General features: G+C 58.3%; 37 protein-coding genes and 3 tRNA genes (2 of these 40 cut by a window edge). 25 read left to right on the top strand and 15 right to left on the bottom strand.

What is annotated here, in order from left to right; all coding sequences use genetic code 11:
* Nucleotides 1-1,228, bottom strand: partial view of an NCS2 family permease gene (locus HMPREF2712_RS00450; protein ID WP_070615500.1) — the 5' portion only. Its footprint begins 221 nt before the window's first position; the window shows 1,228 of its 1,449 coding nt (coding positions 1-1,228); the start codon lies at nt 1,226-1,228; the stop codon falls past the left edge of the window.
* A 345-nt stretch (nt 1,229-1,573) separates the two neighbouring features.
* Nucleotides 1,574-3,040: an NCS2 family permease gene (locus tag HMPREF2712_RS00445; protein ID WP_070615504.1), complete on the bottom strand. Its 1,467-nt coding sequence runs from the start codon at nt 3,038-3,040 to the stop codon at nt 1,574-1,576.
* A gap of 364 nt (nt 3,041-3,404) precedes the next feature.
* On the opposite strand from HMPREF2712_RS00445, the gene HMPREF2712_RS00440 reads away from it, so the two are divergent.
* Nucleotides 3,405-3,770, top strand: coding sequence for a DUF2218 domain-containing protein (locus HMPREF2712_RS00440; protein ID WP_070615506.1), 366 nt, complete (start codon nt 3,405-3,407; stop codon nt 3,768-3,770).
* A gap of 312 nt (nt 3,771-4,082) precedes the next feature.
* Nucleotides 4,083-5,486 (top strand): FAD-dependent oxidoreductase, encoded by a 1,404-nt coding sequence (locus HMPREF2712_RS00435; protein ID WP_044150832.1) that lies wholly within the window; start codon nt 4,083-4,085, stop codon nt 5,484-5,486.
* A gap of 351 nt (nt 5,487-5,837) precedes the next feature.
* Here HMPREF2712_RS00435 and HMPREF2712_RS00430 read toward each other — a convergent pair whose 3' ends face one another.
* Nucleotides 5,838-6,419, bottom strand: coding sequence for a hypothetical protein (locus tag HMPREF2712_RS00430; protein ID WP_005507238.1), 582 nt, complete (start codon nt 6,417-6,419; stop codon nt 5,838-5,840).
* A gap of 948 nt (nt 6,420-7,367) precedes the next feature.
* Here HMPREF2712_RS00430 and HMPREF2712_RS00425 point away from each other — a divergent pair.
* The 7 genes from HMPREF2712_RS00425 to HMPREF2712_RS00395 all read left to right on the top strand — a co-directional run bounded on the left by HMPREF2712_RS00425 (nt 7,368) and on the right by HMPREF2712_RS00395 (nt 11,314).
* Nucleotides 7,368-7,440 (top strand) — tRNA-Glu (locus tag HMPREF2712_RS00425).
* Between the two features lie 68 nt (nt 7,441-7,508).
* Nucleotides 7,509-7,582 (top strand) — tRNA-Asp (locus HMPREF2712_RS00420).
* A gap of 73 nt (nt 7,583-7,655) precedes the next feature.
* A tRNA-Phe gene (locus HMPREF2712_RS00415) sits at nt 7,656-7,728 on the top strand.
* A gap of 357 nt (nt 7,729-8,085) precedes the next feature.
* Nucleotides 8,086-8,865 (top strand): ABC transporter ATP-binding protein, encoded by a 780-nt coding sequence (locus HMPREF2712_RS00410; protein WP_305793676.1) that lies wholly within the window; start codon nt 8,086-8,088, stop codon nt 8,863-8,865.
* Entirely contained in the window at nt 8,862-9,641 is a 780-nt protein-coding gene (locus HMPREF2712_RS00405) for an ABC transporter permease (RefSeq protein ID WP_070818974.1), read from the top strand. Before HMPREF2712_RS00410 ends, HMPREF2712_RS00405 begins: the two co-directional genes overlap by 4 nt.
* 3 nt (nt 9,642-9,644) lie before the next feature.
* Nucleotides 9,645-10,343: an ABC transporter permease gene (locus tag HMPREF2712_RS00400; protein WP_005507234.1), complete on the top strand. Its 699-nt coding sequence runs from the start codon at nt 9,645-9,647 to the stop codon at nt 10,341-10,343.
* A 5-nt stretch (nt 10,344-10,348) separates the two neighbouring features.
* Entirely contained in the window at nt 10,349-11,314 is a 966-nt protein-coding gene (locus HMPREF2712_RS00395) for an ABC transporter substrate-binding protein (protein WP_070818981.1), read from the top strand.
* A 156-nt stretch (nt 11,315-11,470) separates the two neighbouring features.
* On the opposite strand, the gene HMPREF2712_RS00390 is transcribed toward HMPREF2712_RS00395, so the two are convergent.
* Nucleotides 11,471-13,303 carry an alpha,alpha-phosphotrehalase gene (locus HMPREF2712_RS00390; RefSeq protein ID WP_070818973.1) on the bottom strand — a complete coding sequence of 611 codons (1,833 nt, stop codon included), beginning with the start codon at nt 13,301-13,303 and terminating at the stop codon, nt 11,471-11,473.
* 414 nt (nt 13,304-13,717) lie between these two features.
* On the opposite strand from HMPREF2712_RS00390, the gene ilvD reads away from it, so the two are divergent.
* Both ilvD and HMPREF2712_RS00380 read left to right on the top strand, forming a co-directional pair.
* A complete protein-coding gene (gene ilvD / locus HMPREF2712_RS00385; RefSeq protein ID WP_070818972.1) occupies nt 13,718-15,562 on the top strand; it encodes a dihydroxy-acid dehydratase in 1,845 nt (614 codons plus the stop codon).
* Nucleotides 15,563-15,813: 251 nt separating this feature from the next.
* Nucleotides 15,814-16,848 (top strand): 2-oxoglutarate dehydrogenase, encoded by a 1,035-nt coding sequence (locus tag HMPREF2712_RS00380; RefSeq protein ID WP_070818971.1) that lies wholly within the window; start codon nt 15,814-15,816, stop codon nt 16,846-16,848.
* Nucleotides 16,849-16,983: 135 nt separating this feature from the next.
* Here HMPREF2712_RS00380 and HMPREF2712_RS00375 read toward each other — a convergent pair whose 3' ends face one another.
* A complete protein-coding gene (locus tag HMPREF2712_RS00375; protein ID WP_044150828.1) occupies nt 16,984-17,262 on the bottom strand; it encodes a putative quinol monooxygenase in 279 nt (92 codons plus the stop codon).
* Nucleotides 17,263-17,556: 294 nt separating this feature from the next.
* On the opposite strand from HMPREF2712_RS00375, the gene HMPREF2712_RS00370 reads away from it, so the two are divergent.
* Both HMPREF2712_RS00370 and HMPREF2712_RS00365 read left to right on the top strand, forming a co-directional pair.
* Nucleotides 17,557-18,753 carry an RNase H family protein gene (locus tag HMPREF2712_RS00370; protein WP_005509232.1) on the top strand — a complete coding sequence of 399 codons (1,197 nt, stop codon included), beginning with the start codon at nt 17,557-17,559 and terminating at the stop codon, nt 18,751-18,753.
* Between the two features lie 237 nt (nt 18,754-18,990).
* Nucleotides 18,991-20,091, top strand: coding sequence for a YdcF family protein (locus HMPREF2712_RS00365; RefSeq protein ID WP_246828640.1), 1,101 nt, complete (start codon nt 18,991-18,993; stop codon nt 20,089-20,091).
* A gap of 115 nt (nt 20,092-20,206) precedes the next feature.
* On the opposite strand, the gene cls is transcribed toward HMPREF2712_RS00365, so the two are convergent.
* Complete coding sequence (cls, locus tag HMPREF2712_RS00360; RefSeq protein ID WP_070818970.1) at nt 20,207-21,685, bottom strand: cardiolipin synthase; 1,479 nt, start codon at nt 21,683-21,685, stop codon at nt 20,207-20,209.
* A gap of 175 nt (nt 21,686-21,860) precedes the next feature.
* Here cls and HMPREF2712_RS00355 point away from each other — a divergent pair, with 175 nt between their 5' ends.
* The 11 genes from HMPREF2712_RS00355 (at nt 21,861) to HMPREF2712_RS00305 (ending at nt 41,448) form a co-directional block, all read left to right on the top strand.
* The gene (locus HMPREF2712_RS00355; protein WP_005509236.1) at nt 21,861-22,532 is read left to right on the top strand and encodes a TetR/AcrR family transcriptional regulator; all 672 of its coding nucleotides are present in this window, start codon (nt 21,861-21,863) and stop codon (nt 22,530-22,532) included.
* Between the two features lie 104 nt (nt 22,533-22,636).
* Complete coding sequence (locus tag HMPREF2712_RS00350; RefSeq protein WP_070818969.1) at nt 22,637-24,364, top strand: MDR family MFS transporter; 1,728 nt, start codon at nt 22,637-22,639, stop codon at nt 24,362-24,364.
* Between the two features lie 516 nt (nt 24,365-24,880).
* The gene (locus tag HMPREF2712_RS00345) at nt 24,881-25,876 is read left to right on the top strand and encodes an ABC transporter permease (protein ID WP_005509238.1); all 996 of its coding nucleotides are present in this window, start codon (nt 24,881-24,883) and stop codon (nt 25,874-25,876) included.
* Nucleotides 25,873-26,874 carry an ABC transporter permease gene (locus HMPREF2712_RS00340; protein WP_070818968.1) on the top strand — a complete coding sequence of 334 codons (1,002 nt, stop codon included), beginning with the start codon at nt 25,873-25,875 and terminating at the stop codon, nt 26,872-26,874. The genes HMPREF2712_RS00345 and HMPREF2712_RS00340 overlap by 4 nt, the downstream gene beginning before the upstream one ends.
* Entirely contained in the window at nt 26,874-28,967 is a 2,094-nt protein-coding gene (locus HMPREF2712_RS00335) for an ABC transporter ATP-binding protein (protein ID WP_070818967.1), read from the top strand. The genes HMPREF2712_RS00340 and HMPREF2712_RS00335 overlap by 1 nt, the downstream gene beginning before the upstream one ends.
* Nucleotides 28,968-29,396: 429 nt before the next feature.
* Nucleotides 29,397-31,094, top strand: coding sequence for an ABC transporter family substrate-binding protein (locus HMPREF2712_RS00330; protein WP_070483309.1), 1,698 nt, complete (start codon nt 29,397-29,399; stop codon nt 31,092-31,094).
* A gap of 368 nt (nt 31,095-31,462) precedes the next feature.
* A complete protein-coding gene (locus HMPREF2712_RS00325) occupies nt 31,463-33,193 on the top strand; it encodes an ABC transporter family substrate-binding protein (RefSeq protein ID WP_070685243.1) in 1,731 nt (576 codons plus the stop codon).
* A gap of 408 nt (nt 33,194-33,601) precedes the next feature.
* Nucleotides 33,602-35,302 carry an ABC transporter family substrate-binding protein gene (locus HMPREF2712_RS00320; protein ID WP_049354461.1) on the top strand — a complete coding sequence of 567 codons (1,701 nt, stop codon included), beginning with the start codon at nt 33,602-33,604 and terminating at the stop codon, nt 35,300-35,302.
* A 443-nt stretch (nt 35,303-35,745) separates the two neighbouring features.
* The gene (locus tag HMPREF2712_RS00315) at nt 35,746-37,455 is read left to right on the top strand and encodes an ABC transporter family substrate-binding protein (RefSeq protein ID WP_070818966.1); all 1,710 of its coding nucleotides are present in this window, start codon (nt 35,746-35,748) and stop codon (nt 37,453-37,455) included.
* Between the two features lie 331 nt (nt 37,456-37,786).
* On the top strand, nt 37,787-39,487 hold the full coding sequence (locus HMPREF2712_RS00310) for an ABC transporter family substrate-binding protein (RefSeq protein WP_070818965.1): 1,701 nt from the start codon (nt 37,787-37,789) through the stop codon (nt 39,485-39,487).
* A 257-nt stretch (nt 39,488-39,744) separates the two neighbouring features.
* Nucleotides 39,745-41,448 carry an ABC transporter family substrate-binding protein gene (locus HMPREF2712_RS00305; RefSeq protein ID WP_070615568.1) on the top strand — a complete coding sequence of 568 codons (1,704 nt, stop codon included), beginning with the start codon at nt 39,745-39,747 and terminating at the stop codon, nt 41,446-41,448.
* 169 nt (nt 41,449-41,617) lie between these two features.
* Here the strand turns inward: HMPREF2712_RS00305 and HMPREF2712_RS00300 are convergent, their stop codons facing one another.
* From HMPREF2712_RS00300 to HMPREF2712_RS00270, 7 genes are all read right to left on the bottom strand, one after another.
* Nucleotides 41,618-42,646 carry a dihydrodipicolinate synthase gene (locus HMPREF2712_RS00300; RefSeq protein WP_246827913.1) on the bottom strand — a complete coding sequence of 343 codons (1,029 nt, stop codon included), beginning with the start codon at nt 42,644-42,646 and terminating at the stop codon, nt 41,618-41,620.
* Nucleotides 42,647-42,839: 193 nt separating this feature from the next.
* The gene (locus HMPREF2712_RS00295; RefSeq protein ID WP_070688268.1) at nt 42,840-44,912 is read right to left on the bottom strand and encodes a glucose PTS transporter subunit IIA; all 2,073 of its coding nucleotides are present in this window, start codon (nt 44,910-44,912) and stop codon (nt 42,840-42,842) included.
* Between the two features lie 527 nt (nt 44,913-45,439).
* On the bottom strand, nt 45,440-47,998 hold the full coding sequence (locus tag HMPREF2712_RS00290; protein WP_070688267.1) for an HAD-IC family P-type ATPase: 2,559 nt from the start codon (nt 47,996-47,998) through the stop codon (nt 45,440-45,442).
* A gap of 258 nt (nt 47,999-48,256) precedes the next feature.
* On the bottom strand, nt 48,257-49,027 hold the full coding sequence (locus tag HMPREF2712_RS00285; protein WP_012904204.1) for a heme ABC transporter ATP-binding protein: 771 nt from the start codon (nt 49,025-49,027) through the stop codon (nt 48,257-48,259).
* On the bottom strand, nt 49,024-50,103 hold the full coding sequence (locus HMPREF2712_RS00280; protein WP_070818964.1) for a FecCD family ABC transporter permease: 1,080 nt from the start codon (nt 50,101-50,103) through the stop codon (nt 49,024-49,026). The genes HMPREF2712_RS00285 and HMPREF2712_RS00280 overlap by 4 nt, the downstream gene beginning before the upstream one ends.
* Entirely contained in the window at nt 50,103-51,266 is a 1,164-nt protein-coding gene (locus HMPREF2712_RS00275; RefSeq protein WP_070818963.1) for a heme/hemin ABC transporter substrate-binding protein, read from the bottom strand. Before HMPREF2712_RS00275 ends, HMPREF2712_RS00280 begins: the two co-directional genes overlap by 1 nt.
* Nucleotides 51,267-51,465: 199 nt before the next feature.
* On the bottom strand, nt 51,466-53,760 hold the full coding sequence (locus HMPREF2712_RS00270; RefSeq protein WP_070818962.1) for an HtaA domain-containing protein: 2,295 nt from the start codon (nt 53,758-53,760) through the stop codon (nt 51,466-51,468).
* 237 nt (nt 53,761-53,997) lie between these two features.
* On the opposite strand from HMPREF2712_RS00270, the gene HMPREF2712_RS00265 reads away from it, so the two are divergent.
* Nucleotides 53,998-54,660, top strand: a complete 663-nt coding sequence (locus tag HMPREF2712_RS00265; RefSeq protein WP_012904199.1) for a biliverdin-producing heme oxygenase — start codon at nt 53,998-54,000, stop codon at nt 54,658-54,660.
* 139 nt (nt 54,661-54,799) lie between these two features.
* Here the strand turns inward: HMPREF2712_RS00265 and purL are convergent, their stop codons facing one another.
* On the bottom strand, nt 54,800-57,118 hold the full coding sequence (gene purL / locus HMPREF2712_RS00260; RefSeq protein WP_012904198.1) for a phosphoribosylformylglycinamidine synthase subunit PurL: 2,319 nt from the start codon (nt 57,116-57,118) through the stop codon (nt 54,800-54,802).
* A gap of 25 nt (nt 57,119-57,143) precedes the next feature.
* Nucleotides 57,144-57,671 carry the 3' portion of a phosphoribosylformylglycinamidine synthase subunit PurQ gene (gene purQ, locus HMPREF2712_RS00255; protein WP_012904196.1) on the bottom strand. Its footprint extends 285 nt past the window's final position, so the window shows 528 of its 813 coding nt (coding positions 286-813); its start codon lies off the right edge, out of view; its stop codon occupies nt 57,144-57,146.

The following is a 57,671-nucleotide window of genomic DNA, read 5'->3' as shown; positions in this document are numbered from 1 at the left end:
CAATATTCACGGCCTGGCGAATCATCAGGAAGCCGACCACGACCAGCGCCGGAGCAACCGCCTCGAAAGGAACGATGGTGACCAGCGGCGAAATGAAAATCGCCAGCAGGAACAGCACACCGGTCACAATGTTCGCAAAGCCGGTGCGTGCACCCGCACCAATACCGGTAGCGGATTCCACGAAAATCTGGTTCGCCGAACCGGACGCGCCACCACCGATAACGGAACCGAAAGCGTCCACGAGCAGGACCTTGTCGATGTCCTCAACCTTGCCGTCCTTCATGGTGCCAGCCTCAGCGGCAAGACCAACCGAAACGCCCATCGCGTCGAAGAACACGGACAGCAGAATGGTGAACACCAGCAGCGAAGCAGCCAGCGGACCGATGTGGGTGAATGCGCCGAACAGGTCAGCGGAACCGATGAGGGAGAAGTTCGGGGTGGTGAACTTCATGTCCGCCAGGGAAGGCACGTTCAGCGACCAGCCGGTTGCCGACTCCTTCACGGAACCGGAGGGGACAACCGCCTCCAGAATCAGGGACAGTGCGGTGGAGGCGAGCACGCCCCACAGGATCGCACCCTTCACGTTACGGATGAACAGGGCGATGGTGAAGAACAGGCCGAAGAGGAAGACGAGGGTGGGCCAGCCGAGCAGGTGACCGCCCGCGCCGAGGCTCACCGGAACGGTGGTGCCAGCTGCGTCAGGCATGCGGCGGATAATGCCGGAGTCGACCAGACCGATAAAGGAAATAAAGAAGCCGATACCGACCACAATCGCGGTCTTGAGCGACTCGGGGACCGCCTCAAACACCGCGGTACGGAAGCCGGTGAGCACCAGAACGGTCATGATCAGACCGGCAAGAACGACCAGGCCCATGATGTCTGCCCAGGTCAGGTTCGGGGTGGTGGCAATGGTGGAGGCGAGCAGCGCATTCACGCCCAGGCCAGCCGCCATGGCGAAGGGCTGCTTGGCGATAACACCCATGAGGATGGTCATCACGCCGGCAACCAGCGCGGTCACAGCCGCGACGGGTGCGATACCGAGGGTGCGTTCGGATGCGTCCTTGCCGAGGCCGATGACGAGGGGGTTCAGCACCACGATGTAGCTCATGGCGAAGAATGCGGCGAGGCCGCCGCGGAATTCTGCGGCGATGGAGGAGCCGCGTTCGGAAATCTTGAAGTAGCGGTCGAGTGCGCTGGTGGGCGCTGCCGCCTTCTGGGGTTCAGACATGTGAGGATCCGTTGATGTTGTTCGGTGTGTACTGTTGCGCCGCCGGTTTCGCGGGTGAAGCTCGCGGGTAAATTTCACGGGCTAGGCTCGCGGGTAAATCCCGGGTTGGGCGCCACGATGGTTCAACCATTGTAGGCGCCGCCTCCTAGCTTGTGCCGTTGAAACGCGTTGTGTGCGGCGGTTCAGTCGGTGCTGTGGTGTTTCCCCGACCCCTGCACCCAGAATCGGTGGTTGGGGCAGAGGGAAGAATAGCGCAGGGCGGGGTACCGGCAACCCGAAGGTGCCGATACCCCGCCCTGATGGCGCCCGCGCCTCCACATGTGGAGGGTGAGGCACCTGATGTATTTAGTGCATCCAGCCGGTAATCAGGCCGTTAGCGAAGAAGATGAGGAACACTGCGGAAACCACGTACATGAGCCAGTGAACTTCCTTGCCGCGACCCTGCACCAGGCGGATGAAGACGTAGGACAGGAAGCCTGCGCCGATACCGTCCGCGATGGAGTATGCCAGCGGCATGAAGATGATGGTCATGAACGCGGGGATACCCAGACCCCAGTCGTTCCAGTCGATGTTCACTGCCTGGCGAATCATCAGGAAGCCAACGAACACCATTGCGGGTGCAACAGCTTCGAAGGGCACAATGGTGACCAGCGGGGACAGGAAGATCGCGACGAGGAACAGTGCGCCGGTGACGACGTTCGCGAAGCCGGTGCGTGCGCCCGCGCCGATACCGGTTGCGGACTCCACGAAGATCTGGCTTGCGGAGGAGGAGGTGCCACCGCCGGCTACGGAGCCGAGGGCGTCCACGAGCAGGACCTTGTCGACGTTCTCGATCTGGCCGTCCTTGATGGTGCCTGCTTCGGTTGCGAGACCGACGGAGGTGCCCATTGCGTCGAAGAACGCGGAGATGAGGATGGTGAAGATCAGCAGAACAGCTGCCATGCCGCCGAGGGTGCCGAAGGCACCGAACAGGTCAGCGGAGCCGAACAGGGAGAAGTTGGGCAGCTTGCTGGTGTTGGAGTCCCAGACGGGGACGTTCAGGGACCAGCCGGTGGGGGATGCCTGCGAGCTGCCGGAGGGCACGACCTTCTCCAGGATGATGGAGAGGGCAGTGGAGGCGAGCACGCCGTAGAGGATTGCACCCTTCACGTTGCGGATGAACAGCGCAATGGTGAGGAACAGGCCGAAGAGGAAGACGAGGGTGGGCCAGCCGAGCAGGTGACCGCTGACACCGAAGGAGACGGGCACGGTGGTGCCTGCTGCGTCGGGCATGCGGCGGATGATACCCGCGTTGACGAGGCCGATGAAGGCAATGAAGAAGCCGATACCGACGACGATTGCGACCTTGAGCGATTCGGGGACCGCGTTGAACACTGCGGTGCGGAAACCGGTCAGCACGAGGATGGTCATCAGCACACCAGCCCATACGACGAGGCCCATGATGGCGGGCCAGGTCAGTCCGGGGGTGGAGGCGATGGTGGTTGCCAGCAGCGCGTTCACGCCGAGGCCTGCCGCCATGGCGAAAGGCTGCTTGGCGATGACACCCATGAGGATGGTCATGACGCCTGCGACCAGTGCGGTCATTGCTGCGACCTGCGGTACGCCGAGCGCGTTGCCGGATGCGTCCTTGCCGAGGCCGATGATGAGGGGGTTCAGCACGACGATGTAGCTCATCGCGAAGAAGGTGGCGAGGCCGCCGCGGAATTCTGCGGCGATGGTGGAGCCTCGCTCAGTGATCTTGAAGTAACGGTCCAGTGCGCCCTTGGCCTCTGCCTTGGGGCTCTGGGGAGCCGCGGTGTTCTCAGAAGACATTCGTGAAAATCCGTAGATACTCATAGTCGGGGCGTGACTCGGGGTTCCGAGCCCGCATAAAAATAGTGTCACTTCCCGGTGTGTTGGGGAGGTGACACTGTTGTTACCGAAATATTCTACGGTTAAAGTTTCTCTAAGCGTTAATCCAGGAAATTCCCAGCTTTCGTTCAGAGATCTTTTGTGGGAGGCGTAATAGCGGTAACTATCTCTCGCCCCTGCGCGAACAATGATAGTTTGTTAGGTTAGTAGACCCTAAGTTTCTGCTATATTCGAGGTGAAACATGCGTCGCCGGATGCCAGGTTCCGTGTGGTGAGCCTTTTTCGGCATAGATGAGAATTCGGCATAGATGAGAAGGAGCCCACCGTGACTGAAACTCCCCAAGAAAACACCGCTGAGAATTACCCCGCCGCGGAATCCCTGCCGGTACGCCAGCGCGCCGTCGTAGCAACCGACCGCCCCGCCCGATACATCAAGCAGCTCGGCTCGCACATGGGCCGCAAGCTCGGCACTGCAGAACTGCCTGACGGGCTGCGCCTCACCTTCAACCGGGACGGCATTTTCCGCGGCTACGGTGACCTGCGCGAAGCCGACGGTGCACTCATCATGGAGGTACGCGCCGAAAGCGACGAGTTGGCTGCTGGTCTGGCGGATGTGCTGGACCGCCACCTGGTCCGCTTCGGTGAACGCGAGGAACTGGTCGTCACCTTTGAGGCGGTACCCGCCGCCTAAAACCGACCCCTAGTCTTCGTTACCCTGCCCCGCCCTCCTGCACCTCGGAGGGCGGGGCAGTTCTATGCCCGCTGCGTGCGGAGGTGCCCGGGGTCGGATGCGCCGCCCTGCCCGGATTAGGCGACCCCTCCTGAATTAGGTGACCCCGCCCGGATTAGGTGACAGAAAATTATCCTATTTAGTGGGCGAAGACATATAAGCCACCGAACACCCGTCAATCCCCGGTAAAATAGGCAAGAAGTGAACACTAAGCTCACCGCCTGTTCGCGCCGCACCGGGCGCCGGACGGTGAACTTCGAAAGGAAGATTTTCGTGTCTGAAGCAGCACGCCCCCTGCGCGTCGCCGTTATTGGTGCAGGTCCCGCCGGTATTTACACCGCCGACATCCTCACCAAGTCTGAAGAGGTCCGCACCGGCGCCGTCGAGGTCGCCATCGACATCTTCGACCGCTACCCCGCCCCCTTCGGCCTGATCCGCTACGGTGTGGCACCGGATCACCCCCGCATCAAGGGCATCATCACCGCACTGCACAAGGTCCTGGACCGCGGCGACATCCGTTTCTTCGGCAACGTTGAATACGGCAAGGACCTGACCCTCGCCGACCTGCGCGAACACTACGACGCCATCATCTTCGCAACCGGCGCGATTTTTGATGCACCCCTGAACATTAAGGGCATCGACCTGGACGGCTCCTACGGCGCAGCAGACTTCGTCTCCTGGTACGACGGCCACCCCGACTACCCCCGCACCTGGCCGCTCGAAGCTGAGCAGGTTGCAGTGCTCGGTAACGGCAACGTCGCTCTGGACGTCTCCCGCATCCTCTCCAAGCACGCTGACGACCTGCTCGTCACCGAAATCCCCGACAACGTCTACGAGGGTCTGAAGGCTTCCCCCGTGACCGACGTGCACGTCTTCGGTCGCCGCGGCCCCGCACAGATGAAGTTCACCCCGCTCGAGCTGCGCGAACTCGCACACTCCCGCGACGTGGACATCGTCCTGTACGAAGAGGACTTCCAGTTCGACGCTGCTTCCGAAGAAGCAATGGAGAAGAACGCACAGACCAAGGTCATGATGAAGACCCTGCGCGGCTGGCTGGAAGACCAGAAGACCAACGAGCAGACCGCATCCCGCCGCCTGCACCTACACTTCCTGCAGTCCCCGCACGAGATTCTCGGCGAAGACGGCAAGGTCGTGGGCCTGCGCATGGAACGCAACAAGCTCGACGGCAACGGCGGCATCATCGGCACCGGCGAGTACGTGGACTACCCCGTACAGGCTGTCTACCGCGCAATCGGCTACTTCGGTTCCGAACTGCCCGAAATCGGTTACGACGACAAGCGCGGCGTCATCACCAACGTTGAGGGTCGCGTCGTGGACGAGAACGGCGAGGTCGTTCCCGGCCTGTACGCATCCGGTTGGATTAAGCGCGGCCCTGTCGGCCTGATCGGCTCCACCAAGTCTGACGCGCTCGAAACCATCACCCACCTGCTCGAGGACCGCGAGAACCTCTACACCGCACCCGAGCCGGAGGCAGAGGCATTCAGCGCCTACCTGGACTCCAAGGGCATCAAGTACACCACCTGGGAAGGCTGGCACCGCCTGGACGACCACGAGAAGGCACTGGGTGCCGCATCCAAGGATGCAGCCGGTGAGCCTCGCGCCCGCGTGAAGGTTGTGGACCGCGACGAGATGGTCAACATCTCCCGCGGCGAGTAATCCTTACGTTGAGTACGTAGAGCATAGAAATCGACCCCGTACCGTGAACCGGTGCGGGGTCGATTTTTGTCTATATATAAGGAAGCGGGGGAGTAGGGGGCTCTCGGAAAGTGCTCGCCTGGAAGAGTTATCGAAAGAGCGGTTAAAGAAACCCACCCCGCACCATGAGGTCATGCGGGGTGGGTTGGGTAGGTGCCGAAGACACTCGAGGACATACCCTCCGGCTACCCGGACGCGCAACGAGCCCATGCAGTGACTCCACGTGCGGCGCATCCCTTAACGGGGTCTAGAAAGCTAAAGAAACACCAAGATTAGCTCTCTAAACAAGCGCATAGCCGTACGGTGTGTAGACTATGCACACTTTTTGAGGACGTCTTCAATGCCCAAAATGGCCTTGAGTACGGTTTCAGTTTCAGTACCCAGCTTCTTGCGAGCTTCACCAGAAATGACGGCCTTCACGATGTTCTTGAAGGTCTTCCACTGCTTGAAGGCGTTAACGAGTGCCTTAATAAGCTTGTAAATGGCGATGCCCAGCTGAATGACAAACTTTGCAATACTGACAACGCAGGCAATAACACCAACGGGGGAGAGAGCTGCGTGGGCGCGTCCATCAGACTTACGAACAGCGGCCTTAGCGCTTGCAATCTGACGGCCTGCGTCAGTGCCCTGGACGGTGGTCAGGTTGCCCAGTGCGCTCTCAATGCCGCTATTAACGCGGTTGGAGGATCCAGGCTTCGCATACTTCAAACGGGCAGGTACCTGCTCTAGGCGGCGCAGAATCAGCTTGAGCTGCTGGTCGGCAGTCATTGCCTTCTGCGGGTGCGCCATCTGCTGTGCCTGCGCTGCGGGTGCAGCTGCACAGCCGAGAGCGATGGTTGCGGTGCCTACGCCGAGTGCACGGAATGCCGTGCGGCGATTCATCGTTGCGGACACTGGATCCCCCTTTGGATCTCTATGCGGTTTATCGGTGCTGTAATGTGCGGTGACTTTACGTCTGGGGCTCCGGAAGTGGCCCCGTGCAAGGTCCGGAAGTGACCTCACGCCCTCTATAGTACGGTGCTCAAAGAGGGGGCTTCAAGCTATTTCAGGGGGTATTTTCAGCTGGCTTTCATCTCTCCTTGTCAATCGCTAGAGGTTTATCAAATCTTTATATTTCTGAGTCGTCATAATTGCGTAGATATCTGCACTGAGAGAAAAATAAGCGTCTGACAAGCCGGTTTATTGTATTCCCAAGAGTGAATATTTGCATCTACGTGCATTCTGGCCTGTAGTTGCTTTGCGCGGCACATTTTTGAGGGCTCCGGGGAGGCTGGGGTGAACCCTCTAGAGAGGTGTTGCTGTGCACTCTCTTGCAGATATTTGCACCCAGGGTAGCGTCTTGCCTGCATGTCCTATATAAGCGCGTAGAAAGTTGTCGAAAAATTTTTGGAGATATTGTGGAGTTTTTTGGCCGCTGCGATGCGCATAAGAGGGGTGTATAAGAGATGTGAAGGTGGGTTTTCGGAATTCTTGCGGGACTGATGCCGGCATCTTCGAAACAAAATTTCGGAGGAGTTTCGGAGGAGTTTGTAGAAAATCTGTAGAAATCAGAGCGGGAAATAGGGCTTCTTCGAGGCCTCTGCAGGCACCCAAAAGTCGCTAAAACCCCTCCAAAAGCTCCTGATATGGGTGTTGTGAAGAAATTTTAAAATTTTTTGAAGTTTTTCTGAATCGTCATTGACTAGCTTAAATACATATGTGCCAGGCTATAAATGGTCGAAAATGGGGGTCAAAATCGGGCAAAATCGAACAAAACGGTTTGCACGCCTCCGCAAACCTGTCATAGACTAGTGGAGGTTCGAACGACGGGATGAAGAAAACGGAACCTGTTCGATCGACTAGGCCCCCATCGTCTAGCGGCCTAGGACGCCGCCCTTTCACGGCGGTAGCACGGGTTCAAATCCCGTTGGGGGTACTTGCAAATCTCACAATTTGCAAAGCCAAGTTAGATGATATAGAATTTACTTCTGTTGATTCCAACAAGGCCCCGTAGCGCAGTTGGTTAGCGCGCCGCCCTGTCACGGCGGAGGTCGCGGGTTCAAGTCCCGTCGGGGTCGCTCTGGCCGCGTAATTTCAGATGATTATTCATCCGAAGACGCGGTCATTGCGTATCTAAAAGTAAATACGCAAGGCTCTGTAGCTCAGTTGGTAGAGCGTACGACTGAAAATCGTAAGGTCACCGGATCGACGCCGGTCGGAGCCACGAAATCCGCCTCCAGGCTTCTACAGTGGGGCGGGTTTTGTTTTTAAAAAACTTTGCGGTTGCAGATACTGAAAAACCGTCGAAAAGGCGGCATCTTGGGAATAAAACCCTCAGATGCCGCCTTTTTGTATATAGATTGTATACAGAGGCACCTGCCCTATAGCCACTGCAGAAAGCACCAACGCACCCATGACTGCCCAAAATTCAGCCGCCCAAAATTCAACCCACCAACGCCTAGAGGACTCACCTCAAATTCCGTGGGCAAAAAATGCTGCCACTGGTAGCACGCAGGCGGGCGGAATCCGCTTCGAGAACATCACCAAAAGCTACCCGAGCCGAACCGGTGAACCCACCACAGTGCTGCAGAACCTGAACCTGCATATTCCCGCCGGGCAGATTACCGTGTTCGTCGGACCCTCCGGCTGCGGTAAAACCACTAGTCTACGCATGATTAACCGCATGGTGGAGCCCAATAGCGGCACCATCACCATTGACGGCGTGAACGTGCACGAGAAGAACCCCTACGAGCTGCGCCGCAGCATCGGCTACGTGATGCAGCAGGGTGGGCTCATGCCGCACCGCACCGTCGCGCAGAATATTGCCACCGTGCCGCGCCTGCTCGGCGCCTCCCGCAAGGAGGCGCAGGTGCGCGCCCTCGAACTGCTCGAAGTAGTCGGTCTGGATCCTTCGTACGCCAAGCGCTACCCCTCCCAGCTTTCGGGCGGTCAGGTGCAGCGCGTTGGTGTGGCGCGTGCTCTCGCCGCCGATGCGCCCGTCCTGCTGATGGACGAGCCGTTCTCCGCAGTGGATCCGGTAGTGCGCACCGACCTGCAGAAAGAGCTGCTGCGCCTACAGGGGCAACTCGCCAAGACGATTGTGTTCGTCACCCACGACATTGACGAGGCGCTTCTGCTCGGCGATACAATTGCCGTCTTCGCGGAGGGTGGTCGCCTCGCACAGTTCGGTACTCCCGAAGAGATTCTCTACAGCCCCGCCGATGATTTTGTGCGCTCCTTCGTGAGCCGCTCCGTTGCCGGTCTGCTGGATGAGCAGACGGTGCGCCAGGCGCGCGCACGCCGACTTGCCGCCTCCCAAGAAGAGCAGAATAGCGCGGCAGAAGGCGAGAAAAGCGAATGAGTCTTCTAGAAAATATTGTGCTCGCGGTACCACCTCTCGCCGCGCAGCCCCTAGTGGCATCACCCCTGGCGGCAAGCGATATGCACTGGGAATGGGTCGCCACCAACAGCCAGCGCATCCTCGAACTGACCCTCAGCCACCTCTACCAGGGCGTCGTGCCCGTCGCGATTGGTGCTCTCGTTGCGCTGCCGGTCGCCTACTACGCGAGCCGTCGCCGTGACCGCGGTTCCGAACGCCGCATCGGTGCGCGAACCCTCATGCACCTCTCCTCGCTGCTGTACACCATCCCCTCGATCGCGCTGTTCGTGCTGATGCCGCTCATTCTGGGAACCTCCATTATTTCCCCGCTGAACGTGCTCGTCGCCCTGAGCGTCTACTCCTTCTCGCTCATGGTGCGCTCCGGTGTGGATGCCTTCGACTCCGTACCCGATAGCGTGCACGAATCTGCACGCGCCCTCGGATACACGCCCCGACAGGCGCTGATGGAGCTCTACCTGCCCCTTGCTACACCCGTCATTATGTCGGGAATCCGTGTGGCAACCGTGGCAAATATTGCGATGGTGTCCGTGGGTGCCCTCATCGGTGTGCCCTCGCTCGGTACGCTTTTCACCGATGGACTCGCGCGCAATATCCCTTCGGAGATCCTGGCTGGCGTAATCCTTAGCCTGCTGCTGGCACTGGTCCTCGACCTGCTCCTTATCCTTCTGACGAGGGCACTTACGCCCTGGCAGGCGGCTACGGTTACGAACCGCCACAGCCCCGAAAGGAAGGCATAACCCGTGAACGTCATAGAACGAACCTTCGCCTACCTCATGGACGGCTCCAATTGGCAGGGAAGCGGCGGAATCCTCGTGCGTCTGCTCGAACACCTGAGCGTCACCGCCCTCGCCACCGCCTGCGCGGCACTCATCGTCGTGCCCCTCGGCCTCTGGGCTGGGCACCACCGCCCGGGTTACGGCACCAACCGCGGCCGTAGCAACCTGCTCATGAGCGCCGTAGCCGCCACCCGCGCGCTACCCGCGCTCGGTCTGCTCACCATCCTGGCGCTCTGGCTGGGCGTCTCAACCCTGCCCGCCCTCATCGTGCTCATTATTATTGCGGCGGCACCCCTGCTCGCCGGAGTTCTTGAAGGCCTCGCCGCTGTACCCGAAGACCTCGTGGACGCAGCCCGCGCCCAAGGCATGACCGAATGGCAGATCCTGACCCGCCTCGAAATCCCGCTCGCCGCCAACATGATGCTCGGCGGGCTCCGCTCCGCACTCGTGCAGGTCATCGCAACCGCGACCATCGTCGCCTACCTCAGCGGCGGAACCCTCGGCAGGTACCTCTTTGACGGGCTCGCCGTGCGCGACTACCCGCGCATGCTCGTCGCAACCCTGCTCGTGGCGCTTCTCGCCTTCGCCGTGGACGCGCTCATGGGCCTTGTGCAGCGTGCGCTCACCCCCGCGGGGCTCACCATCAACCGGAAGAAGGCATGAACCCGATGAATCAGACGCCTCGAACCTTCTCGCGCCGTACCGTATCTCGTCGCACTGCCCTAGCCGCCGCCGGAGCGCTCGGCATGGCGGGTATTCTTAGCGCCTGCGGGCTCAGCGGCGACAAAGTCTTCAGTGGCGAACACGAAGGAATCATCGTTGGCTCAGCGGCCTTCGCCGAATCCCAAATTCTCGCCGAAATCTACGCCGGAGCCCTCGCCCGGGCGGGATTCAATGCCCGCACCCAGCTAAGCATCGGCGCCCGCGAAGCGTACCTGGGGGCACTCGCCTCCGGTGCGGTGGACGTTATCCCGGACTACTCCGGCAACCTGCTTCTTTACCTGGACCCGAAGGCTACAGCTAACACTGCGCAGGAGATTCTGCAGGCGCTACCCGCCGCCCTCGGCATTCTCACCACGGGTGGCTCCGGGGCTGAAATCCGCGCCCTGAACGCCTCCGAGGCGGAGGACAAGGACTCGCTCGTCGTTACTGCTCAGACCGCCCAGAAATACGGTCTGCGAAGCATCGAAGACCTCGCCTCCCGCTGTACGAATCTGAAGCTTGGCGCCGCCCCGGAGTTTGCCGAGCGCGCCTACGGCATCCCGGGTCTGAAAGAGAAGTACGGATGCGTCCCCGCCGAGTTTGTGCCCCTCTCGGATGGCGGCGGCGCGCTGACCGTCAAGGCCCTGCTGGATGACACCGTGCAGGTGGTTGACCTCTACTCGACCACCCCCGCAATTGAGCAGAATCAGCTGGTGGTGCTGGAGGATCCGAAGAACATGATTCTGGCTCAGCAAGTGCTGCCCATTATCAATACGTCGCGAGTTCCCGACTCCGCGGCGGAGGTTCTGAACCGCGTCTCGGCGAAGCTCACTACCGCCGATTTGCGCACTTTGAATGACCGTGTTTCGGGTACCTCTAAGCAGGAGCCCGCGCAGGCGGCGGCTGCCTGGCTGAACGAGCACGGCTTCTAAAAATCTGCCTGATATTCCACATAAATTCCTCTATAGGAATGTCTATAAACAAAACCGACCTGGGAATATTCTAAAAATAGAATATTGCCAGGTCGGTTTATATTGCCCATCTCCCACACGTCTCCCACAGGTTAGGGGAGGGGCATGTAGTAGCTTTTAGCCCTCAATCAGCAGCGCCAGAGCCTCGTAGGGGCGCAGGCTCAGCGTCACCGTCTCAGCCGAATCAGATACAGCAGAATCCGCCGCAGCAGAATCGACCGCAGAATTCTTGTAATTACACACCAGCACGCGACCGGAACGAACGAACTCGGCCGGAACCTCAATCTCGGTCGGCTCACCGTAGAAGTTCGTCAGCACCAGCATGCGCTGTGCCGGGCTACCGTTCTCAGCACTAGTCTCAGCGGGCAGCTCACGCAGGTACGCAAACACCCGCTCGTGATCCAACGCGTAGGGTGCGTACGAACCCGCAGAGATGACCGGGTACTGCTTACGCAGGGCAATCAGGTTGCGGTAGTACGGCAGAATCACGCCGTCGCGTTCCTCATCCTCCACCGAAATACCGGCACCGGTCGCCGCATCACGCACCGGGGCGGGAGCCAGCCACGGCGACGTGGAACCAAAACCAGCAGTCGCCGAATCTGCGGTCCACTGCATCGGCACACGCGAATTATCGCGAGCCTTCGACGCCACAATCTCCAGGGCCTGTTGCTCGCTCAGGCTGCGCTCACGCAGCATCGCGTAGGCGTTGTGCGCCTCCACATCCACGTACTGCTCAATCGAGGAGTAGACCGGGTCAATCATGCCGATTTCCTCGCCCTGGTACACGTACGGGGTGCCGCGCAGCAGGTGAATCACAGTCGCCAGCATGGTCGCCGACTCGGCACGGTAACGCTCAACGTCACCAAAACGGTTCAGCGCGCGCGGCTGATCGTGGTTATTCCAGAACAGCGCGTTCCAGCCGCCGCCGGCCTGCATACCCAGTGCCCAATCGTTCAGAATCTGCTTCAACTCGGCAAAACGGAACGGCACCTTCGACCACTTCTCGCCGTTCTCATAGTCCACCTTCAGGTGGTGGAAGCTGAACACCATGTCCAGCTCGTGGTTTGCCGGGTTGGAGTAGCCCACGCAGTTTTCGATGCTGGTCGAGGACATTTCGCCCACGGTTACGGTGTCATCATACTGACCGAAGGAGGCGCGGTTAAGCTGCTGAATGCGAGTGTGCACAATCGGGGTGTCGGTGTATTGTGCCTTGTCCACGGTGCCTTCGGGGGCGTCGAGCAGCTCTTCACCCTTACCAATGACGTTAATGACGTCGAAGCGGAAACCGCGCACACCTTTCTCGTACCAGAAGTTCACGACCTTAAACAGTTCGTCGCGCACAACAGGGTTGTACCAATTCACGTCAGCCTGGGTGCGGTCGTACAGGTGCATGTAGAACAGGGGAGTGCCGTGTTCATCCGTGTACTCGCCAAAGCGGGACCAGCAGGAGCCGCCGAACTTCGACTCCCAGTTGGTCGGTTCGCGCAGCTGACCGTCCTCGGTGTATTTGCCGGGGCGAATGTAGAAGTAATCCCAGTACTCGTGCTCACCGGCGAGCGCACGCTGGAACCACTCGTGCTCGGTCGAAACATGATTGAGCACCATGTCGAACATGACGCCCACACCGTGCTTGGCAAGGGCGGCAATCATCTCTTCGACGTCCTTCATGGTGCCCAGGTCGGGGTTGATGGCGTAGTAGTCGGAGATGTCGTAGCCATTGTCGTTTTGCGGGGAGGCGAAGAACGGGTTGAACCACACCATGTCCACGCCCAAGGAAGCAATGTAGGGCACCTTCTCGATGACGCCGCGCAGGTCGCCGTAGGCGCCACCCGCCGCGGAGTAGAAGGACTTGGGATACACCTGGTAGATCACGGAGGACGCGAAATCCTTACCGCCTGCCGGGCTGGTTGCTGGCGTGAGGGTGAGCGATGCGGTGGGTGCCTGTGTCATAGAAACCTTCTGAAATGTAAGCAGGGTTCAGCGTGTATAAAAGCGTGTATAAATCAGTGTGTTGGAAATGAACCGCACCGGTGCTACGTGTGGTGCTACGTATGCGCAGCGAGGCCCGTACGCGGCAGGCACGGCAGCCCGCCGCCTCCCGGTGCGTTCGCCGACTGAATATCGACGCCCGCAACCTGGGCTCATTCCAGATTAGGGGGCATAATGGGGTGATGTCCCCCATCTACCCCAAAGGGGGCAATTCTGCCGCAGATCCGGCACAACCCCGTGGCCTCAACACTCCCACCGATAGGCGGTTGCAGGCTCGTGCGCGTTTCGATGCATGAAACCAAAGTGACCCTGAGCTGAAGAGCGTTGGACGCCGCGCGTAAAATCAGTACTTGCATCACTACGGAAGGTAAAACAATGCCAGAACTGCGTTCACGTACTTCAACTCACGGCCGTAACATGGCTGGTGCCCGCGCCCTGTGGCGTGCCACCGGCATGGGCGATGATGACTTCGGCAAGCCTATTATCGCTATCGCGAACTCTTTCACCCAGTTCGTGCCCGGCCACGTGCACCTGAAGGACATGGGTGAGCTGGTCGCCGGCGCGATTCGTGAGGCTGGCGGCGTCGCCAAGGAATTTAACACCATCGCTGTTGATGACGGTATTGCGATGGGCCACGACGGTATGCTCTACTCGCTGCCTTCCCGCGATCTGATCGCTGACTCGGTCGAGTACATGGTCAACGCGCACCGTGCCGACGCGCTGGTCTGCATCTCTAACTGTGACAAGATCACCCCCGGTATGCTTCTGGCGGCTATGCGCCTGAACATCCCCACCATCTTTGTCTCTGGCGGCCCCATGGAGTCCGGCGAGGGCATTGAGGGCATTGTTGAGCACCGCCTCGACCTGATTGATGCCATGGTGATGGCTGTTGACGATAGCGTCAGTGACGCTGCGCTCGCTCAGGTTGAGAAGAATGCGTGCCCGACCTGCGGTTCGTGTGCGGGTATGTTCACCGCGAACTCCATGAACTGCCTGAATGAGGCGATTGGTCTGGCGCTGCCCGGTAACGGCACCACCCTGGCTACTCAGGTTGCTCGTAAGGAGCTGTTCCTGGATGCTGGCCGCCGCATCGTTGAGCTGGCTAAGCGCTACTACGAGCAGGATGACGAGTCGGTTCTGCCCCGCTCCATTGCGACCAAGGAGGCGTTTGAGAACGCTATGGCGCTGGATGTGGCGATGGGCGGTTCGACCAACACCGTGCTGCACACCCTGGCGATTGCGCACGAGGCGGGCGCTGACTTCACCCTGAAGGATATTGACCGCATTTCGCGTCAGGTTCCCTGCCTGGCGAAGGTTGCCCCGAACTCCACCAAGTACCACATTGAGCACGTGCACCGTGCCGGTGGTATTCCCGCACTGCTGGGTGAGCTGAACCGTGCCGGCCTGCTGCACAAGAACGTTCATTCTGTTCACGCTGATTCGCTGGACGAGTGGCTGGACGAGTGGGATATCCGCGGCGGCAAGGCGAGCGAGAAGGCGAAGGATCTGTTCCTCGCAGCTCCCGGCGGCGTGCGCACCACCCACGCGTTCTCCACCGCGAACAAGTACGAGTCCCACGAGACTGACGCTGAGAACGGCTGCATCCGCGCCGTGGAGCACGCATACACCAAGGACGGCGGCCTGGCGGTCCTGTACGGCAACATCGCCCAGGACGGCGCAATCATCAAGTCCGCAGGTATTGATGAGGAGCTGTTCCACTTCAAGGGTCGCGCCTTCGTGGTCGAGTCTCAGGACGAGGCTGTGCACGAGATCCTGTCGAAGAACGTGAAGGAAGGCGACGTTGTCGTCATCCAGTACGAGGGCCCGAAGGGCGGCCCGGGTATGCAGGAGATGCTGTACCCGACCTCCTACCTGAAGGGTTTGGGCTTGGGTAAGAAGTGCGCGCTGATTACTGACGGTCGTTTCTCCGGTGGTACTTCCGGTATTTCTATCGGTCACGTCTCCCCGGAGGCTGCTGCTGGCGGCGCTATCGGCCTGGTGCAGACCGGCGACGAGATTGAGATTGACGTGAACAACCGCATCCTGCGTGTAAACGTTTCGGATGAGGAGCTGGCTGCTCGCCGCGAGGCGAAGGGTGCCGCACCGTGGCGTCCGACCAAGCCGCGTGAGCGTCAGGTATCGAACGCCCTGAAGGTGTACGGTATGTTGGCTGCTTCGGCTGATAAGGGCGGTGTACGCATCCTGCCCGAGGATGCATAAGCCCCTCACGTATCCTGTGAGAATTTAATATCTTGCCCTGATGGGCTGGCGCCCCGTTCCGCGGTTTTTCTGCGGGCGGGGCGCTGCTCTTTGTTCGCGTCTTTGTCTACCGTCGTGGGATACCCGGTGCGGCGTATTGCCTTGTCAGTTGCGGTGCAGTAGGGTGTAAGAAGGTATTTAGGTACCCGATTCACCGACTCAGCACAACCACTCAACACAATGCAATTCGCAACCCTCACGAGGACGTATTCATGATTACCCTGCCCGCACGCGCACAGCGTGCCTTTACTTGCCGTGCCCTGGCGGCTCTTGCCTGCATCGGTGCGCTTGCTTTGAGCTCTTGCTCTGCCCAGCCTCAGGCTGATGATTCTGAAACCGCCCCGATGAAGGTCGCGACTTCCTCGGCGTCCGTTGATGCGAAGACCCTGTTCACCGCGGCGGATGGCTCCTGGAAACCGAATACCGTGCAGATTGCTGCCAGCTTGGATTCCCCTGCAACCTACGATTCGGTGGCAACCCCCACGAATGAGCCGAGCACTGACGCCGAGTACGAGGCGGCATACGCCACGGCGAGCGGCTCCGTGAGCACTATCGATCCTGGTACTCGCTGTGGCGTGACGAGTCTGCTGGGTGGCTCCGCCGGTATTTACGTGTATGACGGTTCGGATTGCGCGAAGGCTCAGGAGGCGGTGCGCCTCTTCAACAGCCGCAAGAACCAGGACGGCGCGGCGAGTGTTGAGTGGTACCAGTGCGCTACGAAGGTGCAGGGCCGCGACTACATTACGGGTGCCTGCTTCACGCAGGGTGGTAGCGTTGAGAAGCCGCGCCTGGCGCTGATTCCGGCACAGACCCGCATGCTGTCGGGTACGCTGACTTTCGCTGAAGCGTACGGTGGCGGCACTTTCGGTCAGGGTGATTCTGCGAAGACTGTTGAGGCGCTGCGTTTCACCAGCCCGGACTCTAAGGTCGCGTGCTCGGTGACCCCGTCGGGTGTGGACTGCCAGGCGATGGTGGGCGTGACCCTGGAGGGCTGGGATGCCGCATCCGGTAAGGCGCAGCAGCGCGTGCACATGGTGCAGGGCCAGGCGCCCGAGGTGAGCCTGGTCGGTCAGACCGCCACCCCGGAGCCGGTGAATACTGAGGGCATTGTTGCCCTGTCTACCGGTCAGGTGGTGACTGCGTACGGTTACACCTGCAAGTCGGTGAATACCGGTAAGGTGCATTGCGTGAGCGCGACGAATGGTTTCACACTTGATTCGATGGAGGTTGGCGTAGAACGCCGTTAAACCGAGAGCGCTGCTAAACCGAGAATGAAGGCGAGGCGTGCTACGAGTTGCCGCGCTCGCCTCCATAACTGACATGCGAAGGTGCCCGGCACCCCTCACTTAGGGGGTGCCGGGCACCTCGGTCTTTAACGTCGTTTAGCGGAAGTTGACGATGCGAACGTCCAGCTCGGAGGAGAGCAGCGGCTCCCATGCGGCGACAGCCTTCTGGAAGTGTTCGGTGCCCATGTGCTTTTCGAGCAGTTCCTGGGATTCCCAACGCTCGATGAATGCGAAGTCGGTGTCGGAGACGGCACCGAAGTCGTAGCTGACGTTGCCTTCGTCCTGGCGGCTTGCGGTCACGAGCGGTTCGATGGTCTTGAGGAATTCTTCGACGTGCTCGGGCTTGACGGATACTCCGGCGTAAACACCAATCATGGGGCTCTCCTTGTGGGGTGGTGCGGCGGTTGCCGCGTCGTATATGACTCTTTTACCGTACACCTTTCCCTGCGCCTCGGTGAGGTATGCGTGGGGGTTTCTCGCGCTGTGTTCTCACGCTGTGTTTTGTGCTGTGCCGGTGTGAGAGAGGAGTTGCGGGTGCTCCATTCGCTAACTGTAAAAAAGGTGTTTTATATTTGCGTGCCCCTTTCTTTTCGACCTATAAAAGAATGAGGACGATACACCGCATGAATGGAAGGAGACGCGGTATGGCACACATGGGGGGTGACACTCATGGGATTTTCACCGGCGCATATCAAACGATGCACCCTGACCTGGGAGGCGCCCGACTATAGCGCCTCGTACCCTGCCGGGTACACGGATCAGGGCGTTGCTGTGATTGCGGTGGCTCAGGAGCATCGTAAGGCGCAAGGTTTTTGTTATTCGGCGTTGTCGACGGTGGTTTTTATTTCTAAGCAGGACGGCACCCGCACTGTGGTGAATGAGGAGCCGATGCTTTTCACTCACGTTCATTCCCTCATGGAGTGTTGTGATGAGGTGCATCCGCGTCTGCTGGGTCGTGCCGTGCTTTCTGCGTGGGATGTGGTTCCTGAGCAGTACCGTCAGAACCTGGTGACGATTGCTGCTGACCGTAAGAATTTGAAGCATCTTTTCCGTGATTGCGACCAGTTGAAGGGGATTATGGAGTACCGCGCCTTTGAGAAGGTGCTGGACCCGTACGATAACCATTCTTTGGGTGAAGTGCATGTGAAGCTTGCTGGCACGCCCGCGTATGAGCGGATGCAGGCTGAGGTGTGTGCGGCACGTACCGCCGTGGATGAGATGGTGGAGGAGGCACTGACCCCTCGACCGCTGGATCAGCTGCAGGACTATAGCGTTTTCACGGATTGTTCGTTCCGTTCGACTCACAATAAGAAGTATCAGCGTGGCGGCCGTATGGGTATCGCCGGCGTGAGTGAGGACGGCTTCTATTTTCATGCCCACTATGATGGCGTGAATATTATGACCGGTGAGCTGTCTGCGATGTTGGCGGCTTATACGGTGTTCCATAGCGGTTCGCGCCGCCTGATTATTCATACGGATTCTTTGGGTGCGTTGACGTTTGTGTTGCGTTTGGCGCATAGCCGTTGGGCTTTTGAGGCGTGGGTTTCTGAGGGTATTCAGGATGAGCGCGTGGTGGCTCAGATGCGTGCTTTGACGGAGGCTATCCGCGAGAAGCGTGTGCTGGTGAAGCATGTTCCGGGTCATACGGGCCACGGTTTGCAGGAGAGTAGCGACTCTGTGTCGAAGATGCATCGCCATTTTCCGGGGCAGATTGTGGATAAGCGTCATCAGAGCGAGTTTAATCAGCGTTGCGAGTCGATTATTACTGCTTTGTCGGGTTGTGCGAAGGCTGTTCGCCTGCTTGCGCCGGAGTGGTTGCAGATTAAACCTTCTTCAATCCACACGGGAAACCGTTTATGGCGCTAAACTAGTCCAGGGTAGAAATGAACGCGCGATGCATTCGCCGCATACGAGGGTATGCGATGTCGGAGGTGTCGCGTGTTTCTTTTTGCCCTTTTCTGTGTGTGTGCTTGTTCTGTGTGTGCTTGTGTGCGGTGGGTCTGCAGCGATAGATGCACAGTGGCGGGGATAGAATTGTGTGAAGAATTTTTCGATTCTCCCGATTTTTAGCGAGTGCACACTATTTTTTTGGGGACCCAATTTATGCAGTTTCTCCCTCCTCCTGATTCTCCTCTATATATTCCTCTGGTGGTGCTGTATGCGCTGACGGCGCTTTCGCCGGTGCTCTTTATCTGCCTCTACCTGTGGGAACGCCGTAGCGTGTTTGTCGGCTGGCTTCTGATTGCGACCGTGGGGTTGCTGGGTACGAGCCTGGGTGTAACGGCGATTGTGGCAGAGAACCAGATTTTGCTGGTGTTGGCGTTCTTCATTGTTATCGTTCCGGCGATCCTTTCGATTTTTACGCCTTTGGGTTTGACCGGTCTTTTCCTTTATAGCGGTGTGCGTCTTATTGTTCGTGAGGGTTTTTCGCTCACTAATTCTTTGGCATTAGCTGCCGGTATTGCCCTTATTGTGGGTCCGTTCTTTGTTCCCGGTCCGGCGGAGAACACTCCGTTGGGCGGCGTGTGGGGCACTATTTATTTCTATTTTTCGCTGGTGCTGACCTATTTCACCATCTACGCGGTGGGCTTTACTGTGTCGGCAGTGTTGAACCTGGTGAATTTCCGTCAGCAGGCTGACTATGTGGTGGTGCTCGGTTCGGGCCTCATTGGTGACCAGGTGACTCCGCTGCTGGCGGGTCGTATCGATCGAGGCATTGAAATTTACCGTAAGAACCCCGGCTCGAAGCTGATTATGTCTGGCGGTCAGGGCGCGGATGAAGAGGTTCCTGAGGGTGTGGCGATGACTCGCTACGCTGTATCCCGTGGTATTCCCGAGGCGGACATTATTGTGGAGGACCGCGCGGTGAACACCCGCGAGAATCTGCTCTTCTCTTACGCCCTGATGCCGGAGGTTGCCGAGGGCAAAACCCCGAAAGTTGCTGTGGCAACAACCAGCTACCACCTGTTCCGTGCGTTGCTGCTGGCGCGTTCGCTGGGCCTGAAATGCTGGGGCGCGGGGGCTCGTACGAAGGTGTATTTTGCGGTGAATGCTTTTATCCGTGAGTTTATTGGGTATTTGAGCATGACGCGCCGCCGCCACATCATCACCTTGAGCCTGTGCACGGTCCTCTACATTGCGGTGGCGCTCTTCGTGTGGTGGATGCATTCTGCCGGTTTGGTGGGCCCGGGCGAACCGATGTAGCCCCTGGTCTGCTCTAATACGTATCCGTGCTCTAGCTTGTAGCCCGGTGCATCCTGCGATAGCGCCTCATACAATAAAACTGCCCACCCGGGGTTATCCGGGTGGGCAATTTTATTTAGAGGAGCGATGACCACAGTCGGCAGAGGTTCTCCGCCATCTTGATGCGGCGCGGGCGCTCCGCCCACTGGGTGTGCAGCAGCTCGGTGCAGACCTGCTCGTATTCGGCGCATACTTCATCCAGCATCGCCACCATTTTGCGGTCAATGACGAACGTTGACACTTCCATGTTCAGCGAGAAGGAACGCGGGTCCATATTGGACGAGCCAATGAACGCGATTTCGTCGTCGACCATCATGAACTTGGAGTGCAGCACGGTCGGGCTGGGGTACTGCAGAATACGCACACCCGCCTGCAACAGCTGCTCGTAGTAGGAACGCTGCGCCATGTTCGGTAGGAACTGGTCGCCCTTCTCGCACACAATCACGGTGGTTTCAATACCGGAGTATGCGGCGTTCGTGAGTGCCTGCAGTAGGGTCTCTTCGGGCACGAAGTAGGGCGAGCAGATGGTGATACGCCGCTCGGCATTGTAGATCAAGTAGTTGATGAGGCGCAGGTTGTTTTCGGTTTCAAAACCGGGGCCGGAGGGAACAACCTGGGCGCGCATCCCATCCTCGTAGTAGGGGATGTTGGTGTTAATTTCTGCCAGGATCAGCTGGTTCGTTTCGGAGTACCAGTCGGAGACGAAAACGGCGTTGAGCTCTTCAACGATGGGGCCGGTACAGGAGAAAGTCAGGTCCTTCCATTCCAGACCCTTCTTGACGTTTTCGGGTAGATCGTAGGAGCGGTGAATAGCGTTCTGCGAACCGGAGAACGCGACGCGGCCGTCCACGACGAGGACCTTGCGGTGGTTACGCAGGTCGGGGCGCTGCCACTTGAGCTTCCACGGTTTGAGCGGCAGCATGAGGCGCCACTGCATACCCGAGTCGTTGAGCATTTTCACGAGCTTCTTATAGGACGGGTATTTGCGGGAGCCGATGTGGTCGATGAGTACGCGCACCTGTACACCGCGTTTGTGGGCGGCGAAGAGAGCGTCCCAGAGGACTGCGCTCGCCTCGTCGTAGGCGGTGATGTAGAACTCGAAGTGCACGTATTTGGTGGCGCGGTCGACTTCTTCCGCCATGGCAACCATCGCGTCGTGGTTATCGGTGTGGAGGGTGAACTGGTTGCCGCCGACCAGGGGGAGCGAGCCGAGGGCGTAGTTGAGTTGGCTGGCTACCTTTGCCGGGTCGGAGAGGTCATCGGTGCGGGTGAGGAATGGCTTGTTTTCGCTGACATCGCGAATCATGTCGTTCATGGCGTGTTGGCGTGCGCGGCGGTAGGCGGGCAGGCGCGAGGAGCCGAAGACGAGGAATGCGATGAACCCTACGAAGGGGATGAAGAAGATTGCCATGAGCCAGCCCAGCGCAACCACGGGTTTGCGGTTGTAGGGGAGCCAGAAGAGGGCTGCGAGTCGGATGAGGATATCGGCTATGCCGAGTGCGAGGCGCAGCCAGTCGGGCAGGAAGTCGAGGGAGGTGGGGGCAAACAAGTTCACCCGTCTATTATGCCAGTATTTCGTGTGGGGCTTGGGAGAGCGGGTTTGCCGCTTCGTATGTGATGTGTCGGTATTGTGTGCTGGCGGTGGGGGTGGAGCTTAGCCGGCTATGCTGTGAGCCTTAACGCTAAAAATGCACTTGAGCATTGTGTGCAGTGGTGAAATAATTGCAGTTATGCAGAAAAAGGAACAGAGCCTTCGCGAACGCCGCCGCGAACAAACCTGGACGGCGATCCACGAAGCAGCCCTCAAACGCGTCCGCGACCACGGGATGCGCGGAACCACCGTTGAAGAAATCGCCCAGGAAGCGGGCGTCTCCCCGCGTACCTTCTTCAACTACTTCCCCTCCAAAGAGGACGCCGTCCTGGGTCTGCGTGAACCGGTGGTCAGCGAGGAAATCCTCGAAACAGACCGCGCCCACGAGGACGACAACACCATCATTCGTGTGACCCACCTTCTCTGGGAGGTCATTTTCCAGAGCTTCCACTACGCCAATGGCAAGGACCCTCGAGCTCCCTTTCAGGAGTTCCCCGAGTCCGCGAAACGAATGAAAATGCACTACATGAAGTGCGAACAGGTGCTTACCGAGTACCTGAACACTATTGACTGGGTGGCTTTTGATGCTGCCGGTCGCCGCGGCCCTTTCCCGCGCCGAACCCCCGCTGATCCGCTGACCGATCACTTCCGGGAGCGATCGCGCGCAAAGGTCCAGCTTGCCTCCGCGGTGCTTCGTCAGTTGGAGTTCGCCCGCGACCTGGAAGATAAAGAGGATATCGCCCGTCATATCCGCCAGACGGTGAAGACCTTCCAGTTCCTGCTTTTTGAGCAGAACCGACCGGCAATCTAGCGGCGGTTCACTGCCACAAATGACAAAAGCCCGCCGGAAACCGAATCCAGAGCCCGGCGGACACTCACAACAGACATATATAGAACGTAACTAAGGATTAAACGATGAGTACAGAGGAAAAGAAGCTACCTCAGCCGCCAGCCGGTGAGGCTAAGCAGGAAAGTAAAAACCGCATCCGCGCCATGTTCCTGGGCCTGGTCATTGTGATGCTCATGTCCTCGCTGAACCAGACGATTCTGGCGCCGTCGCTGCCCACGATCGTTGGTGAGCTTCACGGCGTGGAGCACATGAGCTGGGTGATTACCATTTTCATCCTGCTTTCGACGATTACGATGCCGGTCTACGGCAAGCTTTCTGACCAGTTCGGACGCAAGCCCTTCCTGATTTTTGCGATTGTCGCTTTCATGGCGGGTTCGATTGTTGGCGCGCTCGCGCAGAACATGAACTGGCTGATTTTTGCTCGTGGCCTGCAGGGTCTGGGCGGCGGTGGCCTGATGATTCTTTCTCAGGCGGTGATTGCTGATGTGATTCCTCCGCGCGATCGAGGCCGCTATATGGGTATTATCGGTGGCGTTTTCGCGTTCTCGTCGGTGGCTGGTCCGCTGATTGGCGGCTGGATTACTGAGGGTCCGGGTTGGCGTTGGGCGTTCTGGCTGAACCTGCCGCTGGCTATCCTGTCGATTCTTGCGGTGATTCTCTTGTTGCCGCACCGCCCGTTCCGTAAGCGTGAGAAGCACAGCATCGACTACCTTGGTTCGCTGATTCTGATGGCGGGTACGAGTGCGCTGGTGCTTGCCACGATTTGGGGCGGTAACCAGTACGAGTGGACTTCGCCCGAGATTATTGGTCTGCTGGTCTTCTCTGTGGTTGCTGCGCTGGTGTTTATCCCGGTGGAGAACCGTGCGGCTGAGCCGGTCATGCCCATGTACCTGTTCAAGAACCGTAACTTCCTGCTGACTCTGGGTGCTTCGCTGGCGCTGGGTGTGGCAATGTTCGGTGCGGTGGAGTATATCCCGACTTATCTGCAGATGGCGCTGGGTGTGAGCGCTACGGTTGCCGGTCTGCTGATGATCCCGATGATGGGCGTCATGCTGGTGGTGTCGATTGTGACGGGTCGCGTGGTGTCGAAGACCGGTCGCTATAAGCGTTATGTGACGAGCGGTACCGCGATTGTGGCGCTGGGCCTGTTCCTGCTGTCGACCGTGACTATTGAGACTCCGACCTGGCTGTTCTGTATATACCTTGCGGTGATGGGTGCCGGTCTGGGTATGTCTATGCAGTTCTTGACTCTGATTGTTCAGAATGCGTTCCCGGTGAGCGTGGTTGGTACCGCGACGGCGTCGAATAACTTCTTCCGTCAGGTGGGTGCTACTGTGGGTGCCTCGCTGGTGGGTGGTCTGTTTACCTCGCGTCTGACCTCGCTGATTTCTGAGCGTATGCCGCAGCAGGCGCTGCAGTCTTCGGGTAGCCATGCGTCTTCGTCTCTGACTCCTGAGCTGGTGGCGTCTTTGCCGGAGCCGGTGCACGGCATCATTGTGAATGCGTATAACGATGCGCTGATTCCGCTGTTCTTGTACCTGGTGCCGCTGGGTCTGGTGTCTACGCTGCTTCTGTTCTTCATTCGTGAGGATGCGTTGGCGACGACCCTGGAGACTGAGCCGGCTGTTGATATTGCTCGTGCGGCGACTGGCGCGATTCCGGTGATTACTCCGGAGATGGCTGCTAAGGACGCGCAGGCTTTGAAGAGCATGCACGGCTCTGCTCGTGCTCGTATTGATGAGTCGTTGAGCTCGGAGGCTTCGCCGGATTCGGAGCCTAACGCTAAGAGCTAGGGTCTTAGCACTAGATGCGGAGGCGTTGCCTTCCTATATAGGTGGCGCCCCGGTGCGAGTCGTGTGCTCATGCCGGGGCGCTGTTTTTGGCTGAGTTGCCTTAAATAGCGCGCTTAAGAGGTGTGCCTTAGTGCTTGGTTTAGGGGTTGGAAGTGTTGGTTTAGTCCCCTAAACGGTGGGTTTACGTGGTGTTTTACCCTGTTAAAGCGCTTATCGAAAAGGTTATTACGTCCCTATGTCGAGAGAATTGTTTCGGATGTAAAATTTTCGTAAAAATTGTTAATCCGCCCCTTTTCCCCGGTATTCCGGGGCATTTTTTTACCCAGCTCCCTTTTAGCTTGCATACAGGCTGTTCTAAGGGGTGAAAGTGCCCAATGTGGGTTTGGTGGAAGTGTTACAGGCTATATAAGATAAAGTAAATATGCTCCTAGTGACAGTCATCACGAAGCAGTGCACTGGGACAGCATGACACACATGCCTTAACACCGACATCTACACAAGGAGGGGAACCGTCCCATGTTTAGGTACATCCTCCAGCGATCGCTGACGTACCTCGTCATGGTCTTTATTACGACCACGATGGGTTACTTTGCTGCGGTTACTGCTCTGAAGCCTGCCCTCTTGGAGCAGGAAAAGGTTCCGAAGCCTAGCCCCGAGCAGGTGAACCGTAACTTCGCGTCCCTGGGTCTCGATCCCGAAATGAACCCCTGGGACCGCTACGTTCAGTGGCTGACCAATGTGGTCACCAAGTTCGATTGGGGCCGTAGCCCCAACGGCGCGTACATTAACCAGGAATTTGGCCAGCGCGTGTGGGTTTCTACCCGCCTGCTGCTGGTGGCTACCATTCTCTCGATTGTGATTGGTATTGCCCTGGGTGTGTACTCGGCAGCTCGCCAGTACAAGTTCTCTGACCGTGTTATCACCGGTTACTCCTACCTGGTCTACATCATCCCCGCTCCCGTTGCTTACTTCGTGGTGCAGCAGGGCGCGACCACTATCAACAACATTGCCGTTGCTAATGGTGGAGAGAAGATTTTCTATGTGACCGGTATTTCGACTCCGGGTCTGACCGGATTCTGGGAAATCACCATCGATATGGCGGCGCACTACATCGTGCCGACTTTCTGTATGACCATCTTCGGTTGGGCTGGTTACCAGATTGCACAGCGTCAGTACCTGCTCGATAACGTGAACGCTGACTTCGTGCGTACCGCTCGTGCTAAGGGTCTGACCCGCAACCAGGCGATTACTCGCCACGCACTGCGTGTCTCCTTCATCCCCGTGGCACAGTCCATCGCGTACCAGATTCCGCTGATTTTTGCGGGTGCATTCTTCGCCGAGACCGTCTTTGCATGGCCCGGTATCGGTAAGTGGTCGATTGACTCCATTTCCTCGCAGGACGTGAACGCTGCGACCGTGACCCTCGCGTACGGTTCTGCACTGTTCGCTGTCGGTGCGATCATCGCTGATATCGCTACCACCATCGTCGACCCCCGAGTGAGGATCTCATGAGCCAGGTAACTGCAACTTCCTCCGTACCGGTGGTACAGGAGAACGGTGACTTCAAGGTCATCAACAAGAGCGTTATTATTCTGCGCCGCTTCCTGCGTAACAAGGCTGCAGTCTTCGGCCTGTCCGTGTTTATCGGCATGGGTCTGTTCGGCCTGTTCGGTAAGTACTTGACCAAGTACAAGCCCAACGACATTGACTACATGGCGCTAGGTGAAGGCCCCTCGGCTGACCACTGGTTCGGTACCACCATCGCGGGTAACGACGTGTTCGCCATGATGGTCGAGGCCGTCTGGACCTCTCTCGAAATTGGTGTGATCGTTGGTTTCGTCACCGTGCTCATCTCCGCAGTCTACGGCTGTGTGATGGCGTACTTCGGTGGCTGGATCGACAAGATCATGCTGTTCATCCTCGAGACCCTGATCATGGTTCCCTCGCTGCTGATTCTGGCTATTCTGATCAACGGTCAGGTCGGTAAGCAGATTCAGAAGAGCGTCCCCACCTGGATTCTGCTCTCCGCTGTGCTGATTACCTTCGGCTGGATGGGTAGCGCCCGTGTTATTCGTGCAATGGCACAGTCCCTCATCAACCGCGACTTCGTGAAGGCTGCGCGCTACATGGGTGTGCACCCCTTCAAGATTGTGATGCGCCACCTGGTTCCGAACATCGGCTCCCTGCTGGTTCTGAACTTCACCAGCGGCATCATGAACGCTGTGCTTTCTGAGGTTGCCTACTCCTTCATCGGCATCGGTATTAAGTACCCCAACTACTCGCTGGGTTCGCTGATTTCGGATGCTTCGCAGCAGATTAACACCCTGCCGCACATGTTCTGGTTCCCGGTTCTGTTCTTCTTCCTGCTGGTTGGTCCGCTGGCCCTCATGAACGACGGTCTGCGTGACGCATTCGACCCGACTTCGATGTCGGTCGGTAAGATCAAGAAGTCCAAGAAGAACGAGAAGGCAGAGGCACCTGCTGCCGCTGCAAAGGAGGCGAAGAACTAATGAGTACCTCTCCCGTTCTGAGCGTTAAGGACCTCAACGTCCGCTTCAATACTGAGAATGGCGTCGTGCACGCTGTTCGCGGTGTGAACTTTGACCTGTACCCCGGTAAGACCCTGGGTATCGTGGGTGAGTCCGGTTCCGGTAAGTCCGTTGCCTCCATGGCGATTATGGGCCTGCACCCGACCACTGCTGACATCACCGGCTCGATTAAGTACAACGGTACCGAGCTGCTGGGTCTGAGCGATAAGGAAATGTGCGCATACCGCGGCAAGGAGATCTCCATGGTCTTCCAGGATCCGCTGTCCTCCCTGACCCCCGTGTACACCATTGGTGATCAGATTGCCGAGGTGCTCAAGATCCACAACAAGGGCATGAGCAAGCAGGCTATCAAGGACCGCTCCATCGAGCTGATGCGTATGGTGGGTATCCCTTCGCCGGCTGACCGCCTGCGTTCCTTCCCGCACGAGTTCTCCGGTGGTATGCGTCAGCGCATCATGATCGCTATGGCGATTGCGAATGACCCCCGCGTGCTCATCGCCGATGAGCCCACCACCGCACTGGATGTGACCATTCAGGCGCAGGTGCTGGAGGTTATGCAGAAGGCTCAGGAAGAGACCGGCGCAGCGACCATCATGATTACCCACGACCTCGGTGTTGTGGCTGGTATGGCTGACGACATTCTGGTGATGTACGCCGGTAAGCCGGTGGAGATTGCGAAGGCAGAAGACCTGTACAAGCATCCCTCCCACCCGTACACCATCGGTCTGCTGGGTGCGGTCCCGCGTGTGGACCGTTCCGAGAAGGTCTCCCTGGTTCCGATTGAGGGTACCCCTCCGAACCTGATTAACCCGGTGACCGCGTGCTCCTTCCGCCCGCGTTGCCCCATCGCTAAGAGCGGTGGCCAGTGCTGCCAGGACTCCAACGGCGAGCCCGATCTGCAGCTGCTGGAAGGCGTTGGCGAGGGTCACTACTCCTCCTGCACCATCTCTCAGGAGCTGGTCGGTAAGACCGCTGACGAGCTGTACCCGGTTCCGGAACCCCCGGTATCGAAGTACGACGGTATTCCGCGTGAGGAGCGTGCCCCCGTCCTGGAGGTCCGCAACGTCAAGAAGCACTTCCCGCTCATGAAGGGTGCACTGATTAAGCGCCGCGTGGGCACTGTGAAGGCTGTGAACGGCCTGTCCTTCGATATTCGTGAGGGCGAGTGCTTCTCCATTGTGGGTGAGTCCGGTTGTGGTAAGACCACCACCCTGCTGGAAATCATGGAGTTCAATAAGAACACCGACGGTGAGATTCTGATTAACGGAACCTCCACCAAGGACGGCAAGTCCGCAGGTGAGATTCTTGAGCTGCGTAAGAACCAGCAGATGGTGTTCCAGGACCCCACCGGTGCTCTGGATCCGCGCTTTACCGTTTACGAGGTGCTGGCTGAGCCCCTGGAAAACCAGGGCATGAACAAGGCAGACATCAAGAAGCGCGTCATCGAGCTGATGCACATTGTGGGTCTGCAGCCTGACCACGTGAACCGCTTCCCGAACCAGTTCTCTGGTGGTCAGCGTCAGCGTATCGGTATTGCTCGTGCGCTTGCTGTGAACCCCAAGCTCGTGGTTCTGGATGAGCCGGTGTCCGCACTGGACGTGTCCGTCCAGGCTGGTGTGATCAACCTTCTGGAGGAGCTGCGTGCAAACCTGGGTCTGAGCTACCTGATGGTTGCTCACGACCTCGCGGTGATTCGCCATGCATCCGACCGCGTTGCAGTGATGTACCTGGGTCGTATTGTTGAGATCGGTGACGTCGACCAGGTGTTCGACAACCCGATTCACCCGTACACCCGTGCACTGCTCTCGGCGATTCCGGTTCCGGACCCCGAGGTTGAGGCAAAGCGCCACCGCATTATGCTTGAGGGCGACCTGCCCACTCCGGTGAACGCGCCTAAGGGCTGTGGCTTCTCGAGCCGTTGCCCGGTCTTCAAGCTTCTGCCTGAGGACAAGAAGCGTCGTTGCTTGGAGGAGATGCCGGAACTGACCCCCGTTGAGGGCCAGGATCACGGTTATGCTTGCTACTACCCTGAGGCTGAGGCCGCTACGGTGTAGCTCTAGAGTCGGCTGAATAAGTCGCATGTGTGCCGAGGGGCGAATATTCGTTGAATATTCGCCCCTCGGGTTTTTTATGCCCGGTATTGGTGGGCTGTACGTTGTTCGAGATTGTCACCTAGTGAGACGGTGCGAGCCGCAGAATGTGGCGCTAGGCACTGAAATCCTCCAGGAAACAGATAAAACTGCACTGACTAGGTATAACCTTTCTCACCATTCAAGATATGAATATTTATGGAAGGGCTTTCCTGCCGGCAGTAAGCCATAATTAAGCCTGTGGGTGCGCCGCTAGGGGCGTACCTCAAGGAACACATTCATAGACCGGCACTAATTCATCGCTCACCGCAGCCTATTGCGGCGCATGAGCAGGGAACCCTTGACGCTTTCCTGCAGGATTATTGAGGGTCAAACGTATAAGAGGACACTCTCATGGAGAAGAATTTCATCCTGAACCGTCGTACCGTTCTCGGTGGCGCTGCAGCACTGGGTACCGCGGGCGTACTGGCTGCGTGCGGCTCGTCCAAGGACTCCAAGGCAACCACCCAGGGAGCAACCGCGGGTACCGATGCCAAGGAACTTTACGACATTGCTGAGACCGCTGTTTCGGACCTGAAGCAGGGCGGTACCCTGCGCCTGTCTGTGACTGCACTGGGTCCGAACTTCAACCTCTTCGGCACCGGTGTTACCTCCTACACCCAGGCTGCTCTGAGCCCCATGTACTACAGCGGTCTCTGGCAGGCTAACCCCATGGGTAAGCGCACCCTGTCTACCGACTTTGCAAAGAGCTTCGAAATCGCTGAGGAAAACGGTCTGCCCGTTGTCTCCATTGAGCTGAACCCCCAGGCTAAGTTCAACGACGGTACCCCCATCGACTACAAGGCGCTGCAGGCTACCTGGAACATCCTCAAGAGCGTCGATGGCGACTACAAGATTGAGACCAGCGGTATCTACAGCAGCGTTGGCTCCGTTGAGCGCGACGGTGATGACTTCAAGGTCAAGGTCACTTTCGCAAAGCCGTACTACCCCCTGAACATCCTCTTCGGTGAAATTCTGCACCCGGCTCTGCTGGATAAGAACCTCTTCAACGAAGGCTTCGTGGACAACCCGCACCCCGAATACGCTACTGGTCCCTTCACTGTAGCTGAGGGCGGCTGGAACTCCTCCGAGAAGACCCTGACCCTGACCCGCAATGACAAGTGGTGGGGCGAGAAGCCTGTTCTGGAGCGCATCGTCTTCCGTCAGATGGATTCCGCTGCTGAGCGTGCGGCGTTCAAGAACGATGAAATTGACGCTGCTCCCGCTACCGCTGCTGCAAGCTACAAGGAGCTGAAGGAAATTGCTAACACCGAGATGCGTCGCGGTGTTCGCCTCTTCTCCGGCGGCATGGTCATGAACCCCGCCCGCATGCAGGACGTTGCTCTGCGCCGCGCTGTGGTCGCTGGCATGAACCGTGAGGCAATTGCCAAGGTTCGTTTCCAGGGTCTGGATTACGAAGAGAAGCAGCCCGGTTCGATGATTCACATGCCCTTCTCCGAGTACTACCAGGATGTCTACCCGACCCCGAACAACGATGCAGCTGCTGCATCGAAGATTCTGGAAGAGGCAGGTTACACCAAGAACGGCGAGTTCTACGAGAAGGACGGCAAGCAGGCTGCCTTCAAGTACTCCGTCTTCGGCGAGGACCCCACCTCCAAGGCTGTTGCTCAGACCGTTGTTCAGCAGCTCAAGGCTGTCGGCATTAATGTTGAGCTCGAATCCCGCGCTGCAAGCGAATTCGGTAAGGCAATGCAGGCTAAGGACTACGACGCAACTGCATCGGGCTACGCTCTGAGTGACCCGGATGCTACCCAGGCTACCCAGCAGTTCTACCTGCGTGAGAAGCCCGAGGACGCTGGCACCGACGAAATCAATGAGATGATCGAGAAGATGAAGCTCATTGCTGACGACAAGGAACGCAACCTGGCATGTAACGAGATTGAGAAGAAGCACCTCTCTGAGATTGCTGTGCTGGTTCCGCTCTTCAATGGTCCCGAGTACAAGTTCGTCAAGAAGGGTCTGCGCAACTACGGCGTTTCCCTCTACCAGGGCAATGGTATTCACTGGGAGAAGGTCGGTTGGGCTAAGTAAGTCCTCTTCCCTTCACCTACTAGGTGAATAGCCTGGAGCTATATGAAAGTGTCCACCCGGATCATCCGGGTGGACACTTTTTGCATATCTGGAGGGGTGCTTTGGGTGCTTTTGTATATCGATGTAGGGGAGCGGTGGTATAGCTATCCGGAAAAATCCGAAAAATTCGCACAAAAACAGGGTATTCATGGTATGAATATTCAGAAAATACGATAAATATTAAGAAATATTGTGAAAATGCTTGGTTTCCGCTCCCGAGGTGCGCTACAGTGGAGTCATACAAAGTTATGCAGTGCTCTGTATAAATAATCATTACTTCGGGGATACGGGATAAACCCGCCCGCACAAGACAGAAGGAAACCACTCCCATGACCGCCAACACCGCATACACCGCGAGCAGCCACGAAGCGACCAAGAACAGCTTCAGCCGCCGCGCCCTCATTGGCGGCACCGCGGCTCTGGGAGCTGTAGGTCTGCTCAGTGCCTGCGGCAACGGCAGCGCAAGCTCTGAGAAGACCAAGGCAGCCGGCGCCGGTGCCAATATCGAAGACCTCTACAACATCAACGCTCAGGACGTGAACAGCCTGAAGAAGGGCGGCACCCTGCGCCTGCCCGCCGGATCCATCGGTCCGAACTTCAATTTCTACACCCAGAGCGGTAACACCAGCGATAACGTCAACGTTATGAGCACCATCAGCCAGGCCGGCATGTGGAACCTCGACTTTGACGGCACCTACAAGCTGAACACCGACTTCGCTGTCTCCTTCGAGCACAGCAAGAAGGACGATAAGATTCAGGTTGCCGTCAAGCTCAACCCCAAGGCTGTCTTCAACGATGGCACCCCCATCACCTACAAGGCGCTCCAGTCCACCTGGAACATCTTCAAGAGCCTGGATAACGGCTACAACATCGTCACCAGCGGCATCTACGAATTCGTTGAATCCGTAGAAAAGGGCGAAGACGACTACAGCGCAACCGTCACTTTCTCCAAGCCCTTCTACCCGCTGCAGAGCCTCTTCTCTGAGATTCTGCACCCCGCACTGGAAGACGTCGAGCTCTTCAACAACGGCTTCGTGGATGAGCCCCACCCCGAGTACTGGGCTGGCCCCTTCACCCTGGCGGATAAGGGCTGGGACTCCACCGCGAAGACCTTCAGTGTTGTGCCCAATGACAAGTGGTGGGGCACCAAGCCCCTGCTGGACAAGATTGTCTTTACCCAGATGGAGTCCAGCGCTGCACGTGCCGCGTTCAAGAACGATGAAATTGACGCTATCGGTGCGAGCACCTCCTCCACCTATGCCGAGGTGAAGAACATTGCGGGTACCGAACTGCGTAAGGGCACCCGCCTCTACGCCGGTGGCCTGGATATCAATCCCCGCCGCGTCAAGGATGCTGCCCTGCGTAAGGCAATCTTCGTCGGCACCAACCGTGAAGCACTCGCAAAGATTCAGTTCCAGGGTCTGCCCTACGAGGAAGCTATCCCCGGTTCGATGATTCATATGCCCTTCTCGCCCTACTACCAGGATTCTTACCCGACCCCGAATAATAGTGTTTCGGAGGCGCAGAAGATTCTGGAGGCCGCCGGCTACACCAAGAACGGCGACTACTACGAGAAGGACGGCACGAAGGCTGGCTGCGCAGTGGTGGTCTTCGGTGACGATCCGACCAACAAGGGTAAGGCTCAGACCTTCACTCAGCAGATGAAGGATGTCGGTATCGAGATCCGGATTGATCAGCACGCCGATAGCGAGTTCGCCACCATTCTGGGCAACTGGGACTACGATATTTCCTTCAGCGGCTACTCGGTCTCTGCTGACGCGACCGAGAGTACCAAACAGTTCTACTACTCCGAGAACAACGAAGGTATCGGCAGCAAGGAAATCGATGCCCTCATCGACGCCATGACCCTCATTGAGGACGACAAGGAACGTAACCTCGCCTGCAACGAGATTGAGAAGAAGCACATGGCGGAGTTCGCCTTCCTGGGCACCATTACGAACGGTCCTGACTTTGTGATGGTCAAGAAGACTCTGGCTAACTACGGTCCGCGCCTGTACAAGTCGATGGACTGGACTGCTGTGGGCTGGATGAACTCCTAAAAGGTGCCTGTCTTGCGAGCGGGTCGAATGCGTGTGTGCGCGTTCGGCCCGCTTTGCTGTGCCCGTTGGCTATTTCTGGAGGTGGGGGAGGGATGTTGCGCGAAGGGTGGTGGGGTTGTGCCGATGTGGATTTAGACCCGTTGCATTAGGGCTGGGCGTAATAATTGAGAAATATTTATCGTGTTGCGCACCTGTAGTGATTTATGTGGTGTACACTACTAAAAATATTAAATGTGGCTTAGAACATAGCTTTAGGTCACATTATTTTGCATGGCTTGACCTGCCCGCCCATCACCGCAGATAGCAGGCGCTCCTACAGGCGGAAACCCCGCCTCCAGAGCACGCGAGCCACCCACTCTACACTGCAAACACTGCATCAGCGCAGTCCACACCCACAAGGAGCCCATCATGAGCCCCCACCCCATCCCCTCCCTCTCCGGATTCAACCCGATCATGAGCCGCCGCGTACTGTTCGGCGGCGCAACCGCCGTCGCTGCTGCCGGCGTACTGAGCGCTTGTGGCTCCTCGTCCTCCAAGACCGAGCACAAGGCAAGCGAAACCCCGTTCTATGAAATCAACGAGCAGGATGCCTCGAAGCTCAAGCAGGGCGGTACCCTGAACCTGAGCACTTACTCCCTTGGTCCGGACTTCAACCGTTTCTCCCAGAACGGCTCCAGCACCTCCGTCTCCGAAACCATGGGCGTTATCGCCGGTGCCGGCATCTGGCGTAGCACCTTCAAGGGTGAAGACGAGCTCGACCCCAACTACTGCCTCGGCTTCGAAGCTAAGGAAGTAGACGGCAAGATCACCGCAGAGGTTCGCCTGAACCCCAAGGCAGTCTTCAACGACGGCACCCCCATCGACATCGACGCCCTCAAGGCAACCTGGCAGATCCAGCGTGACCCCGACGGTGAATACAAGATTGCCGCGGCAGGTATCTACGAGTACATCGAAAGCGTTGAAGCTATCGATGGCGACCGCTACCACGCACGCGTTGTTTTCAAGACTGCGCACAACCCCGTCAAGGGTCTGCTCTTTGGTGGAATCCTGCACCCGGCGATGCTCGACGTAAACCTCTTCAACGAAGGCTTCGTGGACAACCCCCACCCCGAGCTCGGTTGCGGCCCCTTCACCCTGGCACCCAACGGCTGGAACTCCTCCGAGAAGACCTTCACTGCTGTGCCCAACGACAAGTGGTGGGGCGAGAAGCCCAAGCTGGACCGCATCGTCGTGCGTGAAATGGCAGACGCCGCAGCACGCGCCGCGTACAAGAACGGCGAACTGGACGTCGTCGAGTCACGTACCCTCAGCGCCTACAACGAGATGAAGGACGTTGCGAACTCTGAAATCCGCCGCGGTCGCCGCCTCTTCGCCGGCGGCATGAACCTGAACGCAGAGCACATCACTGATGTTGCTGTCCGTAAGGCAATCTTCCTGGGTATCGACCGTGGTGCTCTGGCAAAGATTCGCTTCCAGGGTCTGCCCTACGAAGAAGAAGTTCCCGGCTCGATGCTTCTGTTGGGTTCCTCCCAGTACTACCGCGACAACTACCCGGCACGTAACCCGGAGGAAGCACGCAAGGTCCTGGAGAAGGCAGGCTACACCAAGTCCGGCGACTTCTACGCGAAGGACGGCAAGACCATCACCCTGAAGCTGACCACCTTCGGTGATGACGCCACCACCAAGGGCCAGGCACAGACCTTCATCCAGAGCATGAAGGAAATTGGCATTAACTTCGAGCTCGATTCGCGTGCACAGTCTGAATTCTCGAAGGTTGTTGGTAACCGCGAGTACGACGTAAGCATTTCGGGCTTTGGCGTAACCTCCGAGCCGACCAGTGCTGCCGAGTACTTCTACCACTCCAAGAACTGGAACGGCGTCGGCACCCCCGAAATCGACGCTATGGTCGACGAGATGGTCACCATCCTCGATGACGCTAAGCGCGCCGAGAAGTGCAACGAAATTGAGAAGAAGCACATGAGCGAGGTTTGCCTCTTCATCCCCTTCCTCAATGGCCCGGACTTCAAGGCATGCCGCCCGAAGCTCGCTAACTACGGTGCGTTCCTCTTCAAGACCACCGACTGGTCTACCGTCGGCTGGATGGCATAAGCCGCAGTTTTAAGCTCCCTGCCCCCTATACGTTTTCGCAGTGTCGTATAGGGGTAGGGAGTTTTTTCTTGTGGAGGGTTCAGCGCGCTTTAGCTGCCCCGACGCTGTGCTTGTAACTTGTAACAACTCTCAAAGCACCGGGTGTGACGCGCTCGCGCGCCAATGCGACATAATATTTCATTTTTTAGTTTTCGCACGCGGCTTCCGCGTGATGATGCGGGTTCAGGTGCTGAACCCGTGATTTTTAGACGGTGTATAGTTCTTCCAGAGTCTGGACTGTGGTCTGCGTCGCTTCTTTTGGGGGTATACTGTGTTTCAACCACAAACAATGTGGGGGCTCTCACAAAGGTGACGGGCGGGAGCTTCGGCGCTCCCGCAAAATCGGCGCACAACACGGTGCGCTTATCAAATAGCACCTGAGCCCTCCGGCATGAGGAGAATACATGACTCATCTACGTATTAATCGCCGTACCCTGCTGACCGGCACCGTTGCCCTGGGTACCGTCGGCCTGCTCGCTGCATGCGGCGGCGGCTCTGACAAGAAGATCAGCGGTAAGGCTGCATCAAGCACCGAGGAAATCGTCAAGAACCTCGAAATCAACAAGCAGGACCGCTCCTCCCTCAAGCAGGGTGGCGAGTTCCGCGGTAGCGTCTCTGCAGTCGGCCCGAACTTCAACATTCTGACCCAGAGCGGCTACACCACCGAGAACCTCACCGCATTCGGTGGCGCCTGCAACATCCCCTCCGCTATCGGCTTCACCTCCCTAAGCCCTGCCGGCGACTACAGCCTCAACGACGACTACGTCAGCGACTACAAGGCTGAGACTGTTGACGGCGTGCAGACCATCACCTTCAAGCTCAACTCTAAGGCTGTCTTCAACGACGGCACCCCCGTTGACATTGAGGCAATCCGCGCCGCGTGGACCGTCTACCGCAACCCCGATGACGGCTACAACGTTATCGCCGCTCCCTTCTGGCAGCAGGTAGCATCCATCGACCCCGTGGATGGCGACAAGACCCGCGTCAAGATCGTCATGTCCAAGCCTCTGTACCCCGCTGAGACCCTCGGCCTGCTCGGTCTGCACCCCGCACTGACCGACAAGGAGCTCTTCAACAACGGCTTCGTGAACAAGCCCATGGATCAGTACTGGTCCGGCCCCTTCAAGATTGGCGAGTGGAACTCTTCGGCTAAGACCCTCACCCTCGTTCCCAACGACAAGTGGTGGGGTGAGAAGCCGCTGCTGGATCGCATCATCTGGCGCGAAATGGGCGACGAAGCAGAGCGCGCAGCGTTCAAGAACGGCGAGCTGGACAGCATCGGCTTCGCTGGCCTGGCAACCTACAACGCTGTCAAGGGTCAGCCCGGTGTTCAGATTCGCTCCGGCCAGAGCGTTGGCGTGATTAACCTGCAGTTCAACCCGACCCGCGTGACCGACACCGCCCTGCGCCGTGCAGTCTTCGCCGCGGTTGACCGCTCCCAGCTGGCTAAGGTCAAGTTCGGCCAGATCAACTGGGAAGAGCCCCTGACCGGCTCCCTGATTGCTATGCCCTTCCAGAAGGGCTACCAGGACGCTATGCCCACCAACCCTGGTCCTGAGGCTGCGGCAAAGATCCTGGAGGCGGCAGGCTATTCCAAGAATGGCGACTACTACGCCAAGGACGGCAAGACTGCGGGCTTCTCCATCACCTACTTCGGTTCGGATGCAACCTCCCTGGCTCAGTTCCAGAACCTCGAGCAGCAGCTCAAGGCAGCGGGCATTAAGCTCGAGCAGGACAACCAGCCGCAGTCCCAGTTCAACTCGGTGATGGGCTCCAAGCAGTACGACTGCGCCTTCTCCGGTTGGGGTATTGGTGCTGACCCCGCAGATAGCGTTCAGTACTTCTACACCAGCGAAATCAACGAGGGTGTGGGTGATCCTGAACTGGATAAGTTCATCGCGTCCATTTACGAGAAGGAATCCCACGATGAGCAGTTGAAGATGGCTGCTGAGGCTGAGAAGCAGCACATGGAGAAGGTCGCTATTTACTTCCCCTACGCTAACGGCCCCAGCTACGCAGCTGTGAAGGAGAAGCTGGCTAACTACGGTCCTTCCCTCTTCGCAACCAGCTACACTGACCCCAAGCGCTGGACCAATGTGGGTTGGCAGAACTAAAGCCACATGCTAGTTTTTGGGGTTCTAGTCGGTAGCTTCTGAATTTTTGGAGGTGCCGGTTCAGGTCTCCGGAAGGGTAAAGTCCCGCGGTATTCCGCCTTAGAGGCGGGGTACTGCGGGACTTTTCTGTGTTTTTGATGGGTGGTTTTGTGGTGGGGTGGTTTCGGGAATTGGCTGAAATATTTTCCTTGAAACGGTGAACTGGGTCATAGTGCGTGGGAAATGTGTGTATACTATTGCCAATGCAAAATGTGCGTGCTGTCACAAAGGTGTGCGGGTTGTGTTCCCCCGCGTACAGCAAAGCAGCATCCCACCTAACTGAGGAAAACTAATGACCACTTTCACCCTCAACCGTCGTACCCTGCTCACCGGCACCGTTGCCCTGGGTACCGTCGGCCTGCTCGCAGCCTGCGGCGGCAACTCCTCCAAGAACGAAACCAGCGCTCTCTCCGCCGGCGACGACCTCTCCAAGGCAGTCTCCTACAACGAGAAGGACCGCTCCGCCCTCAAGGACAGCGGCGAGCTGCGACTGAGTGCAGACGGCATTGGCCCGAACTTCAACATCCTCAACACCAACGGCTACACCGCCGGTAACCTGAACATTCAGGCGGCAATCAACTCCGCCTTCACCGGCGGCTTCTACGCTGACTTCCGCGGCGAGTCGCACATGAACCAGGACTACGTCACCGAATACAAGGCGCAGACCGTTGATGGCGTGCAGACCGTGACCTTCAAGATCAACCCCAAGGCAGCCTTCAACGACGGTACCCCCATCGACGTGAACGCCGTCAAGAGCTACCAGACCATCTACACCGCCGCGGCATCCGGTTCGGACTACCAGATCACCCCCTCGCCCATCTGGGAGCAGGTCGCAAGCGTCGAGGCAGTGGACGGCGATACCCGCCACGTGAAGGTCACGATGTCCAAGCCCTGGTACCCCATCGAAGGCAGCTTCACCTCCTTCCTGCACCCGGCATTCGTCGAGCCCAAGTTCTTCAACGACGGCCTGAACGACAAGCCCCTCGACCAGTACTGGGCAGGCCCCTTCAAGGTCGGCGAGTGGAACTCCTCCTCCAAGGTGCTCACCGTCGTCCGCAACGAGAAGTGGTGGGGCACCAAGCCCGCTCTTGAGCGCATCACCTGGCGTGAAATGAGCTCCCAGGCAGAGCAGGCAGCTTACAAGAATGGCGAAATCGACTACGTGGACGCCAGCACCCTCAGCTCCTATAACGAGCTCTCCGGCGTGGCAAACACCGACATCCGCAAGGGTAGCGCTCTCAGCGTGGGCAACTACGAAATCAACCCCGAAAAGGTGCCCCTGCCCGTCCGCCGCGCATTCGTTGCAGCCCTCAACCGTGAGCAGCTGCAGAAGCTGCGCTACGAGAAGCTCGGCTGGAAGGAAACCCTGCCCGGCTCCATGTGCATGCTGCCCATGCAGGAAGGCTACCAGGACAACTACCCGACCAAGCTCGGCAAGGACGTCGCTACCAAGATCCTTGAGGACGCAGGCTACACCAAGAACGGCGACTACTACGCCAAGGACGGCGCTAAGGTCTCCTACCCGGTCATCACCTTCGGTAGCGACCCGGTTGTCAGCTCCACCGCACAGTTCCTCGTCCAGCAGATGAAGGAAATCGGCGTTGAACTGACCATCGAGAACCACGGTGCCTCCGAAATGTCGAGCATCATCTCCTCGAAGAACTTCGCGATTAAGACTGGCGGTTACGGCATCACCACCTCCCCGGTGGATGCAGCGAACTACTTCTACATCTCCGAGACCAACAACGGTCACGGTAAGGATCTGGACTCGCTGGCAGCAACCATGATGTCCACCGAGGACCCGAAGGAACAGCTCAAGATCATGAACGAGCTGGAGAAGCGCCACCTGGACGAGGTCGCCATCTACGTGCCCACCCACAACGGCCCGAACTTCAAGGCGTGCCGTAAGGGCCTGGCAAACTACGGCCCCATGCTCTTCGGTCTGCCCTACTACAACCCGAACGTATGGATCAACGTCGGTTGGGAGAAGTAAAAATCTAAGCGTTGAGCACCGCTCACACACTCCATAAGGGGTAAAAGCGCTACAGCGGCGTGTTACAGAAGGATTAAAACCTTCTGGAGCACGCCGCTTTCCCGTTCCTCAGAGATTTGCACGGATATACTTAAAACAAATGCGGGCATTCTGCCCGCGACCCCGGCAGAGACTGTCCTCCCGCCGGGTTGGAGTGTTAGTTGCGCACCGTTCGCGCGCCGCCTCCACAACACTGCGAATACTCTAGGAGAAATTCCATGAAGAGCATGTCTGTCTCTCGCCGTACCCTCCTGACCGGCACCGTTGCCCTCGGCACCGTTGGTCTACTGGCTGCCTGCGGCAGCTCGAAGGAAAAGGTTGGCGGTAGCGCCGCTAACAACGCTGAAGATATTCTGAAGAACCTTCAGGTCAACAAGCAGGACCGTTCCTCCCTCAAGCAGGGCGGTACCCTGACTCTCGCGGCTACCGCCCTGGGCCCGAACTTCAACCTGCAGACCCAGAGCGGCTACACCTCCAGCAACCTGGACGCACTGGCACCCTGCAACATTCCCGCCGTGATGGGCTTCTACACCATGAGCCCCGAAGGCGAAGGCACCCTCAACCCCGAGTTCTGCACCGAGCACAAGACCGAGACCGTCAATGGCGTGCAGACCGCGACCTTCAAGATCAACCCCAAGGCTGCTTTCAACGACGGCACCCCCATGGACGTGAACGCTGTTCGCGCCATGTGGAAGGTCTACCGCGCAACCACCGACAACCCCTACCACATCACCGACAACACCATGTGGCAGCAGGTTGAGAGCATCGAGGCTGTGGACGGTGATAACTTCCACGTCAAGGTCACCATGAAGGCTCCGTACTACCCCTCCGAGGGTCTGTGTGCCTTCGCAATCCACCCCGCACTGGAAGACGTCAACCTCTTCAACGAAGGCTTCGTTGACAAGCCCCTCGACCAGTACTGGGCTGGCCCCTTCAAGGTTGGCGAGTGGAACTCCTCCCAGAAGGTGCTCACCCTGGTCAAGAACGACAAGTGGTGGGGCGAGAAGCCGATCCTGGACCGCATCATCTGGCGTCAGATGGACTCCGAAGCAATCCGTGCAAGCTTCAAGAACGGCGAACTGGACGCCTTCACCTTCGTGGGTGCAACCAGCTACAACGCTGTGAAGGGCCAGGCTGGCACCGAGATTCGCCAGAGCCAGAACACCAACGTCAACATCATTCAGCTGAACCCCAAGCGCATCGAGGATCTGGCACTGCGCCGCGCAATCCTTGCTTCTGTGGACCGCGAGCAGATCGCTAAGGCATACTTCTCGCAGCTCGGCTGGACCGAGCCGCTGCCCGGCTCCATCATCGCAATGCCGTTCCAGAAGGGTTACCAGAACAACTACGCTGGTGACACCGGTGCACAGGCAGCTGGCAAGATTCTGGAGGCCGCAGGCTACTCCAAGTCCGGCGACTACTACGCTAAGAACGGCAAGGTTGCTGGCTTCGCTCTGACCTCTTTCGGTTCCGAGGCGGTCTACCAGGCGGTCTACCAGATTCTGGAGCAGCAGCTGAAGTCCGCAGGTATCCGCCTGAGCGCTGACAACCAGCCGCAGTCGAACTCCAACTCCGTGCTCGGCCAGAAGAGCTACGAAGCAATCTTCACCGGTTGGGGCGTTCTGCCCGACCTGGCTTCCTCGGCACCCTACTTCTTCACCACCGAGGTGTTCGGAGTCGGCGACCCCGAAGTTGATAAGCTCATCGAGAAGCTGCAGAACACCGAGAAGGAAGACGAGCGCATCAAGATCGCTAACGAGGCGGAGAAGCTCTACTACGAGAAGGTCGCAGTGTACCTGCCCTACGCAAACGGCCCGATGTACGCCGCTGTCAAGGCTAAGGTTGCGAACTACGGTCCGTCCCTGTTCAAGCAGAGCTACACCAGCGCTGACTACTGGGTCAACGTTGGCTGGCAGGAGTAGTACCGCTTGCGGTAACGCTCTAGCCGTCCTGTAGGACAACAGAATCCCGGGTACTCTCACGAGAGAGTGCCCGGGATTTTTCTGTCCCGCTTGTTCTGCGTCCTTTAGCTGGATACATTAGCGGGATATGTAATTACAAAAACTAGGGAAGCGCCACTCTAACCGGCTGCTACCACTCGCCCAGGTACAGGGCGCGCTCCTGCAGGTACCTCAACATCTTCGGGTTCTGCCGCAGATAGAAGATACGGTAAATGCCGCCTCCAGCGACGATGAAAGCCAGCGGGAAACCCAAAATCACGAGCACACGGCTCATATTGGCGGACAGGTCAAAAGGATCACCGCTGGTTGCCACCAGCACAATCCAGAGAGAATAGCCCACGCAGGCGAGCAGAGTGCCCCACATGCCGCGCACGAGCCAACTCACCAGCGCCACCGCAATAACCCACGCCAGCGCCAACGTGAACTGGTGCCGCTCCGCCTGAGCCCAAGGGAGCGCCCCCACGTAAATAATTGCGGGGATGCCCAGGTACCCGGGGATATTCAGCGAGGCAAGAATGTTCACACAAAAATAGCCCAAGAAAATAGCGCTCAACGACGAAGATAGGAACAGGTGCAGGGGAATCACGCCGTCGCCGCTATAGACGGCGGTCGGGCCAGCGTACACGGTTTCAAACATGAGGGTCAGCGGAGTCATCATGTACTCAATCCAGACCACCAGAGCGAAGGCACCGAAAATGCCGAGAGCCTGCATCAGAGCAATCAGCCGTGAACGGGCATCGTGAGGAATGGTGAAGCTCTGACCCTTCGCCTTGACGCCGCAGACATGAACGACAGCCACCATTGCCGCGATGCACAGCACCCAGCGCACGAGGACCCCCGGTAGCTCAGGAAGACCTCCATAAGCCCCCGTAGCGGGGTCACCCCAGGCTCCGGGGAGCAGTGTAATAGCGTGAGTACCCTCGGGGAGGCTGGTGGAGGAAGCAAGCCGGTGCGGCTCGTAGATAACCCACCACAGAAGGCAGGCTGGAATCAGCGCGGAGAGCTTACGCAACAGAACCGGAAACGGCGCGGACTCATAGACGAGCGCCTCAAGATTGAGCCGGCGCATCAGCCGCCGAACAGGAGAAAGAGCGCGTAGCTCTTTTTGCTGCTCTTCCCACGCTCCGGTATCCCATGTCCTAGTATCAGAAGACATCATCGTACTCCCTATCACTTGAGAACTTCCTTGTTGAGCGTATTCTTACATTAGCAGAAATACCCCAGGGTAGTGCCTAAACCCCAGCAAACCCTGCCCAGCAAACCCGGCTCAAAGAATCAGCACATCAGGAAACAGGGCATAAGGAAAGGGGCCCCACCACAATGGTGGGGCCCCTTAGAGCCTATAAAGCGAACTACTTAGTGGTCACCTTCAGGACAGTGCTCAGGTTCTGGTGAGCAACGCCCGGCAGACCCTTCACCTCAGCGAACTTGCGGGTGTTGGTCACGATAACCGGGGTAATCAGCGGGTAACCCGCCTCCTTGATAACCTCAGGATCGAACTCAATCAGAGCGTCGCCAGCAGCAACAACATCGCCCTTAGCAACCTTCACGCTGAAGCCCTTACCGTCCAGGTTCACGGTATCCAGACCAACGTGAATCAGCAGCTCAATGCCGTTCTCCAGCTTCAGACCCACAGCGTGGCCCGAGGGGTAGGTTGCAGCAACCTTACCGGCTGCGGGAGCAACGACAGTGGTACCGGTCGGCTCAATCGCCACACCCTCGCCCAGCTTGCCTGCAGCGAAAATCGGGTCCGGAACATCAGACAGAGCAACAGCAGTACCCTCAATCGGAGCGTGCAGCTCAATGACCTCACCAGCGGAAGCAGCGGGTGCAGCAGCAGCGGTCGCAGTAGCGGCAGCAGCCGGAGCAGCCTTAGCGGCAACAGCCTCAGCCTTAGGAGCGGCCTCAGCATCCTCAGCCTTACGCTCCGCAGCGTGCCTTACAGCGTCAGCCTTCGACTCGTAACCGAACAGCAGAACACCGGTCATAGCGCCGAAGAACGCAATAGCCAGACCAATCACGTACAGGTACGAGGGCTGCATAGCCGGAATCGACAGCAGCGAAGTGAACGCGAACGCGTAGGACTTAACGCCCAGGAAGGAAATGGTAGCGCCACCAATAACAGCGGGAACCAGAATAATCGGGATCACGCGCTTGTAACGCAGCACAACACCGTACAGGGACGGCTCGGAAATACCACCGAGCAGACCGGACATCGACGCACCAACAGCGGTCTGGCGCAGCTCGCGGTCGTGCTTAGCCTTAATAGCCACACCGGTCACAACACCGAACACAGCGAAGTTGTAAGCACCCATCGGGGACTGAATGAAGTCAGTACCCATGGTCTGCAGGTTGTTAATCATGACAGCGTTCAGCGGCCAGTGCAGACCCAGCGGAACCATGAACAGGTACAGGCCAGCAATCAGAGCACCAACCAGAGCCGGAGCCTGGTCGTTAACCATCTTCAGGAAGTCAGAGATGCCCATAGCAACACCGATACCGATGGGGCCAACCAGGAACGCGGTCACCGGAACCAGAACGATGACCGAAATCATCGGCACGAACACCATCTGCAGCATCGAAGGAATAACCTTCTTCAGGAAGCGCTCAAACGGAGCCAGCAGAGCAACAGCCAGCAGCGGGGGGAAGACCTGACCGGTGTAGCTGAATGCGTACAGCGGCAGATCCATACCGAAGAACGGAACGTTCAGAATCTTGGTGGCGGGGTCAGCCAGAGCGGTCAGATCGGTGAAGGTACCGGTCATCAGTGCAGCGGGGATAGCCGCACCAACCCACATGTTCGCGCCCAGACGCTTAGCAGCGGTAGCACCCAGCATGATAGGCATGAAGTTCAGAACCGACAGCGAAGCAGCCTTCAGGATGTACCAGAAAGCAAACTGCTGCATCCACTGGGTGTTCAGCGCCTTAGCAGCCTCGGGGTCAGCCACACGAGCACCGTTAATGATGTCAATGTTCACGCTCTGACCGGTCAAGTCAGTGTACTGGCCGAAGAAGCCCAGCTGCTGCAGGAACACAATCAGGGTCAGAATCATCGAGGTACCCAGAAGTGCCCACAGCAGAGGACGGAAGGAGTCAGACAGAACGTCGAAGACGTTGGTAAGCCAGCCAGACTTCTTGCCCTCAGCCTCAACCTTGGTGTCACCCTCAGCGTGGCCGGACATAGAAGGCAGAGCGTTGATCTCGTTGTACACAGCCTCAACGCGATCGCCCAGAACAACCTGAGTCTGGCCGGACTGCTCAATCACAGAGAGAACGCCGGGCAGGCTCTCAATCTTCTTGTTCTGCACTGCATCGTTAGACACAGGAGTGACACGAAGGCGGGTTGCACAGTGAGTAATGTGCGCGATGTTCTCGGGGCCACCCAGGCCGTCAAGAATCTTCTCGCCAAGTTCGCGGTTATTCACGATACTTCCTTAGATATGCGGTCAATGTCTATGCGGTTGTTGCCGGAGGCTGTGCCTACCTGACGTTGCGGTGGCCGAAAAAGCCCCGGAAAACACGGCCAGAAAACACAAAAGACCCGAGTCTCTCGACCACCGGAAGCACTACACTCGTGCCCACTATGGAGCTTCGGTACAGCAAATAGAGGGGATTCTCGGCAGATATATGCTGCCGTCCCATACGGTGTTGAGTAACTCAGGTCTTGCCTGCCAAACCAGTAACAACCCTGAAGAAGGTTTCCCTTCTCAAATAGTTCCCTGTAACTCTAAGGGTTTTCCCAGGTTAAGAGCAAGGTGAGAGGCAAAAGCTATCAGAAGCTGTTAAATGTTTCACCCAAGTGATAGCTGAGACACACCCTCGGTGCTGCTAGTAGGAGTACTCCGGCTGATTCCGGAACACTACGGAGGGGATGCTTGCGAAGACACGAAAGGGCCCCGCATCCACAGGATACGGGGCCCACACGCTACCGAAGCAGCTACCTTCCGACTAACTACTTAGCCGGGAAGAAATTCAGCGGAGCAACCTCCAGCTCAGGGTAATTACGCTTCTGCCAACGGCGATTACGATGCGCATTCACCTCAATCAGCGCGGCACCCAGAGCACCGGCGCCCAGAGCCGTCCACAGCAGATGCGGAAGCACAGTAACGAACTGGTGGTACTCCACCAGAATCGGCACGAACAACGCCGCGAAGAACACCGCCAGCAACGCACCAAACAGCAGAACACGAGCACGGTTGAACGGACGAGCCACCGCAGCCAAGTTCCACAGACCCATCATCACCAGGGTGATGAACGAAGCCGTCTGAATCTGACGGATATCCTCAACACCCATGCCACGAGCCGTGAATGTCACCGCCAACAGCATCGCAACCACAATAATCGAGTTCGGAACCGTGTAATTCAGCACGCGGCGCAAGAAGCCCGGCACGTAACGGCGCGAATTCGGCAACAGAGTCAACGCGAAGGACGACGCACCCACAATCAAGAAGTCCGCAGTCGAGTACTGACGCGGCAAGAACGGGAAAGTCAAACCGAAGAGGCTGAACAGAACGCCCAGAAGAATCGCGAAACCAGTCTTCGTCAAGAACAGGTTCGCCACCATCTCAATGTTCGTAATGACCTGACGGCCCTGCTCCAGCGCAGCCGGCAGAGACGAGAACTTACCGTCCAGCAGAACCAGGCGAGAAACAGCCTTCGTCGCAGGAGCCGCGTTACCCATCGCAATACCCAAGCTTGCATGCTTAAGCGCCAGAGCGTCGTTAATGCCGTCACCGGTCATCGCCACCACATGGCCGCGCTCCTTCAGGGCAATCACCATGTTCTTCTTCTGCTCGGGCGATACACGACCGAAAATATTGTGAGTAACCGCAGCCTCCGCAAGCTCCGGACCGTCCTCAGGCAGAGTCGACGCATCAACCGCGCCCGCAGACGTATCCATGCCCGCAGTCTTCGCAGCCGCAGCCACAGTGAACGGATTATCACCCGAGAAGACCTTCAGAGTCACACCCTGACGGTGGAAATACTCCACAATTTCAGGCGCGTCCGCTCGCACATTCTCACGGAAAATCACGAACAGAACCGGGGCAGCATCCGACGGGATCTTCTGGATCGGCTCATCCTTCTCGTTGCGAACCACCGCAGAAGCATGCGCCAAAACCATCGTGCGCAGACCCAGCGCCGCCAGTTCGGCGGCACGCTCACGCTCAGCGGTGCCCTTGGCGAGAAGCGCCTCCGGAGCGCCCAGAAGCCACGCACCCGAATCCTTAAACTCAATCGCGCTAAAACGCAGAGCCGAGGAGAACGGCACAATACCGCTCACCGACGCCGAAGAAGCATCCGGGAAGCCACCGGTCAGAGCCGCAGCGGTCGGGTTCGCGTTCTCATCGTGACCAAACCATGCCAGCGCCTCATTCCAGCCGGCAGGCAGAGAAGCACGCCAAGAAGTGTGCTCCGCCGAGTCAGCATCCGGGCCCTCAGCCTCAGCAACGGTGTCCAGCGGGCGCACCGAATCAAAAATCACGCCACCCTCAGTCAGGGTGCCGGTCTTATCGAAGCAGACCACATCCACACGAGCCAGAACCTCAACCGCAGGCTGCTCCTGCACCAGGATGTTGTGCTTACGGCCCAGCGCCACAGCCGCCGCCGCAAACGCCAGAGTAGTCATCAGCGCCAGACCCTGCGGAATCATCGAAGCAACCGAGGACACCACAGCAATAGAAACCTGCTCCCACAGGTGGTTCTGCTGCACGGTCTCCAGGCCACCAGCCGCCTGAATCTGACCCCACGACACCACAGGAATAATGACCGCAAGGCCCACCGTAATCCAGCGGACCACACGGTTCAACGCATCACGCAGCTCAGACTGAATACGCGAGAACTGGCGCGCCTCATCAGAAATCTTGCTTGCACGAGAATTCGCGCCCACGTGAGAGAGCAGGACGCGGCCGGTACCACCCAGCACACTCGACGCCGACAGCACCATATCGCCGGGGCGCTTAGCAATCGGGTCGTTCTCACCGGTCAGCAGGGACTCGTCCAGCTCCAAAGAATCGGAGGTGAGTACAACAGCATCCGCCGGAACCTGATCGCCGCGCTTGAGGATGACAACGTCACCCTCAACCAGCTGCTCCATCGGAACTTCAACGCTCTTGCCGTCACGCACGGCAGTAGCGGGGGAGCGGTCCAGCAGGGAGATGCGGTCCAGCTCAAGCTTCGCCTTGTACTCCTGCACAAAACCAATCACCACGTTAGCGATAACAGCCGCCAGGAAGAGCAGATCAGCCCAACGCTGGTACATGATCACTACGGCACCACAGGCACCCAACACAAAGTTGAAGACCGTGAACAGGTGCGCACGCATAATGCTCCACAGCGTGCGAGAAGACTTATTGTTCTGGGTATTGACCCTACCCTCAGCAGTCAGGCGAGCAACATCATCGCTGCTCAAACCGTGCTGGGCAATATCGAAAGATCCGCTATGCGGTGTTTCAGAATATTCGGGAATGTAGCCGGCAACGGCAGGCGCTGCCGTTTTCTGCTGAGGATCCATGCGGGGGTCTCTTTCTCGAATGGATGGAATGCTGAACTGAATAGAGTTCAGTATTGCGGACACTACCTTTCAGTGTATCCGTGCAGAAGGGGATAAAGATAATCTCCGCCCTGTAATGAGCTGATAGTTACAGTCATTCCAGAACGGAGATTTAATATATACGAATACTGGCATATTTTGATGTGGAAAGTGTTTGCGGAATGGGTCGCTAACGCCCCATAAAATCAGCGCGTCAGCAAACTCAACGCTCCGGCAGAATCAGCGTTCCGGCAGAATCAACAAACGATTCGTCACCGGATGCCTCAACACCTCAATCGGATGCTGATACACCTCAGACAACAACTCCGCCGAACACACCTGCTCAGGGGCACCCGAAGCAACCACCTCACCACCACGCAACAACACCATACGGTCAGAATACGCAGCGGCCACATCCAAGTCATGAAGCACCGTCAACACTGCAGCACCCTCAGCAGCCAACTCGCGGCTCACCCGCAACGTCTGCTCCTGATGCGTAATATCCAACGCCGCAGTCGGCTCATCCAAAAGAATCAGCGGAGTCTGCTGAGCAAACACACGCGCCAAATGCGCACGACCACTCTCGCCACCGGACAGAGTCGTAATATCGCGATCCGACAAATGAGTCACCGACGTACGCTCCATCATCGAAGCAACCACGGCGTCATCCTCTTCAGCGCGCTCCGTGCCCTTCCACGGGGTACGGCCCATCTGAACCACCTCATGCACCGTGTACGAAAACGCCACATTCAACTTCTGCAACAGCATCGCACGCTGACGCGCCATCTGACGGGCAGGAATCGAACCCAGAGGGGTGCCATCCAACAGAATCTCACCGCCACTGGGCGCAATATCACCAGCAATCACACCCAACAGAGTCGACTTACCGGCACCATTAGGACCAATCAGCGACACAACCTCGCCCGCAGCAACAGACAGAGACACATCATTCAAAATCTGACGCCCACCAGCGTTAAAACACACACCGGACAGGCTCAACAACTCACTCACGAAGCACCTCCGCCCTGACCCAGGGAACGACGCAACAACACGAAGAACGTCGGGCCGCCCACCAAAGCCGTAAAAATACCAATCGGCAAATCAGCAAACGGCACCAGCGTACGCGCACCCAAATCAGACAGCGCAATCAACAGCGCGCCACCCAATGCCGAAGCCGGCAACAACACACGATTCGACGGACCCAAAATCATGCGCAACAGGTGAGGAATAATCAGGCCAATAAACGCAATAATGCCCGCATACGCCACCGCAGCACCCGTCAACAAAGCCGTCGCCGCAATAGACACCGCACGCAGACGCTCCACGTTCACGCCCGAATGCTGCGCCGCACGCTCACCCAACGCCAGAACATCCAGCGAAGACGCCATCACAAAACACGCCAGCAAGCCGATCAGAATAACCGGCCACACGCTCGCCACAGCCTTCCACGTGGAGCCGTTCAGCGAACCCATCTGCCAGAACACAATCTGATCACGGCTCGTCGTATCAGCAATAAACATGAGGAACGCAATAATCGCATTCGCCACCGCGGTCACCGCAATACCCGTCAAAATCATCGACAGGACCTTCGCACGACCCGAAGAACGCGACAGGAAATACACCAGCGCAGTAGCCGCCAACGCACCCACAAACGCGAATGCAGGAGTCGTGAAAATACCGAAGAACTGCAGGTTCAACACAATCGACAAACACGCGCCAACCGCCGCACCCGAGGAAACACCAATCACGCCCGGCTCAGCCAACGGGTTACCAAACACCGACTGCATCACCGCACCGGAAGTACCCAAAGCGGCACCCACCAGCACACCCAACAGCACACGCGGGAAACGGATATTCCACAGAGTGCTATCCGCCATCTGCATCGCCGGGTTCTCCGGCGCAAGACCCAGGCGGCGGCCCACAGAAGCAACCACCTGATCAGTCGGGATATTGTACTGACCCAAACCCGCAGACAGCACCATCACAACGCACAGTGCCACCGCCAAAAACGTAAACGTCAGACCGGCACGACGCCGACGTGAAGCACGATAATCCCGCGCACCCGCCGCACTCTTCACGGCAGCCACTACTGGCCCCCCGCAGGAGTGGAGTACGCAGCCTTAGCGAGCGAGAGCAACACTGCCGGAGTATTCGGGCCATAGGACAGAATCTGGCCGTCACCCATATCGATAATGCGCTTATTCTTACCGGCAGTCGTCTCACCCACACCCGGGCGAGCCAAGAAACCATCCAAACCACCGGTGGACTTAATGCCGCCGCTCATGGTCAGAATGACGTCCGGGTTCAGCTTCACCAGCGCCTCACTGGTCGCCGGAATAATATTCGTCGCGTTCTGTTCAGACGCCACATCCTTGCCGCCAATAGCCTGAATCAAATCGTCAGCGCCCGAACCCTTGCCGAGCACGAAGAACACGCCAGCGGTACCGCGCACGTATAAGAATGCGAACGACACCTGCTGCTCACCCTTCGGGGCAACGTCCTTGAGCACCTGCAGGGCATAATCCAGGTCCTTCTGCACGCGGGCAGCAACCTGCTCGCCCGCCTCCGGAACACCCAGCGCCTGCGCAACAGCCTTGAGCTGCGGAATGATCTTATCCATACGACGCTCATGATCGAAGACCACCACGGTCACACCCGCAGCGCGCAGCTGATCCACAATCTCAATCGGGCCGTTGCTCTTATCCCACAGCACCAGGTCCGGGGAGGTCGCCAGAATCGCCTCAGCGTTCAGGTCGTGACCGTTCTGGGTCACCAGCGGCAGATGAGCCAGCGACTGCTCAGTCGAGGAGGTGACACGACCGACCAGGCGACCGCCCAGACCCAGCGCAATCATCTGCTGAGCCAGAGTGCCGTACAGGTCCAGCGCCAGCACACGGTCAGCGGACTTAACGGTCACCTCGGTGCCATTGAAGTCCTTGAACGTCACGGGGAAAGCCGGAGTGGGGGTATCGACCATCGGCTGAATTTCGGGGGTATCTGCGGCGCTATTGGGGCCTCGCAGAGCCTTCTGGTTAGGGGCAATAGAAGAACGCAGCTGATCGGCAAGGTTCTCCAAAACGGTGCGGGTGCTCTGCTCATCCACCACAGCCTGCGAAGTGCTTGAAGAAGCGGCCGGGTTCTGAGTACCCACACCGCAAGAGCTCAGCAGAAAAGCGGAAGTGATGGAGAACGCCGCATACTTCACTGCATCGCGGCGGTTCAGGACAGAAGAAGAAATGGAAGAAAACATCGTCGTCTCGCAGAAATTGTAGTCTCGCAGAAAAGGGAAGCTAGAAAAACTGGGGTAGGCGCCGGGGTAAAACCTGGCACCTGAAGCGGGGGTGCAGTGAAAATCTGCACCCCCGCACGGACCGTGTCGGCTCACCGGTGAACCTCATGGTTGAGTCTCACGGGCGAGCCGACAGTGTGGGCATGCTCGTGAGGTGCCGTTATGCCTTCTTGCGGCGGCGAGTGTACACGACGGTACCCGCACCGGCTGCAACAGCGATAAAGCCTGCAACCAGGGTGCCCTCAACACCGGAGGCGCCGGTGGAAGCCAGAGGCTTGCCGGTGACCGGGTCGCAACCCTCACCCTCGTAGACGGTCTCGGACACGGTCTTGGTGGTGGTCTTCGCGCCGTTAATCGCCGCGGAGAAGCTCAGCGGAGCCATGTCCTTACCGGCGTCGTAGAAGCCAGCGAACGCCTTCGCGCCCTCAGCGGTCAGGGTGGTTGCCGCACCGTTGACGCTCACAGCGTCAGAGGAGCTCTGCAGACCCGAAAGATCCACCTTCAGCAGTGCCACCTCACCGTAGTTAGTTGCCTTGCCGGAGGGGTCATTGCTGTTCATGGTCGCGTAGAGAGTGCCGGAATTGCCGTTAATCTCAAGGCGCGGGTTCGCAATGGTGGTGTCCAGAATGCCGTGGTGACCGGTGAAACGAACCGAACCGCTGAAGGAGATGGAACCCTTACCATCCTTGAAGGTGCCGGTGCCGTTAGACCAGTTGAACGCATCCGAAGAGTAAGAGGTGCCGTTCAGCTCCCAGCTACCGTTCGCGATGCCGCCGCGCACGTAGTTGCGGAAGGAATCACGCACGCCCCAGCCAAGGTTTGCGCTTTTAATGGTGCCGTCGGATGCGCCCTGCTCCTGCACCTCGCGGGTGCGGGTGACGGGTACGCAGACCGGCTGTGCCGGGTTGTTGCTGACAGAACCGTTCGAGGAGGAACCGCCGTTAGAGACGCTGCCGGAGGTGCCTGCCGAACCATTAGAACCGGAGCCGTTAGCGCCGGAGTTATCGGAGGACTTGTTCTCAGAGATACGGGGAACCTCAACGGTGTTCTCCGCGGTCTGCTCGCTGAGCTTTACGGAGAAGTTCAGCGGTGCCATGGCGTTGTCGGCACCGCGGTACTGGCCGGCGAAGAGCACCTCAGAACCTTCAGCGGTGAGCGCGACTGCTGCGTTCTGCGCCGAGAAGACGCCGTCCTTCACGCTCGCGCCGGAGAGGTCCACCTCGGCGATAGCCAGGCCGGTCTTAGAAACGGACTTGCCGTCGCGGGTCAGCGCGTCAACATCAGCGACCAGGGTGCCCTTGCCGTTGACGACGACCAGGCGCATGTTCTTGATGGTGCTCTTGAGCTGACCGTTGTGTCCGGTGAACTCTGCGGTGCCCGCGAAGTTGATCTGACCGGTCTTGGTCTCGGGGTTGTACACGCCGGATGCCTGAGTGTACTTGAAGCCGCCAGCCGCGGTCTTCTCCATGCCCTCAACGTTCACGGAGCCGTGCGCGAAGCCGGTCAGGTACTTCAGGAAGGACTCGCGGATATCCCAGCTGAGGGTGCCGGACTCGACGACGTTGCCGGTGACCTTTTCTTCACGCTTGGGCTCGGTGGTTGCGGCGGGGGAAGAGGGTGCAGCGGAGGTGGGGGCTGCGCTCGGCGCTGCAGAAGTGGGCTCTGCGGGCTTGGGTGCCTCGCTGGTCGGTGCGGAGGAAGGCTCTGCGGTCGGCGCAGCAGTCGGCTTGGCGCTGGGTTCAGTGCTGGGCTCAGGGCTCGGCGCGGGTGCTTCCTTGGTCACGATGGTTGCGGAGAAGCCGAGCGCATCCAGCTCCTGACCTGCCTTGTAGAAGCCCGCGAAGGCGCCGGTTGCCTCTTCGGAAAGCTTGACGCGGGTGCCGTTTTCCTCGTCAACGCTGGGCAGGGTGATGGTGTTACCTTCAACCTTCAGGCCGGAGGCGTTGAAAGTGCCGAGGGTCATGTTCTTGGTTTCGACCAGGTCGTTCGGGGTGGTGTTGCCGTTGTAGGGGCGCGACTGAACGTTGGCGCGCACGGTGCCCACGCCGTCCTTAATGGTGACGGAGAGGTCGGAGATGATGACTTCCAGCAGGCCGTGGTGTGCGGTGTAGTGAATCGAGGAGCCGGTGAAGGTGACCGAGTATTCGCCGTTGGCTACGGTGCCTTCGGCGGAGGTGAAGTGGTAGGAGCCGTCTTCGTTGGTGGTGACGCCGGTCAGTTCCTGGGAGCCCTGGGAGAAGGGACCGTTGATGTAGGAGCGGAAGGACTTCTTCAGGCCCCAGTTGACGGTGACGTCCTGCAGGCTCTGCTCTGAGGCTGCGGTTACCTCACCGGCGCTGACGTGGGAGTTGGTTTCAGCTGCGAAGGCTGCGGGTACGCCAGCGACGCCGCTGAGGCCGATGGTTGCCGAAGCCAAGAACGCCCAAGTGCGCTTGGTGAGAGAGGGGGTAGACATTCGGTGTCTCCTTGAATTTTGTGATTGTGGTGTTCGTATCAAGTCTAGCCCTATTAGCCTATGTTTGTGTAACTTAATGCCTAGGGTGACTTGTGTATGAGGTTTACCTTAGCAAATTTTTTGTGAGAGCTATTGCCAAAACCGGTTTTTGGTGACAATATGTCATTAACAGGTTTTGGTGACATCGTGTCACTAAAACATTTATTGTTCACCCACAAGCCACTTTAGGAACTCACCATGACTATTACCGCCCCCGAAACCACCCAGGAACGCTTCTCTGCACGCCTGAAGGAAAGCACCAAGCACGTCCACGACAACGCCGAACACTCCACCTTCATGGAAGACCTCATGGGCGGCTCCCTCAACACCGAGGCATACCTGTGCCTCATCAACCAGTACGTGCACATCTACGAAGCACTCGAAGCAGTCTCCGAACACTACCGCGCAGAACCCAGCCCCATTACCGAACCCTTCACCCACCCCGGCCTCGACCGCGCAGAATACATCCGCGCAGACATCCGCGCACTCGGCCAGGAAGGCGACATCGACGCGCCCCTGCCCGCAACCGCAGAATACGTAGAGCGCATCCGCGCTACCATCAACTCCCCCGAACGCTACCTCGCACACCACTACCTGCGCTACCTAGGCGACCTCTCTGGCGGCCAGGCAGTCGCAGCGCTCGTCACCCGCCACTACGGCATCCCCGCCGAAGCGTTGAGCATGTACCGCTTCACCGAACTGCCCAAGCCCAAGGTCTTTAAGGACGGCTACCGCGAACTGCTCGACAACGCACCCCTGACCGACGAACAGCGCGAAGCCCTCATCGAAGAATGCATCGAAGGCTTCCGCATTAACGCCTCCCTGTTCGCGCAGCTGGGACGCAAGGTCGCCGAGGCATAAACCCAGAACGCGCATAAACAGAACGCCTCAACGCACAACCTCTCACCGCTCAACGCACAAGCCAGCGGGCATAACAAAAGGGGCGGATGCTTTCACAAGCATCCGCCCCTTTCGGCGTTAGTCTCAAACTAGTCGAAGACTAGCCCTTCGCAACCTCACCGAAGTGAGCTGCAAGAGTGCCCTCGTGAGCTGCACGCAACTCATCCAGGTCAATGGAAACCTCATCCTGGAAGTCCAGAGCGTTCGACTCAGCATCCACCACACCAATACGTGCGAAGGGGAACTGGCGAGCGGTGCACATATCCTTGAAGCGCACCTCCTCAGAACGCGGAACCGAAACCACAACGCGGCCCAGGGACTCCGAGAACAGCAGAGTGAACAGGTCCAGACCGTCACGCTCAGCAACCTCACCCAGACCAATGCGGGCACCGGTGTTGAAACGCAGGCAAGCCTCAACCAGAGTTGCAGCCAGACCGCCGGCAGCCACGTCGTGTGCAGCATCAATCATGCCGTCACGAGACATGTTCACCAGCATGTCACCCAGCTGACGCTCCAGAGCCAGATCAACCTTCGGCGGCTGACCGCCCAGGTGACCCTTGAAGCGAGCCCACTCGGAGCCGTCCAGCTCATCGCGAGTGGTACCCAGCAGGTAGATAGCCTGACCGTCATGCTCAGGAGCCCAACCCGACGGGGTGCGGCGGGTGACGTCATCCATCACGCCCATCATCGCGACCACGGGGGTCGGGTTAATAGCCTTGCCACCGGTCTGGTTGTACAGGGACACGTTACCGCCGGTCACCGGAACACCCAGCTCCATGCAGCCATCAGCCAGGCCGCGAACAGCCTCAGCGAACTGCCACATGACATCCGGATCCTCGGGAGAACCGAAGTTCAGGCAGTCAGACACAGCCACGGGGCGTGCACCAACGGTCGCAACGTTACGGTACGCCTCAGCCAAGGACGCGCGAGCACCCTCGTACGGATCCAGGTAGGTGAAACGAGGGGAGGCGTCGGTCGCCAGAGCAACACCGAGGTTGGTGTTCTCGTCCACGCGCACCACACCGCCGTCGTCCGGCATGGACAGGGCGGTGTTGCCCTGAACGTAGCGGTCGTACTGGTTAGTGATCCAGGACTTGGAGCACATGTTCGGGGACGCCATGAACGCCTTGATTGCCTCGCCCAGCTCCTTACCGCGCGGGCGGGAATCGTCAGCAGCCGAACCGGTGAAGTGGTTAGCCTGAACGTCATCCTGCCACTCCGGGCGTGCGTAAGGACGCTCGTAAGTCGGGCCGTCGTGTGCAACAGTGCGGGGGTCAACATCCACGATGACCTCGCCGTCCCACTCGATGACCAGGCGGCCAGAGTTGGTGACCTCACCGAGGAAGGAGTACTCCACGCCCCACTTGTTCATGATCGCTTCGAAGCGCTCCACGTTCTCGGGGGAGACCACAGCCATCATGCGTTCCTGAGACTCAGACATCAGAATCTCGCCCGGGGTCAGGGTGGGGTCACGCAGCAGAACCTTGGTCAGGTCCACGTGCATGCCGCCCTCACCGTTAGAAGCCAGCTCGCTGGTTGCGCAGGAAATACCCGCAGCACCCAGGTCCTGAATACCCTCCACCACGGAGCCCTTGAACAGCTCCAGGCAGCACTCAATCAGAACCTTCTCAGCGAAGGGGTCGCCCACCTGAACGGCAGGACGCTTCGAAGGCTTGGTGTCATCGAAAGACTCGGACGCCAGCACCGACGCACCGCCGATGCCGTCGCCACCGGTGCGCGCACCGAACAGAACAACCTTGTTGCCCACGCCCGATGCGTTCGCCAGGCGGATATCCTCGTGGCGCATAATGCCCACAGCCAGTGCGTTGACCAGCGGGTTTGCCTGGTAGCAGGAGTCGAACTCAACCTCGCCGCCGATGTTCGGCAGGCCCAGGGAGTTACCGTAACCACCAATACCGGCAACCACGCCGCCAATAACGCGGGCGGTGTCCGGGTGATCAATCGCGCCGAAACGCAGCGGATCCATCACAGCAATCGGGCGTGCACCCATGGAAATAATGTCACGCACAATACCGCCCACACCGGTCGCAGCACCCTGGTAGGGCTCCACGTACGAGGGGTGGTTGTGGGACTCAATCTTGAAGGTAACAGCCCAGCCGTCACCAATATCGGTCACACCGGCGTTCTCACCGATACCGACCATCAGGTCCTTCTTCATCTCATCGGTGACCTTCGCACCGAACTGCTTCAGATGAACCTTAGAAGACTTGTAGGAGCAGTGCTCGGACCACATGACCGAGTACATTGCCAGCTCAGCCGCGGTAGGACGGCGACCAAGAATCTCCTTAATATCCTCGAACTCGTTCTCCTTCAGGCCCAGCTCAGCCCAGGGGAGTTCGGTGTCCGGGGTTGCCGCCGCGTGCTCGACGGTGTCGAGGTTAAACTGCTTTTCGCTCATAACTTCTTAGAATCCTTGTCGTGCGTTAGCGGGCGTTAATCAGGTTGGCAAGAACGGAGGTGAACACGCCGAGACCATCGGCGCCACCGCGCAGAGAAACCTCACCAAAACCAGAAGAGGAAGGACCGAAGCCAGGCTCCACAGCGTGCTCCGGGTGCGGCATCAGACCGACCACGTTACCGCGCTCATTGCTGATACCAGCAATGTCGTTACGGGAACCGTTCGGGTTGAAACCAACGTAGCGGAACACCACGCGACCCTCAGCCTCCAGCGCCTCCAGAGTCTTCTGGTCAGCAACATACTGACCGTCCTGGTTCTTCAGAGGGACAACAATCTCCTGGCCAGCAGCATAGTTGCTCGTCCAGGAGGTGGAGTTATTCTCAATGCGCAGAATCTGGTCACGGCAAATGAACTTGCGGTGATCGTTCTTAATCATCGAACCGGGCAGCAGGTGAGACTCAGTCAGAATCTGGAAACCATTGCAAATACCCAGAACAGGCAGGGGAGCGGAACCGGAGGTACCAGCAGCGTTAGCGGCATCAATCACCGAACG

The sequence above is a fragment of the Rothia sp. HMSC064F07 genome, from assembly GCF_001837265.1.
GTDB lineage: Bacteria > Actinomycetota > Actinomycetes > Actinomycetales > Micrococcaceae > Rothia > Rothia mucilaginosa.
The sequence above is the reverse complement of the archived record's forward strand: the minus strand, read 5'-3'. Positions and strand labels throughout refer to the sequence as shown.

Excerpts from the sequence above, each read along its gene's own strand:
- HMPREF2712_RS00350 (WP_070818969.1), top strand. The coding sequence starts at position 22,637 with ATGAGTACAGAGGAAAAGAAGCTACCTCAGCCGCCAGCCGGTGAGGCT.
- HMPREF2712_RS00270 (WP_070818962.1), bottom strand. The coding sequence starts at position 53,760 with ATGTCTACCCCCTCTCTCACCAAGCGCACTTGGGCGTTCTTGGCTTCG.
- HMPREF2712_RS00395 (WP_070818981.1), top strand. The coding sequence starts at position 10,349 with ATGAATCAGACGCCTCGAACCTTCTCGCGCCGTACCGTATCTCGTCGC.
- HMPREF2712_RS00315 (WP_070818966.1), top strand. The coding sequence starts at position 35,746 with ATGACTCATCTACGTATTAATCGCCGTACCCTGCTGACCGGCACCGTT.
- purL (WP_012904198.1), bottom strand. The coding sequence starts at position 57,118 with ATGAGCGAAAAGCAGTTTAACCTCGACACCGTCGAGCACGCGGCGGCA.
- HMPREF2712_RS00275 (WP_070818963.1), bottom strand. The coding sequence starts at position 51,266 with ATGTTTTCTTCCATTTCTTCTTCTGTCCTGAACCGCCGCGATGCAGTG.
- HMPREF2712_RS00330 (WP_070483309.1), top strand. The coding sequence starts at position 29,397 with ATGGAGAAGAATTTCATCCTGAACCGTCGTACCGTTCTCGGTGGCGCT.
- ilvD (WP_070818972.1), top strand. The coding sequence starts at position 13,718 with ATGCCAGAACTGCGTTCACGTACTTCAACTCACGGCCGTAACATGGCT.
- HMPREF2712_RS00355 (WP_005509236.1), top strand. The coding sequence starts at position 21,861 with ATGCAGAAAAAGGAACAGAGCCTTCGCGAACGCCGCCGCGAACAAACC.
- HMPREF2712_RS00290 (WP_070688267.1), bottom strand. The coding sequence starts at position 47,998 with ATGGATCCTCAGCAGAAAACGGCAGCGCCTGCCGTTGCCGGCTACATT.
- HMPREF2712_RS00340 (WP_070818968.1), top strand. The coding sequence starts at position 25,873 with ATGAGCCAGGTAACTGCAACTTCCTCCGTACCGGTGGTACAGGAGAAC.
- HMPREF2712_RS00310 (WP_070818965.1), top strand. The coding sequence starts at position 37,787 with ATGACCACTTTCACCCTCAACCGTCGTACCCTGCTCACCGGCACCGTT.
- HMPREF2712_RS00445 (WP_070615504.1), bottom strand. The coding sequence starts at position 3,040 with ATGTCTTCTGAGAACACCGCGGCTCCCCAGAGCCCCAAGGCAGAGGCC.
- HMPREF2712_RS00265 (WP_012904199.1), top strand. The coding sequence starts at position 53,998 with ATGACTATTACCGCCCCCGAAACCACCCAGGAACGCTTCTCTGCACGC.
- HMPREF2712_RS00345 (WP_005509238.1), top strand. The coding sequence starts at position 24,881 with ATGTTTAGGTACATCCTCCAGCGATCGCTGACGTACCTCGTCATGGTC.
- HMPREF2712_RS00390 (WP_070818973.1), bottom strand. The coding sequence starts at position 13,303 with ATGACACAGGCACCCACCGCATCGCTCACCCTCACGCCAGCAACCAGC.
- HMPREF2712_RS00375 (WP_044150828.1), bottom strand. The coding sequence starts at position 17,262 with ATGATTGGTGTTTACGCCGGAGTATCCGTCAAGCCCGAGCACGTCGAA.
- HMPREF2712_RS00380 (WP_070818971.1), top strand. The coding sequence starts at position 15,814 with ATGATTACCCTGCCCGCACGCGCACAGCGTGCCTTTACTTGCCGTGCC.
- HMPREF2712_RS00320 (WP_049354461.1), top strand. The coding sequence starts at position 33,602 with ATGAGCCCCCACCCCATCCCCTCCCTCTCCGGATTCAACCCGATCATG.
- HMPREF2712_RS00300 (WP_246827913.1), bottom strand. The coding sequence starts at position 42,646 with ATGATGTCTTCTGATACTAGGACATGGGATACCGGAGCGTGGGAAGAG.
- HMPREF2712_RS00405 (WP_070818974.1), top strand. The coding sequence starts at position 8,862 with ATGAGTCTTCTAGAAAATATTGTGCTCGCGGTACCACCTCTCGCCGCG.
- HMPREF2712_RS00370 (WP_005509232.1), top strand. The coding sequence starts at position 17,557 with ATGGGATTTTCACCGGCGCATATCAAACGATGCACCCTGACCTGGGAG.
- HMPREF2712_RS00365 (WP_246828640.1), top strand. The coding sequence starts at position 18,991 with ATGCAGTTTCTCCCTCCTCCTGATTCTCCTCTATATATTCCTCTGGTG.
- HMPREF2712_RS00305 (WP_070615568.1), top strand. The coding sequence starts at position 39,745 with ATGAAGAGCATGTCTGTCTCTCGCCGTACCCTCCTGACCGGCACCGTT.
- HMPREF2712_RS00325 (WP_070685243.1), top strand. The coding sequence starts at position 31,463 with ATGACCGCCAACACCGCATACACCGCGAGCAGCCACGAAGCGACCAAG.
- HMPREF2712_RS00335 (WP_070818967.1), top strand. The coding sequence starts at position 26,874 with ATGAGTACCTCTCCCGTTCTGAGCGTTAAGGACCTCAACGTCCGCTTC.